This is a genomic window from Robertmurraya mesotrionivorans (genome assembly GCF_050971805.1).
Lineage (GTDB): Bacteria > Bacillota > Bacilli > Bacillales > Cytobacillaceae > Robertmurraya_A.
On sequence record NZ_JBPCCH010000001.1, the window covers coordinates 244,300 to 285,663 of the forward strand.

Below are 41,364 nucleotides of genomic sequence, written 5' to 3' on the forward strand. Positions count from 1 at the left end.
AGGTGCAAAAGAATTTGTTATTACAAAGGATATGATGACTCAAGTAGAAAAGATGCGTAAAGGAAAGCCTTTATTCATGGTTGATATTGCGGTTCCACGTGACTTGGACCCAGCATTAGCTGAGCTTGAGAGTGTCTTCTTATATGATATAGATGATTTGGAGGGAATCGTTGAAGCGAACCTTCAAGAACGAAAGCGTGCAGCTGCACAAATTATGATGATGATTGAAGAAGAAATTGTTGACTTTAAACAATGGCTAAATTTACTAGGGGTTGTCCCTATTATTTCTGCTTTACGTGAAAAAGCACTTACGATTCAGTCCGGGACAATGAAGAGCTTAGAACGAAAGCTTCCTCATCTGTCTGAACGTGATTTTAAAGTATTAAATAAACATACGAAAAGTATTATTAATCAAATGCTAAAGGATCCAATTCTTCAAGCAAAGGAATTAGCCGCTCGAAAAGATTCAGAACAAGCGTTAGATTTGTTTGTGAAAATCTTTAATATTGATGAACTTGTAAAAGAGCAACAAGTTCTGAGAGAAGCGGAGCCAAATCGAGTGGTTGTAACAAACCCACAGCCTTCCTTTCAATCATAAAAGAGGAGAAGCGAATGTTTGACTACTATATGACGAGGCTGCATGAGCTGACCGTTGTCCTGTATGCTTTGAGCGTGCTCTTATATTTTATTGATTTCTTACATCATAACCGGAAGGCAAATCGTGTTGCCTTCTGGTTACTTGCATTTGTGTGGTTACTTCAAACGATGTTTTTATTTTTGTACATGTTAAAAACCGGCCGTTTCCCGGTGCTTACCATATTTGAAGGGCTCTATTTTTATGCATGGGTGTTAATTACTTTATCATTAGGAATCAATCGTTTACTTCGTGTTGATTTCATTGTGTTTTTTACAAATGTTTTAGGGTTTATTATTCTAGCTATCCATACGTTTGCACCAGTACAATTTGAATCTCACGTGATGGCCGAGCAGCTCATCTCGGAGCTTTTGTTGATTCATATAACACTTGCGATTCTTTCTTATGGAGCTTTTTCCCTTTCTTTTGTTTTCTCTTTTCTTTATTTGATTCAGTACAACTTACTAAAGAAAAAGAAGTGGGGAGCTAGGCTGTTAAGAATTACTGATTTATCTAAACTTGAGCATATGTCATATGTTTTAAATGTCATTGGTGTGCCTATGCTAATGCTAGCAGTCATATTAGGAATTCAATGGGCATACTTAAAAATTCCTGAGATGTTTTGGTTAGATGCAAAGGTCATTGGCTCTTTCGGTGTACTGATTGCATATAGCATTTATTTATACTTACGTGTTAGTAAGGAGCTGTATGGAAGGTCATTGGCTCTTTGGAATATTGCTTCATTCTTAATTGTTTTGATCAATTTCTTTTTAATAGGCAACTTATCATCCTTCCACTTTTGGTACACTTAAGGATACATACATAGGAGGTTTACATGCGGAAAATTATAGTTGGCTCCAGAAGAAGTAAGCTTGCACTTACACAAACAAACTGGGTCATTGACCAGTTGAAGAAATTAGACCCATCCTTTGAATTTGAGGTAAAAGAGATTGTTACGAAGGGGGATAAAATCCTAGATGTAACTTTATCTAAAGTTGGTGGAAAAGGGTTATTTGTTAAGGAAATTGAGCAGGCAATGCTTGATGAGGAAATAGATATGGCGGTACATAGTATGAAAGACATGCCAGCTGTCCTGCCGGAAGGTTTAGTGATTGGTTGTATTCCATTTCGTGAGGATCATCGAGATGCGCTAATCTCTAAAAATCACACGCCTATTAATGAATTAAAGCCTGGTTCTGTCGTTGGCACAAGCAGTCTTCGTCGCAGTGCACAGCTGCTTGCGATTAGACCAGACCTTGAAATAAAGTGGATACGAGGAAATATTGATACACGATTAGCCAAATTAGAAACGGGAGAATATGACGCAATCATACTAGCTGCTGCTGGCCTTTCCAGAATGGGGTGGGCAAGTGAGGTAGTATCAGAGTTTATTGATGATGAAGTATGTATCCCAGCAGTTGGTCAAGGTGCATTATCGATAGAGTGCCGAGAAAGTGATGAACAGCTACTTAACTTATTATCTCGTTTTACTTGTGTGAAAACCAAACAAGCAGTGACAGCCGAGAGAGCATTTCTTCAAAAGATGGAAGGCGGCTGTCAGGTCCCGATTGCAGGGTATGCAAAAGTTGAAGAGAACGGTGATATCTCTCTTACAGGGCTTGTCGCAACTCCAGATGGAAAAACCATCTTAAAGGAATCAGCAAGTGGACAAGATCCTGAAAAGCTAGGGGAGCAAGTGGCAGATGCGCTGATTTCTAACGGAGGTAAAGCGTTAATTGACGCGGTGAAAGTGGAGCTTGATAGTGAATGAGTGATGAATACTCTCTCAACGGAATGAAGGTTCTTGTTCCTAGAGGAAAAAAGCATGCAAAACCATTTTCAGATTTAGTCAAGAAATATGGGGGGATTCCAGTGGAAATCCCTCTTATTTCCTTTCGACCAGTTGCTTCTGCCAATCTGGCTATCCTCCTGCATAAAAAACTACATAAATATGATTGGATTATTTTTACTAGTAATGTGACTGTAGAAACATTCTTTGCTTTCAACATAAACCCGACCGCCCTCGATCACATACAGATTGCTGTTATTGGTGAAAAAACGGAGGAAGCCTTAGTGAGAAAAGGGGTAACAGTTGACTTTAAGCCAAAAGAATATGTGGCTGAAGCATTTGTTGAAGAATTCTCACCGAATATTAGCAAAGGGACGAATGTTCTAATTCCTAAAGGAAACTTAGCTAGGGAACTTATTTCTACCACCCTTGAAAAAAAGGGAGCCCATGTGGATGAACTAGTCATTTATGAAACGTTTTTTCCTGACAGCAGTCGGGACGCATTAGTGAAGGCGCTAACAGAAAAGCAGTTAGATATCATAAGTTTTACTAGCCCTTCGACAGTTGATCATTTTATGGCTGTTGTGAAAGAAATGAATTTATTATCGACTATTGATCATTGCCTGTTCATGTGTATTGGGCCTGTTACTCTTCAACGGGCTAATGCTCTAGGTTTACGCGTGGACGCCATGCCAAATACGTACACAATTGATCATATGCTACAAAGTATTATGAAAATAATAGGAAAGAGGGAGAACAAATGAATCAATCATTTTCTCGTCACCGTCGTTTACGATCTTCAGCAACATTACGCACAATGGTTCGTGAAAACCACTTACACCTTGAAGATTTGGTATATCCAATTTTTGTAGTAGAAGGTGAAAATATAAAAAATGCCATTCAATCTATGCCAGGAGTTTTTCAACTATCATTGGATCAATTAAAAATTGAAATGGATGAAGTTGTAGCACTTGGGATTACGTCCGTCCTTTTATTTGGAATCCCAAATGAAAAAGATGAGTGCGGTACGGGTGCTTTTCATGATCATGGAATTGTACAGGAAGCGACTCGAGTCATAAAAGAACAGCATCCTGATATCGTTGTTATTGCGGACACATGCTTATGTGAATACACTAGTCATGGGCACTGTGGAGTGATCGAAGATGGTAAAGTATTAAATGATCCATCACTGAAATTATTAGCGGATACAGCAGTTAGCCAAGCAAAAGCAGGAGCGGATATTATAGCTCCTTCAAATATGATGGACGGATTTGTTGCGGCCATAAGAGCAGGCTTAGATGAGGCAGGCTTTGAGGATATCCCTATTATGTCTTACGCTGTGAAATATGCTTCTTCTTTTTATGGACCATTTCGTGAAGCGGCTGAGAGCACACCTCAATTTGGAGACCGTAAAACTTATCAAATGGATCCAGCCAATCGAATGGAAGGCTTAAGAGAAGCAAGTTCAGATGTTCAGGAAGGAGCAGACTTCCTTATTGTGAAGCCTGGAATGCCATACTTGGATATTGTACGTGATATAAAAAATAATTTTCACCTGCCTGTAGTTGTCTATAATGTGAGTGGAGAGTATTCAATGGTTAAAGCTGCGGCTCAAAACGGGTGGATTGATGAAAAAAATATTGTAATGGAAATGCTAACCGGTATGAAAAGAGCAGGTGCTGACCTTATTATCACTTACCATGCCAAAGATGCAGCAAGATGGTTAAAAGAAAACTAATACTTGATGAAACGAGGGGTACTTATGCGCTCTTATTCTAAATCTATTGAAGCTTTTACTGAAGCAAAAACACTTATGCCTGGTGGAGTAAACAGTCCTGTTCGTGCGTTTAAATCGGTGAAAATGGATCCGATTTTTATGGAGAGAGGAAAAGGCTCGAAAATTTATGATATAGATGGAAACGAATATATTGACTATGTATTGTCTTGGGGACCATTAATCTTGGGTCATGCAAATGACCGTGTCGTTGAAGCGATTAAAAAGGTGGCAGAACTTGGTACAAGCTTTGGTGCTCCTAGTTTGATTGAAACGAAACTAGCTAAATTAGTAAAAGAAAGAGTGCCGTCTATTGAAATCGTTCGTATGGTTTCTTCAGGAACGGAAGCAACCATGAGTGCTTTGCGCTTAGCTCGTGGATATACAGGGAGAAATAAAATCTTAAAATTTGAAGGTTGTTACCATGGTCACGGTGATTCTCTGTTAATCAAAGCAGGATCTGGTGTGGCAACTTTAGGTCTTCCTGATAGCCCTGGTGTTCCAGAAGGGGTCGCAAAAAATACGATTACGGTTCCGTATAATGATTTGGAAAGTGTTCGCTATGCATTTGAGCAATTCGGCGATGATATTGCTGGAATCATAGTAGAGCCTGTTGCAGGAAATATGGGAGTTGTTTTACCGCAACCAGGATTTTTAGAGGGGCTTAGAGATATTACTACGCAATATGGAGCACTTTTAATATTTGATGAAGTAATGACAGGGTTTAGAGTTGGATACAACTGTGCGCAAGGATATTTTGGAATTACTCCTGATTTAACATGTCTTGGAAAAGTTATTGGTGGTGGGCTACCTGTTGGAGCCTACGGAGGAAGAGCAGAAATCATGGAGCAAATCGCACCAAGTGGCCCAATATACCAGGCTGGAACGCTTTCTGGTAATCCTCTTGCCATGACAGCAGGATTAGAAACACTAAGCCAGCTTACACCAGATCATTATGAGGAGTTTGCGCGTAAAGCAGCATTGCTTGAAGAGGGAATAAGAGCAGCAGCACAAAAACACGATATTCCTCACACCATCAACCGTGTGGGATCGATGGTCGGATTTTTCTTTACAAACGAAGCTGTTACAAACTACGAACAAGCCAAAACTTCAAATCTTGATTATTTCGCTACTTATTATCAAGAAATGGCGAATCAGGGTGTATTCTTACCACCTTCTCAATTTGAAGGAATGTTCCTTTCAACAGCTCATAGTAACGAGGATATCGAAAAAACAATCGAAGCCATCGAAATGGCCTTTTCAAAGCTAAGATAATTACAAGGAAAGAGACTCTAATGGGTCTCTTTTTTTATGTAAACACGCTCTTAGCGATTACTTTTATTCATAAAAATATTCACTAGTTCATAGAGTGATAATGACATAGTGATTAAACGTATAGGATATGAAGGGAGGAGTCGCTTTGTCTCAAGGTAACGAGTCGTGCTTGCGATTTTCATTAGAAGAATCGGTGTGGTTTCAAAAGGGACAGGAAGTAGAGGAGTTAGTTTCTATTTCACTTGACCCAAATATTACGATTCATGAAAACGAACAATATGTCACCATTCAAGGTGCATTAGAATTAACAGGGGAATATCAGCGTTACAATGATGGTTCTAACGAAGAGGAGGATTTGTTTACTGCTCCGAAGTTCGTTCATCATGTGGAGGAGAGGGAAGAGGGACTCTATGAGTTTTCACACCGTTTTCCGGTAGATATAACCATTCCTAATAACCGTATCCAAAGCATTGATGACATCCATGTTGAAGTGGAAAGCTTTGATTATCTTTTTCAAGAAAGAAGCTGTATGAAGCTAACTGCCGATTTAACGATTACGGGTCTTTATGGAGATCAGCAGCATAAACCGGCACATGAAGAAGCAGAAGTGGAAGAAGTTCAACTTGAGGTTGCTTACCGAGAAGCAACCGTTGATGAGGTAGAAGAAAATGTTGAAGGGTCTCATGAGCTTCGTACAGAAGAACAAGAGGAACCAACGATTTTGGAACATGAGTATGAACCATTCGCTGTGGAAGCGAGAAAATCAGCAGATGATACAGAGGAAAAAGTGGTTTCAATAAATAAAGCGGTTGAACTTTTTGAAGCACCACAACTTCCTGTAAACGAAGCGAAAGAGCCTGAAATTACTTTTTCAGCAGCTCGAAGTGAAGGACCCCAAGAGGTTGTAGAAGAAGTCGTTGAGGAGGCACCAGAGGTTGAGCTTCAGCCTTTACCAGAAGCCGAACTTCCGCCACAATCAGTGACAGAACTCCAACCAGAAGCAGAAGTAGAATCTTCTTCTTCACCTCCTCAGCCTAAGATTAAGAAAAAGAAATCTTCAAAAAAGGGGATGTCTTTAACCGAGTTTTTTGCTCGAAAAGAGGAGACGGAAGACTTAACAAAACTTCGTGTAGCCATCGTTCAAAGCGGAGAAACGGTTGAACAATTAGCGGCACGTTACGAAGTACCTGTACAACAATTACTTAAGGTAAACCATCTTGAGTTAAATCAAGATATATACGAAGGGCAAGTTCTTTATATACCTATTCCTATTGCTCATAAATAGAAGAACAACCATTGGGCAGGTGACAACTCCTGCCCTTGTTGTTTTTAATGGAAGGGTTGAGCCTCCTTGTCGAATGTTAATTATTTGCAGCAAATGGAGCCGGTGTTAAAAAATTACGGAGTTAAGCCACAATTTATTGAGAGATTTGGGAAAATCTTTCGTATTTATAGTGATAAAGGAGTATTTGCTCTAAAAAAGATAGCTCCTAAACACGGAACGGATTTTATTAGACATATCCAATATCTATATCAGAAAGGATACAACCGTATTGTCCCTGTTTATCCAACGGTTGATGGACGCTATGCGGTTTTGCATAATCAAGCGTTATATTACTTGATGCCATGGTTACCAAATGAGGAAAAAGAAAACAGGAATGAAAGAAATCAACAGCTTTTCCGGGAGCTAGCAAGGCTTCATACATTGTCGCTTCATGAAGTGACCATTGATCCTCAAGAAAAAGAAGAACATTATACTTCTCTTTCATCACTTTGGGAAAAAGAGACAGAATTTATTGAAGGCTATATTGAAGCATGTGAAGGAAAACAATATATGTCCCCTACCGAACTTTTGTTTTGCTTGTATTACAATGACATTCGTCAAGCACTAACGTATTCCAAAAACAAGCTAAAAGAATGGTTCGAGCTAACAAAGGAAGAAACGAAGGCCAGAGCGGTCTTGGTTCATGGTAAGATCTCTTCTGAGCATTTTCTCTATGATGATAGAGGATATGGATATTTTATTAATCTTGAAGGTAGCAGAGAAGGAGCTGCCATTCATGATATTTTACCTTTTTTATCAAGACTGTTAAATACCTTTCCAAAGCGTTGTGATGACTGTATAGACTGGTTATATGTGTATTTAAAGTACTTTCCATTAAAAGATGACGAAATGCTCTTATTATTAGCTTATTTTGCTCATCCCGGTCCTGTGTTAAGGGTGGTGGAAGAGTATTATAAATCAAAAGAAAGAAATGAAAGAAAGTTTGTTCAAAGCCTGCAGAAACAATTTTGGTTATTAAAAAATTCTGAATACGTCGTCATGCGTATAGAGGAAATTGAAAGACAAAAAAAACAAGCTGCAGCGGCAGCTCAAAGTAACGAGGGAGCCCAAAGTTAATGGGCTCCCTAAATAAATTCAAAGTGAAATGCAATAGCTAGAGCAATGAGTATGGCTAGAAACAATACATCAAATGTTGTTGGAAGAAAGATGGTTCGAATTCCTTGAAAGATACAAAAAGGGATAATGAATTGTCTGCATACTCCTCTCACAGTCCTTAACCATGGTGGCAATGTATAAGGATTATACCTTCTTTTCACACCAATCCCTCCTAAGTTCATAATGTAATACCATAGAGGCTAGTAAAAAAATGCTTCTTCCATTACTCTATGTATGGTTATAAAAAAATATGGGTATCCTTATTGACGTTAACGTACTTTTTTATGTAGTATATGGAGTATAAAATGAAGGTTCATATCTTTAGTCTTACATAATTGAATACAGAAATCTGCTTTGAAAGGGAAGAGTAGGTTGGTTACTCGCTTTAAGAGAGGAAAACTCGTGTCTGAAAGGTTTTCTAAGCGTTCCAATTGAAGGTCGCCCTTGAGCATCTTTTACGAACAGCAATGCTTTGTAGTGAAAGACGGGAAGTCCGTTATCTATTTTAAGAGCCAATCATGGTTTATTTATTGATTGGAAAAAAGGTGGTACCGCGAAGCAAACTCCATTCGTCCTTTTTAGACGATTGGAGTTTTTTTGTATTTAGCTTAGGAGGGAACAAAATGGAAACAAATGAATTAACAATGCCAACCAAATACGACCCAAATACGATTGAACGTGGTCGATACGAATGGTGGCTAAAGGGAAAATACTTTCAAGCACTTAATGACCAAGAGAAAGAGCCATATACAATCGTTATTCCGCCACCAAACGTAACAGGAAAGCTACACTTAGGGCATGCTTGGGATACCACCTTGCAAGATATTCTTACGAGAATGAAACGTATGCAAGGGTATGATGTATTGTGGTTGCCAGGAATGGACCATGCTGGTATTGCAACACAAGCAAAGGTGGAAGAAAAGCTCCGTGCCGAAGGAAAAAGCCGATATGATCTTGGTCGTGAGGCATTTGTGGAAGAAACTTGGAAGTGGAAAGAAGAGTATGCGAGTCATATACGTGAGCAGTGGTCAAAGCTGGGTCTAGGTCTTGACTACAGCAGAGAGCGTTTTACGCTGGATGAAGGATTGTCGAAAGCAGTAAGAGAGGTTTTCGTTTCATTATATAAAAAGGGACTTATCTATCGAGGAGAGTATATAATCAACTGGGATCCAGCAACAAAAACAGCGCTTTCTGATATTGAAGTTATTTATAAGGATGTTCAAGGTGCTTTCTATCATATGAAGTATCCTTTAAGTGACGGCTCAGGATTCATTGAAGTGGCAACTACAAGACCAGAAACCATGCTTGGAGACACGGCAGTTGCTGTTCACCCTGAGGATGATAGATATAAGGACTTGATTGGGAAGACAGTTATTTTGCCGATTGTTGGTCGTGAGATCCCAATCGTTGGTGACGACTACGTAGATATGGAATTTGGTTCAGGCGCAGTGAAAATAACTCCGGCACATGACCCGAATGACTTTGAAATTGGAAATAGACATAATCTTGAACGCGTACTAGTAATGAACGAAGATGGCACGATGAATGCGAATGCCGGTAAGTACCAAGGGCTGGACCGCTTCGAGTGTCGTAAGCAAATCGTTAAGGATCTTCAAGCAGATGACGTATTATTTAAAATTGAAGAGCATATGCACTCAGTTGGGCACTCAGAAAGAAGTGGTGCAGTAGTTGAGCCATATTTATCAACACAGTGGTTCGTTAAAATGCAACCTTTAGCAGATGAAGCAATCGCCTTACAAAAGAAAGAAGAAAAAGTGAATTTTGTTCCTGACCGATTTGAGAACACGTACCTGCGCTGGATGGAAAACATTCGTGACTGGTGTATTTCTCGTCAGCTTTGGTGGGGCCACCGTATTCCAGCGTGGTATCACAAACAAACAGGAGAGGTACATGTTGATCATGAGCCTCCTGCAGATATTGAAAACTGGGAACAGGATAAGGACGTATTAGATACATGGTTCAGTTCTGCTCTTTGGCCGTTTTCGACCATGGGCTGGCCAGATATCGAATCAAGTGATTACAAGCGTTACTATCCAACCGATTGTCTTGTAACTGGTTACGATATCATCTTTTTCTGGGTATCAAGAATGATCTTCCAAGGCTTGGAATTCACAGGAGAACGTCCATTTAAGGATGTCCTTATCCACGGACTTGTTCGAGATGCTGAAGGGCGTAAAATGAGTAAGTCACTTGGAAACGGTGTTGATCCGATGGAAGTAATTGATAAGTATGGCGCAGACTCATTGCGTTATTTCTTATCAACAGGAAGCTCTCCAGGGCAAGATTTACGTTATAGCACGGAAAAGGTAGAAGCAACTTGGAACTTTGCTAATAAAATCTGGAATGCCTCACGCTTTGCGTTAATGAATATGGACGGATTAACGTATGAACAAATTGACTTAAGTGGTGAAAAGTCTGTAGCGGATAAATGGATTTTAACTAGACTGAATGAAACCATTGAAACCGTAACAAGACTATCAGATCGATATGAATTTGGTGAGGTTGGTCGTGTTCTATACAATTTCATTTGGGATGACTTCTGTGATTGGTATATCGAAATGGCGAAGCTTCCACTTTATGGTGAGGATGAAGCAGCAAAGTTAACAACAAGATCTATATTAGCTTATGTTCTTGATCAAACGATGAGACTTCTACACCCATTCATGCCGTTTATTACAGAGGAAATTTGGCAGAACCTTCCTCATAAAGGAGAGTCAATTACGGTTGCACCATGGCCTGTAGTAAATGAGGAGTTAACTGATCATCAAGCTGCTTCCGATATGAAGCTATTGGTTGAGATTATCCGTTCTGTTCGAAATATCCGTGCAGAAGTAAATACTCCGCTAAGCAAAAAGATTAACATGATTGTAAAGGGTAAAGACGACAATATCTCTGCTGTGTTGGAAAAGAACCGTGCGTATATTGAGCGTTTCTGTAATCCTGAAGAATTAGTCATTGGAACGGTAGTTGATGAGCCAGAGAAGGCGATGACAGCTGTTGTAACAGGAGCAGAAATTATTCTTCCACTAGCTGGACTGCTAAATATAGAGGAAGAAATTGCTCGACTAGGAAAGGAATACGCAAAGCTTACCCAAGAGGTAGAACGTGTTCAAAAGAAACTCAGCAATGAAGGCTTTGTGAAGAAGGCGCCTGAGAAAGTAATTAATGAAGAGCGTGCAAAAGAGAAAGACTACATGGAAAAACGAACGCTAGTAGAAACGCGTTTAAATGAATTAAAAGGACTGTAATATTTAGTAGGACGAATCTAAAATGGATTCGTCCTCACTCTATTATGAAAGGTGAACCATCATGTTTTTTACTTATGAAGAAGCAGTGGCATGGATTCATGCTAGATTAAGGCTCGGAATCAAGCCGGGGCTTACAAGAATGGAATGGATGATGGACAGGCTTGGTCATCCAGAGAAACATTTTCACTCCGTACATATCGGGGGGACGAACGGAAAAGGTTCGACTGTTACATTTTTAAGATCCATTTTAGAAGAGCAGGGATATACGGTTGGCACCTTTACTTCCCCGTATTTTGAGCAATTTAACGAACGAATTAGTGTGAATGGAAAGCCTATATCTAATGATGATATTGTGCGTTTAGTCAATATAATTAAACCTTTGAGTGATGAACTTGAGCAAACGGAACTAGGGGGACCAACGGAGTTTGAGGTCATAACAGCTATGTCGCTCTATTATTTTGGTCAGTTGAGCTCGGTTGATATCGTACTATATGAGGTCGGCCTAGGTGGACGGTTTGACTCAACAAATATTATAAATCCTCTTCTGTCGATTATTACAAGTATTGGTCTTGACCATACTGCCATCTTAGGTGATACCCATGAGAAAATCGCATTTGAAAAAGCTGGTATTATTAAGCCACGTGTACCCATTATTACAGCTGTTCACCAAACAGAAGCGTTACAAGTAATAAAAAAGAAAGCATCGAAAGAGAATGCAGATTGTTTGGTATTAGGGGAAGACTTTCATGTTATGAACCATCAGTCATTTTCAAATGGGGAAGAGTTTGATTGGAAGATGGCTGATAAAAACTGGTCTTCTATTCAAACGACAATGATAGGTAAACATCAAATAGAAAATGCGTCCTTAGCAATTATGGCCGCTCATCTATTAAATGATACGAATCAATTTGTAATTGATTCCACGTCTATTAGAAAGGGTATAAAAAAAGCCTATTGGCCAGGGAGATTTGAAGTGGTAAGTAACGACCCGACGGTTGTTATTGATGGAGCTCATAACGAAGAGGGAATTCACACATTGGTCCGTGAAGCGAAAAAACGCTACCATGATAAGGAAATCCACATCGTTTTTGCGGCGTTAAGAGATAAAAAGCTAGATGGAATGATTCAAGAGCTAGATGAAATCGCCTCTCAAATCACCTTCGTATCCTTTGATTTTCCGCGCGCAGCAACCAGCAAAGAACTCTACTCGATTAGTTTGTCTGAAAATAAAAAAGAAAACATGGATTGGGAGGCAAGTATTGAAGATGAACTATTCCATCTTGGGGAAAACCAAGTGCTTGTCATTACAGGATCGCTATATTTTTTAGCAGAAGTAAAACCAAAATTACTTAAGCTACTAGAAACAATGTAAAATAAAACTATGACAAATATCTGAATCTTTGATAAACTTAACGTAAAGTAAGTCTTTTCACCCATTAATAAAGGAGGGGAGAGGAAATGGATCCAAAATCAAAAAAAATCATTTGGATATCTTGGCTAGCAATTGTCCCAATTGGACTCTATTTAACATATTCCTTTTTCCCACCATTAATTAGTGGGGTAGATTTTGATCTATTTGCATTTCTTTTGCTAATCTCTTTCGTTGCATCCGTCCCAATGGTTGTAAATAATACTCCTATTTTTCTTATTCAATGGGTATCATTGGCGGTGTTTTTGACATTTGGGTTATTTTATGAAATGATTCTTGTGCAATTTGGTATCATCGTCCTTTTAATTAAACTTCGTGTCACCAAACAGCAATTATATCGTTTTCCCCTTAATTCACTTATGTTTTTTGTTTGCTCGCTTCTCAGTGGAGTGATTTATTATGCATTAGGCGGCGTTCACGGCCTTACTTTGGTAGAGAATCCAAAGCTGCTACTGATTGCGATAATTTACGCAGTCGTAAATTATGCTCTCAATCAGTTGATTCTATCAGGTATTAGATATGCTTTGTTTAAGCAAAAACAGCAGTACTTTGGTAAGGATTTTATTTGGGAGACTATTACATCTATCCTTACTTTGCCTATAGGGCTAGTTCTATACACGTTATATATCGAGGTAGGCGTTGTGGCTCTATTATTTGTTGGAGTACCGTTTGCTAGTCTTTCGATCATTTTAAACCTTTACTACTCCACTGAAAAGGTGAATAGTTATCTCCAAAAAGCGGCGGAAATTGGACATGAGCTTGCTGAAAGACTTGATGTGGAAGGGGTGCTGGGACTCTTTTTACAAAAATTAAAAACCTTGCTTCCAGTGGATGAAGCGTATGTGTTGGATAAAGAGAATGGTCAATTGCACATCATTCGGATGGAGAGTAGTCATGGAGAGTTTCGATCCTTCGAGACAATGAAACCTTTAAAAAAAGGAGAAGGAATTGGTGGGAAGGTTTGGGCAGATAAGAATGCCCTTATTTTCTCGAGCAGCAAAGAGTGGAAATTTATAACAAAGGAGCCGCTTTCCCCGGATATGGAGAGTGTACTTTGCGTTCCTATTGTTAAAAGCAACGAAGTGGTTGGAATCTTATTGCTAGCTTCTTCTGAAAAAAGGGCGTACGAAAAATCACAGCTTATGATTCTTGAAATTTTATGCTCTTACTTAGCTGTAGCTGTGGAGAATGCGAGACATTATGAGAAGACAAAAGAAATAAGTGAGCGATGCGCACTTACCAATCTGTACAATTATCGATACTTAGATAATGAGCTGCAAGCAGAGTACGAGAAGTTGATGGCAGCTGAAAGAAAGAAAATCTCTCTCATTTTGTTAGATATCGACCATTTTAAGTCTGTAAACGACACATATGGACACCAAAGTGGGAATGAAATTTTAAGAGAATTAGCTGGTCGATTAGAAAACTTGGTCGGAAAAAAGGGAACTGTTGCGAGATATGGTGGAGAGGAATTTACGATTCTATTACCTGATGTTGATAAGCAAGAGGCACTCAAACTAGCTGAGCTTGTGCGATTAACGATTGCTAATTGGCCATTTACCCTTGAACAACATATTTCGGAGAAAAATAAAAAGTTGCTAGTAAACATTACAGCATCAATTGGAGTAGCCACATCCCCCGACGATGCGGACGATCCTCAATCATTAATACGACACGCGGACCGTGCATTATATGTAGGAGCGAAGCGCGCGGGAAGAAATAGAGTAGCTCAATACGTAAAATAAAATAGAAATTACAAAAATAACCAAGAAATTTGGCGAAATCATTCCATGACAAGACGACAAAAGTCTTGTTATTTTTTTTGTACTCTATGATAGGATGAAACAAGCACTCATCTTCGAAGGAGGCAAATGTAGTGGAAAACCAGAAAAAAAATACTATCACGATAAAAATTGATGGTAAATCAAGAACGTATCAAGAGAATAAGCAAAAATTAAAACCAGAAAAAATGACTTCTAGTAAAACCTTTGTCGAAGATGATGGTCGAAAACTAGAATTCGATAAACGGCCAGTAGAAAAGGCAAGTATAAAGGAACCGAATTATGAGGAAGTTGCAGCGGCTTCTGCTGAAAAGAATGAAGAAGACTTTGACTGGATTCTGCCAGAAACTAGTGAGGAACCTGAACTAGAGGAGTACAAGATTGCTAGCTATACAAGTAAACCAAATAAGGGAAAGAGCGTGATCAAAGCCCTTAAGAAAAATAAAAATAATCTATCTCCTTCTATTTTCTTTGCCCTGTTTTTTGCCGTAATCATTGGGATGAGCTTCGGATTTATTCTCTTAAGACTTGTCATTAGTGACCAGACGCTTGGAGGACAAGAAGTAGTTACGACGGTTCCCCCTACTGAACAACAAAGCGAACAGGCGAATGTAACAAACTATACATTACCAGTTGTGTCTACTTTTGTTGTTCAGCAAAGTGCTTATACTACAATTGAAAAGGCAAATGAAGGAAAGAAAGATCTTGATCAAAAAGGAATTCCTTCTGCAGTCGTGACAATTGATAAAAGTTATTTACTTGTCGGCATTGGTGAAACAAAGGAGAATGGAAAAGCAATCGGAGCACGATTAGTTGAAAAAGGCATCGATATATATGCAAAAGAAATACAAGTCGGTGGCATTCAACTAAACGAAATCACCAGTACAGAACAAAAGCTACTAGAGCAGGCATCACAATTATATGCACCACTAGTGACAATTAGTACAAATCTCACACTGGAACAAACGATTCCTGAAGGAGCTTCAAATAATGTCACACAAATGAAAGCCGAGTGGGATAAAATTAATAGTAAAGAAATTAAAAGTGAAAGATTTATTCAGCTCAAAGAGGAAATAGACAAAGCAATTACTGTTGCGATAAATCCATCAAAAGAGAAGAGCACAGAGCTTCAGCAGCATTTATTAAGCTTTTTGTCCTTATACCAATCAGAAAAATAAAAATATCGACATTTTCGGATATTTTCCGGGAAATGGCGAGAAAATAGCAGAGTCTTGTCAATCCATTGACAAGCTCTGTTTTTTTATGTTTTTTAAGAAAAAAAGTTCAGTTAAAAAATGACTGACATCCTATTTTTTGTTACGATAAAAAGGTATCTCCCCTATGATCCAAATAAAAAGGTAAGGTGATCTTATGCAAAACCTCATTTTAGCCTCTTCCTCTCCTCGACGAAAGGAACTGTTATCCATTCTTCAAATCCCGTTTGAGGTAAAAGCAAGTGATGTGGATGAAACCTTTCATTCTGAACTTGCACCACATGAAGTAGTTATCGATTTAGCAGAGCGTAAGGCAAAGCATGTGTCAAAAAATGATTCTTCATCTATCGTCATTGGTGCAGACACGATTGTTGTTGCTGCTGGTGAAATTCTAGGAAAACCTAATAACCCAACCGAAGCTTTTGATATGTTAAGGAAATTATCTGGTTCAACACATTCTGTTTACACAGGAGTAGCGGTTGTATCGGCTGCTCGTACAACGACTTTTTATGAAAAGACGGATGTAACATTCTGGGAGTTAACGGACGAAGAAATTCACTCCTATATAAGTACCGGTGAACCGTACGATAAGGCGGGAAGTTACGGTATACAGGGATTCGGTAGCACATTAGTGAAACGAATTGCAGGTGATTACTTTACGGTCGTTGGATTACCGATAGCCCGCCTTGTCCGCGAATTAAAACCTTTTAGGTGATGAAGGTTCAACGTCGACCTCCCAAAAAAATTAGGAGGTATGAAATGCGAACAGAAGCACTGATGATTAAGGATTATCCCCATGAAGACCGTCCCCGGGAGCGCTTTGTTCAAAGTGGTCCAGAAAGCCTTTCAAACCATGAACTACTTGCTCTTCTTTTGAGAACGGGAACAAAAGAAGAGTCCGTTCTTCAATTGGCGAATCGACTATTAAATCATTTTGAAGGACTTAGGCTTCTAAAAGAAGCGACCTTAGATGAAATGACCCAGATTAAGGGGATTGGTATGGCTAAAGCTGTTCAAGTACTTGCTGCCGTAGAAATAGGGAGGCGAATTACAAACTTGAATTATGATGATCGGTATGTTATTCGTTCACCTGAAGATGGTGCTAAGTATGTGATGCAGGATATGAGATTCCTTAGTCAAGAACATTTTGTATGTCTATATCTTAATACAAAAAATCAAGTCCTCCATAAAAAAACAGTCTTTATTGGGAGCTTAAATGCTTCCATCGTTCATCCTCGTGAAGTGTACAAGGAAGCATTAAAACGTTCTGCAGCTTCTGTTATATGTGCACACAATCACCGGATAATGGTCATGTTTCCTTTTGATAAGATATATGATATATTAGGTGTTGGCTAATAATATTAGGTATCACCTAACAAAAGGAGTGGCTAAATGGTGAGACATCCGTCTTTAACTGTAGTTAGTAATAAACAAGTATATAATTTACCTACATATGAAGAGTCTAGACAGTACGAAGCAAAGTTGGTTGGACTATGGGAACAACAGCAACTTGTTTTAGGGTATACTCAACACACTATTACACTAGGTACAAAGTGCCTGAATGAATTTCTAGAAGTGTCAAACAAATTCATCTGGGAAGTATCAATGGAAGATGCAGACAATTTCTATTTAAAGTTAGTTGGACGTGGTCTATCTTATTCAACAAGAAGGAAGTATCAATCAACTATTTCTACATTTTTAGACTACCTTAGGACAAGACATAGTCATGAGATTTGGGAAAAGTATAGAGTACAAGTTCCAGTCCTTTTAGACAAGTTTAATAGATACTATCATCGAAATGATGATTATGATGGGAAAGTTATACCACCTAAACCAGAAATACTAGAAAGGTTTTGGAGTGGTTTAAAAGAGGAGATGAAAACTGCAAGAAAGTATTCAACCCTTGCTAGAGATTATACGCTTTTTCGGATGTTAGAATTAACGGGTCTAAGGACACACGAAATTATTATGTTAGATGTAAATGATTGTAGGTTTGATCTAGGTGAAAAAGGAAAGGTTCATGTGAGGTTTGGAAAAGGTTCCAAGGGTTCTGGGTATAAAAGAAGATGGGTACCTTTACTAGATGATGCAGATATTCTAATAAAATGGTATTTGGAAAATATCAGGCCTCTTTTTACTACAAATACAGAAGGACCCTTATTTCTCTCGGAAAGTGGTGCAAGACTAAGCAAAGATACAGCGAGGAGAAGTTTAACAAGGCGTCAAGAAAATATGGGATTCACAAAGGGTGAGATTTTTAGTCCTCACCAATTAAGGCATTCATTTGCTACACGTCAGACAACATTAGGAGTTGACTTATTAACATTAAAGGAGTTACTTGGTCACGCTGATGTTGCAACTACATTTAATTACTCAAATCCAGGATCAGATCATATAGAGAGAAGGGTAAGAATGGCACAAGAAAAGTGGAAGAGATTTTTACTGAATGATAACAAAGAAGGTGAATAATGAATGGTTTTAGAATGGAGATTAAGAAAAGTTATGGCTGAAAATGGTATATGGTCAGGTGCAGAGTTAGGGAGAATTTTAGAAGATAAAGCAGGTTATAAATTATCACCACCTTCTATTAGTGCACTTTTAACAGTTGAACCTAAACAAATTAAGTCTCAAACTATGGACGCCTTATGCACTGCACTAAATTGTAGCCCCAATGATTTATGGAAACATACACCTACCCCAGTTAAAATAATCGAAAAACCTAGTCACACTTTAATTGCAAAGGCTGTTAACGAAACTACATCTGAAAAGAAATTACCTCCAATTTAATTATATGAATTGTAATCTATGTGGATATAAACTTAATAATTCAGAGATTAAGAAAAAAGCAAATAAGTGTCATAACTGTGTTAGCAGGTTAAGGGTAGAGACAATACAAACAGATGAGTTTATTAACAATTTATTTGTAAAGAGCTGGAGTGCAGGTTTGTTTAGAAGATATATAAAATTTATGATTGTTAAGGGCATTCATGTAGGTACGATACGGAGACACAGTAATAACGTAGCAAAAGTACTACAAAAAGCTGAATTAGATTTACTGAGTTCTTCTGAAATTACAGAAAGCTGGCTAATGGAGGCATTAAGAGATTTAAATGTAACCCCTATTAAGCCAAGTATGGTTAGTTTTTTAAATAGCGAAGGTATACTGAAAAGAGATAAGGAAAAAGCGATTCATGAGAGTATCCTAAAATACCTTGATAAAGTTCCAAAAGAATTTACAAGACTTTTAAATATATATATTAATGAACGCTTTGAATTGAGGGAAAGGCAAATAAAATTTAATGCAAGAAGACCATTGTCACTGTTAACAGTTCTTACGGATATGGAGCTATATGTGAGGTGTGTAAGGTGGTTAGTATATGAGCGTAAACATGTGGGTTCTTGGGATACTATTCAACAAGAAGATATACATGCGTATCTCTTAATACTTAAACCGAAACATAGGGAGATTGCTAGAAAGAAATTATTGCTATTGCTCAAATTAGCTAAGAGAAAAAGAATAATAACACATATTCCACTTCTAGATATAAAATCAAGAGAATTACCTTCAACAATTGAAATATTGTCTATTGAGGAACAAAGGAGAGTAGCAGGGCTAATTAGAATGAACAGGTATGAAAAACCTATAGACTGTCTATTAACTTCATTATGTTTCTATCATGGACTTTCAAATAAACAAATTAGTAATATTAAAATGGATCATATCAATGTCGACAAAAAACTTATACTATTTGAAAAAAGACCACCTGTATATTTATTAGATGATGAGCTTGAATTGTTAAATATATATATAAACTATAGAAAAAACCTAAAGAATACCTTTAGTAATTCAAGTTATTTGATAAAAAGTGGCAGTAATGCGGATATATATGAAGATAGACCTGTTAACAAAACTTTCGTATCGACTAAAGTAAAGAATCTATGCAATTTCACTCCAAAATCACTTAGAATCACTTGTTTTAACATGATTTCTAGCAGTTTTGGACCACAGTTGTTAGTAGAAGGTTTTGGCCTATCTCTTACACAAGCTTCTAGATATGGAAAGTTAGAGGACTTTCTTATTGAAGAAACAATTCAAGACCAGCGTTCTCAAATTTTTAATGGATTAAATTAAGTGAAAAATCCCGTATTTTAATAGGAGAATTCTTAAATGAACCGTTTCTTAGAAAATGTTGGAGTTTATGCAACGTATAAAGAAGTATTTGGAACAATATACAAAGAAGAAAGGCTTATAGACTTATTGTCTGAAGCTCCTTTAGGGGGAGTAATAAATATATTATCACAATTAAATTCTATTCCTGTTAATAATAAACAAATAAGAGCAGATTTTAATAATTTCTTGATTCAATCTTCAAACAATCTAAAACCTATAAATAATAGGTTTGTTCTTTTTTCTAAACAGGGTTTACTATCTGTTTGGAAGTGGGTTTTAACTTATTGTGATGAAAGCAAAATAGATCAGGAAATACATGTTAGTACAGGTTGTAATTTTGTATTATATATTAACTTAATTATTTCAGACTATCTTCATAATAAGAAAACTACAAAGGATACCCTTAAATATGAAATGTTTACGAATGCAGTCTTTAATACACATAAAGACGTACTTTCATCACTAGTTAGGGCATCTGTAATGTTTGATGATATTTCAAAACAAAAAGAGCTATTTTATGAGAAAGAATATCTTGATTTAAATTATTTTTTTAAACAAAAATACGGCTATTCTATAAAAGAGTACCTTTCTGTTATTTTTTGTATATTTGCAGGTTACACTAAGGATCAATTTGAGTTTTCTAATAATTGGATAAGAAACTTAGATTATTTTACAGTTTTGAAGAAACCTGAAATTGCCCATAATGTTCTTAATGAACTTTCCATCTCTCTTAATGATGCTAAAGAGTGGTCAAAAAAGACTTTAAAGGAACCTTGGGAATTTACCAAGTTTCGTCAAAAGCCTCTTCTTAAACTAAATGATGGTAGATTTCTACCTATTAGTGTTGATTTGTTACATGAACAAATATTTAATGAATTATATTTTAAGATTAGACATGCTTTCCCTGGGAAAAGTACTCAAGTGATAAGCTTTTTTGGAAGATGTTTTGAGAAATATATGGAAGTTATTACAGAGTTCGCTGTAAAGGAATCAACATTGGACTATAAATTTATTCCTGAATTTTCATACGGACTAAAGAACTCAAAAAGATCACCAGATATTATTATTAAGCTTGGGAACAAACTATTGGCTATAGAAGCAAAAGTACATAGATTAAAAATGGATTCTATTATAGGAAATTCAAATGATGCTATAGATACAGATATACACCGTATGGCTATTTCTCCAATTAATCAACTTAGTAAAAGAGTTAAAGAATTAATAGATATAAATCATCCGGTTATAGATGGTGCAGATGAAATTTATTTAATGTCTGTTACATTTGGTGATTTCCCTACTTTACCTCCGTTTGAAAAAGAAATTAAGGAGAAAGTGGAAAAGAACTTTTCTATTCCTGTTAAGGGTCATTATCATTTGAATATAGAAGAATATGAGATATTATGTGAGTTATTATCAAGAAAAAATGCTTCTCCTATTTTTAAGTATTTGGATAACTACTTAAAAGTGGACCTACCATTCAAAAATTTCGTTTTAAAGAGTCATTTACACCCAAAAAGACTTAAATATATTAAAGAAAAGTTTGATCAACAAACATATGAATTAACCCATTTTTTATTTGAGGAATAAAACTAAAATCTGAATAAGGGTGAAAATCATGGATTATGTTAAGTTTTACGAACACCCAAACTATGCTATTCCATATGAACTGAAAGGTGTGGTCAATGAGTTTGATCCGGAGGGCTTGTATGATATAAACGAAGTTTTGCAGTTTTATAATATATCGTTATATATAAAACAAGAGTATTTTCCAAAGAATTGGTCAACCGAGTATATTAATACTTTAAAAGAAATCAGCCATAACTTAAATAATAAAGTTATTGATTTCTTTAAAAAAATTAATGATGAAAATATTTTAGAGCTTACTAAAGATATTTATTTTTTGTACCACAATGATTTTTTAGAACAATTTTGTAAGTTCAAACTTGCGGAAAAGATAAGTGGTGAAAATTTAATAAAACTTGTTACTAAAGGGAAATTTACTTTTACTCATATTCTAGAGCATAAATATTTAGTTAATAAATACGAAAATGAAGTAAAAAAAGCGTTCTTAGAAAATCCTAATAATGCGGAAATTCTACTTAACAAATTTATTGTCCTGCAGGATAGACATGTAAAAAAGAAACAAATACATCTCCCCGTGTCGATGAACATATCTGAAATGAATGAATTGTTAAGTAGTTATATAGACTTTGAGGAAACAAATCTAAATTATTTAAGATTAATTATTAATGCACATGGAACTAAGGATTTCAAAATCGATGATGTAATCAAATTAAAGGCAAAAAGAAAAATTGAAACTGAAGAGCAGAAACTTTTTTCGACTCAGGGTGGGCTTAATATAGGATACATGATTTGCTTATCAGGAGACTTGAAAGAGCCTTATAAATTAGAAATGAAAAATAATGAAACCCAACTTATGTACAGTAAACAAAGTTTAGAAGAAAATTTAGATTATCCTACAATATTACAAAATTTTATACAGTTCTTTGGGTATACAGATAAAAATGTTAGGATTTCATTGGTAAGCCATAATTCGGATTTAGGTACATTAGAACGAGTACTAGGGTTAAATTCACAAAGGTCTTATTTAAAAGGAATAGGATTTACATCTAAAGAAATAACTTCAGATTTACAATTCATTATGTATTATGAATTTTTAGGTTACAAAAACATTAGCTTAGAAGAAGTTATTGATTGGTTTTTTAAAGAGTATCTAAAGAAAGAATTCAATATAGAGAATTATTTTATTGAAATGCCATCTCCATATTCTAAATATCTTGAAAAGTGTCGAGTTATACTACCAGAAATGGAATCAATATTAAAACAATATTCCACTCTTGTTAGTCATAACGAGATAGATCATGAGTTAATTCAAATCTCTTCTAGTGGAATAAACTTTTCTAGTATTCCAAGTTTAGTGAAAAGAAAATACGTGTATGCGATAAAGGATAAATTAGAGGGAATGTTTTTCCATTTGTTTTCAAATCAATCCGACCTTAGTTATATTGAAGGAATAGAAGAACAATACGAAACTTTTTACGAATTGATTAGAAAAAGGGAGGTTAGGTATGAACAATTTTACGAACATCAACAATTAATTATTAATGAATTGATAAAATTAGATTATTTATATAAAGATAGTTCAGGTGCTGTCTATTTTAAAAATAAAATTAGAATCTTTGTACTTCACCAACTTTATCATTACGAAACGATCAATTTTTATCGAGTACCAACAGAAATACAAGAAGAAATATTATTACTTGAGTCTGAAGGACTTGTACAGATACTTAGTTCTTTATTTTCAATTCCAGAACAAAATTATTTTAATTACTACTTAAACAATTCACAGTTTACAGATGGACCACAGCTGCGCAATAGATACAGTCATGGAACACAAGGATTAAGATTAACAGAAGAAGAACATAAAAAGAATTACTTTGTTATTTTAAAATTATTAATGTTAATAATAATTAAGATAAATGATGATATCTGCATTAAAGAAGATTACTTAAGTTAGTAATTCAGTAAATTAAAGAGTATAAGAAAAAGAACAGCAGAACTAAATTTCTGCTGTTCACCTTTATGTATTTTGTTTTTAGATGGTATAAATAACTTTATAAAAAACGCCATCACATGAGAAGGATTTAAGATAATTACTCTCCGTGACATCATATAATGTAAGTTTATTAGGTTTTTTAAAGTTTTTATCCGAGCTTTGAGATTAAATCTGTTACTTTTGTAAGTATACCTTGCATATTGTTTGTTATACACCCAGAAGTTATATTAACTAAAAGATTTGTAAAATGAGTTTTAAGGGTGGATGGATTATTGACCTTAATATCATTCTTAATTTCCTCAATGAGATTTTGTGTTTCTTCATTTCCGATGGTTGAAAGGTTCTGAATAATTTCTGATAAAACGGTATTAACCTCATCTAAAGGTACCGAAGTATTATTAAATGTAACGTTGTCCCCAAATACTTGATTTCCTATTGTTCCGTTATTAACTACATTAAATTTGTTTCCCATGTTTACCTCTCCTATATTAATATTAATTTTTTTAAAAGCTCTATCTTGAACGAGTATCATTAATGCTCTATCTTTTTCAAGAAGTTCATTCTTTAGTTCTGCAAGTTCAATTTCCATTCCACTACTTTCTAACTTCCCGTCTATAAAGCCATGAATCTTAGCGAGTTCTATATCCTGGCTTGACAAAACTCTGGCATATTCTATATATATTCTAGCTTCTTGAAATTCTTTTTTTTCTATCAAGGTTAAAGTTAATAACTTATAAATTGATTCTATGGCTTCAGGAATAAAAGAATCTCCATAAACATATTCACGAAAATATCTATCTCTAATATAATCGAAATCACCATAATGGTCTAAGAAAGCTTTTGCATTGGTTATTACTAAATCATGATTATTTAGTTTAGAATAATTTATAGCTAGGGAATAATAGTTAGTAAAATATAAAAAGTCTTCATCTTCGTTTTCAATCCATTCATAAGAAAAGTATGAAACTAAGGCCTTTTCATGAAAATAAATTGATCTCCCATAATCATTAATTGAACCAAATAATTCGCCCATTCGACGATAGATCCTTGGATTATCATTTCCATGTTTAAGACTGCTTTCGTAAGCAATCCTTGCTTTATTATATTCTCTAAGTGAAAATAAAACGTCACCCATTTTTTCGTATAATAATAACTTGTCACCTTTTGAAGGATTCTGTTCTATTATTTGTTCAAATAAATCAAGTGCTTCATAGTTTCTATTTACTTGGTGATATTGTATGGCTAAATTGAATTTATCGTTTATAGTTTCAACACCTAGACGCTCATAAAGTTCTACAACCTTATAATCTATAGAATTTGTGTCACCAGAGAATACATATTTACCTCTGTAGTGATGCTCTGTCATGAATCCCATCCTAAATCCTACCTTATAATCCTTTTCCCGTACTAGATGAGGACATTGTAAACATTCTTTTATAGGCTGCTTAGACAACTGATATTTATCACAACAAAATCTACATATTTTCTTATTCATTGATTTACAAGTATAGACTGCTATTTCGTTACATAATTCACATTGGAATTTTTTGGGTACAAGTGTGCTAATCAATTTAAAGATCCCCTAATATAATTAATTTGTTTTATTTTACCACATTCTTTATTGGGAATTTTTTATTCTTTTTTAGGACTTACTTATAAGATTTAAAAAGTAGTGTTTACATTATTATATAACCATTCGTAATATTGATCTTTTGTATTCATTCCATACCCATAAATTCTATGAAAATCCGTGTGACATTTTTTACAAAGTGTAACGCCATTAGTTAGATCTGTTCTTCCCTCATTATACCAATCATAGCTATTTAGATGGTGAGACTGAAGGTTCCCACCTACTTGTCGACAATTAGTGTTCTGGCAAGTAAATTTATCCCGGATTTTAACTTTTTTTTGCCATTGTTCGTATTCCCAATAATTCCGACCTTTTTCTCTTTCCTCTAATGGAATATAACTTTTCCAAGCATGATGCCTCTCACCTCGTTTTAGTACACATCCATAACTACAATATTTTGTTCTCCCACTTATTAATTTATAATATGATTTTTCTCTTACCTCATTACATTCACATCTACATAAAAAATATCTTTGTTTGTTTTTTTTATTTAATTCTTTAATAACAGTTAGTAACCCATATTTGTTCCCTACAATATCTTTTAACCACATTCTGCATTTTTTTCCACAAGAGCGATATTGATTGGACTTTAGTTTTACTAATGGAATAGTTATTGTGTTGGAACACTCACATTTTGCTTTCACGAATCTCCTTTTGTTGACTCCAAAAGCATGTATTCCTTCATCGCCAATAACTGTCAAAAAACCATATCTGTCTCCTATATTAAAGTTGGATTTTAAAATACAATTATTCCCACAACTTTTTATAGAGCCTCTTTTTATCGTATAATAAAGCTTTTCTACAATGTTTCCACAACCACATAGGGCATTGACACATAACCGGTTATTATCTCCCTCTTTTCGATAATATAAAACATCAATAATAGTAAGATCTCCATAATTGAGACCAACTAATTTGTTTTTCATTTCTATAATTCTGACATCTGTACCTTTTAATTTTTCAATATCTTCTTCTGGTATATACCATTTATTAGATTTACCTACAAAAGCATTTGGGAATATTCCCCTTTTTATCCAATTTCGGATACTGGACTCGTGCATATTTTGTAACCTTGCAACCTCTTTAATTGAAAAGTACATTTTAATCACCAAATATAGTATTTACCTGTTTATAACAAATAATACTGACACAAAATGAACAACTTTTAGAGAACGTTGTCCTTAATAAAAGTGATATGCAATATTGTCTTTCTTCTCTCGAAATATTAATTCAATAGTAAAGGGTTATAATTTGATTCATTATTGCGCTTTAGTTGTTTTATTTCTGTACGAATAAAAAATGTAGTTATTTACTTTATTGTAAATTTTCCCTTTAAGTAGTATAAAGGGATTATATACCAAGCAGCTATAAAACAATATCCATATTTTATGTGCTTTAAAACAGGAAGAGGGAATATAAAAGTGAATCATAATTTAAATCTAAAGTGTGAAGTTTGCTCAAATGTTGTACGTTTGAAGATCTATGGTGGTCATGAATTAGTTAATCCTTTTGCATATAGTTGCCCAGAATGCAATGTAACTATCAGTGGTAACCTTATTTGGAATGAAGATATGAAAGAAGGTTTAATTAAAGAATTCAAATGTAGTAATGCAGTTTCTGTAAGTATAGAAGATGGAAAAGAAAGCCATATGCTTCAAATTGCTACGGAATTTTTTACTGATAAAATTAAGGAGTTTAATAATGCAGACCCAACACTTTTTTTCTCTCCATTTATGATGGATGAAGCAAGCTTTGAGGTTAAACAAAAGAAAAAAAATATTGTTAGTTTTGTTACAGAAAACTTCGAAAGAGACTTTGTAGTTACAATAAGGATATGGGAACTTTATAAAAAGAAAAATATAAAATATCTCAATAGACAATTACTTTTTAATGGTTTTATAGAACCAGTACCTTTAGGGCAGCTATTGAAGGTTGATCATGATAATAAAATTATGGAAGTACTTTATAATCCTTTTAGAGCTTTTTTATTAGAAAGTGGACAGTATAAAAAGTTACTCCAATTTAGGTCAAAATTAGAAGAATATAAGAGATCTTCCCATGATGAAATTTCTGCACTTCAAAAGGATTTATACGAGTTAACAACATATTCTGATGAAAATCTAGTACATTTATTAACGAATTTTTCAAATTATTACCGTTATATCTGGCCAATAATATTATCAGATATATATAAAACTACTAACCTTGATGATATTAAAACAAGCAAAGGCATATTAACAGCAAATTTCGAGATTTTAAAAAACTATTATGTCGAGGCCTTCGAGATACTATGCTCTTTATTACCAGTCTTTTTAGGATTGCAAAATATTCGGTTACGAGGAAAACGAAATAACTTTGAAGAAAAAATAAGTACTGATTTTCCTAGTATCAAAACTATAATTGACTATGATAAAAAAGTCATTAATAAAGGTAACAAAGTAAAATATTTTGAAAGAGAGAATATCTTTTCTAATATTTTTGATATTAATGCAACCTTAAATAACTCGATCAGAAACAGTATAGGGCATCACTCATATTCATATGAAGCAGACCAGCAACTAATTATACTTAAAGAAAGAAATAAAACTTCGAATTTATTCCTTATTGAATTTGGAGAGATGCTTTTAAAAACATTTTATGCATCCTTTACGGCTCTTGAAGTAATAATGTTTTTAAAAAATATTGAGGAGTAAGTTTGTTTATTAATATATATAAACGTTTATTAGAAGATGAACAATATGTTGAATAGGAGAAATAATGAATAGTTTACTTACCACTATAGGAGTAGGGTTAGGTTTATTTGCAAGTATAAAGGCTTTGGTTTCAAAGTCTGATTTAGAATTAGTATTTTTAACTCAAGAGCAAATTATTAAATTGAAGCTTTATAGGCTTATTGGCTTGTCAGCATCATTAGGGATATTAATTACTGATATTTATTTTATATGGTCTTTAATGTTTGAAGATAAAACTTATAAAACTATAGATTGGAACTATATGATAAGTATTTTTTTATTATGGTTTATTCTAGGTTTAATGTTTATTAGTCTATTAAGATCTATTATTAATGTAGTGTTTTCAAGATACCATTATAAGTATAAAGTAAATATACCCGAAACGGGGGATGTTTATTTGCTAAAAATGATGACCCAAGATGTTTGTATATGTTCGAAAAATCCTAATTCTCAAATCGATAATGATGATTCTGAAGCGTATCTTATTAGTATAGACGATATAAAAAATAGACCTTTAAGTAAGGTGAAGCTTCAAAAACCACAAAGTTATATTCAAAAACTAATAAAGTATAATACACCGAATATTTGAAGAATTTTAAGAAAGAACCTCATAAATAAATTATTTGTTAACAAAGGCTCCCAAACTAAAAATTTGTGAGTCTATATTTGTTTATCGTTATTATAGAAACTGTGAATGTTTAATTGCTAACTTAACTTAACTTAGTTAACATGAACTTTTCCACCCATCAGGAGTGCGCCTGTAAGGTGCCGCATAATAGCATTCTAAAAGAATTAGAACTCCTTACATGGTTCTATGGTCAGCATCTTACCTGAAAGGGAAACCTGTAAAGGGAAAAAAGCATGATGTGAAAAGGGAAAGAGACGATTTGCTATCATATCGAGTCAGTTTCTCAGACCAAGTGATGTATGGTAAAGGCTAGACTGCTTGAATCCTAGACGAAGGAGCGAAGGGTACGCCGTTACTTATGATAGCTAACAGGTAACGAGGACAATATCGGAGAAGTTCTCCTGACTTTTTTCGATTGTAAGGATTGTCCTTCTATACTCTATAAAGAGTAAAACGTCAAAAGGGGTACCTAACCATCACGTTCTATTATGTTGCATAATTCAGGGATTGCCTAAGTACAACAAAGAGGTTGTATAAGGTAACGGAGTCATCATAGTACTCAACGTTTGCCTGTAATGGGTTTAGCAAGGGGAAGGGTGACAGGCTACTATTCGTCCATTTGAAAGGTGTCATGAACATGGCAATTAATCCATTTCAACAATTAGACGTTTTGAAAAAGGCTTCACAAAAAGGGAAACAAATTACTGATTGCTATCGTCTTATGTATAGGAAGGATTTATGGATAAGGGTACATAAACAATTATATTATCTAAAAAATTCAAATGAATTTCCTAAACTAGAAATGGATGAAATCATTTTGAAACTAAAAAAGGGAACGTTCCGATTCGATAATCATAGGGATAGGTTACAGCATTCTATTTCTCCATCTTATAGAGAGTTAATGGTCCTTGGGGTAATCAAAGAAATTCTTACATCCTTATTTAGAGAAAATCACTTTAATAGGGATGATCATAATCAATCTCTCAAAGAGGTAAAAAGAAATTGGAGTGACCAAACCTGGTTGATTTTTGGGAAAATAACTCATAAAGAGTCTCCTGTTTGGTACCATCAACTTCTGAAAAATATTGAAAATAAGGTGAGTGATCGACGTTTCTTACTCCTCCTTCATAATGCAATATTTTCAGGAATAATCGATAGAGAAACTCCAAACAAAGGTGCAACTCTTAAATCAATACTTTACTCTATTTATTTTCAAGAAGTGGATTTATTTTTGAAGATGAAATTGAATAAGGGAAAAAAGGCAAATACTAGCTTAGGAATGTTCAAGTATATTCAAGAGTTTGACCATTTCTTAATGACATTTAAAGGTTCAAAAGACGAAGCAGTCCATGTTTTTAATGAGGTTCAACTATTTTTCAGCTCAAGACTTTTATATGCAAACAAAGAATATTCCTTGTACCTTTCCAATCTTAAGAAACCTGCTTTATTATGTGGATATGAGATGAAAAGGTGTAGACAGACTACCACTCTTCTTTTCAAGATACCTTACGTTACACTAAAGAGACTGTCAAAAAAATACGGAGAAATTGAAAATTTTCTACCTATGCCTCGACCGGGATTAATCAACTTCTCTGAAAGAAAAATCATGCGGGTGTATCATTCTGAATTAAGAAAGGTAGTTTTGGATTATAGAGGAGCAAATAATTGGCATGACTTTTCTAAACTATTCTCCTTAGCTCGAGGCAGTTTTATCAGAACGATAGCAATGAAAAGAAAGTGCTCAGTTAACAAAGTTAGTCTAGAAATGAAATCATATAAACAAGGTGATCTTTGTATAAAAGTGAAAGCGGAAGGAAAAGTTGAAAGTTTATATTCATTTATAAAATTATCTGAGTTTTCCTTTTTGAGATATTAAGCCTTGTAGCTGGCGAGCCGTATACGCTAAAAGGTGTACGTACGGTTCTGTGGGAGGAGAGAAGAAACCAGTAACTAGTTAGATGGCGCTTTTCTCCTACCCTACGATCCTACTCCTAGCAAGGAGGATATTGAGGTTACGAAAAGACTAGCGGAATGTGGGAAAATATTAGGCATCGAAATTCTTGATCATTTGATTATTGGGGAAAATAAATTTGTCAGTTTAAAGGAAAAAGGCTATTTATGACACTATGAATTTATTTGACGATGCGATATAATAAGCTTTATGATTTTTTTGCAATAAAACACTAAGATGAATTCATAATAAATAGCTTTGACTAGAAAAAGTGAATTTCCATATTGGACAAACCAATAGACGGATGACTTTATTCGTACGATTTGGATGAGAAAGGGAGATACTTCATGTTTGGGATAGGAACAAGAGATCTTGGAATTGATTTAGGAACAGCAAATACGCTTGTGTATGTGAAAGGAAAAGGGATTGTTGTAAGAGAGCCTTCTGTTGTTGCCCTGCAAACAGATACAAAACATATTGTAGCAGTAGGGAACGATGCGAAAAATATGATTGGCCGTACACCTGGTAATGTGGTAGCTCTTAGACCAATGAAAGATGGTGTTATTGCTGATTATGAAACAACTGCAACGATGATGAAATATTACATAAATCAAGCAAACAAAAGCAAGGGCCTCTTTTCAGGCAAACCATATGTAATGGTTTGTGTACCATCAGGTATAACGGCTGTTGAACAAAGAGCAGTGATTGATGCAACTCGTCAAGCTGGTGCTAGGGATGCATACCCGATAGAAGAACCGTTTGCTGCTGCAATCGGAGCAAATCTTCCTGTATGGGAGCCTACTGGAAGCATGGTTGTGGATATCGGAGGCGGGACAACTGAGGTTGCCATTATCTCATTAGGTGGTATCGTGACAAGCCAGTCCATTCGCATTGCTGGAGATGAAATGGATGATGCAATTATTAATTATATTCGAAAAACGTACAACCTTCTGATCGGTGATCGTACAGCAGAAACGATTAAAGTCGAAATTGGAAGTGCGGGTGACCCAGAAGGTATTGAAAATATGGAAATACGTGGACGTGATTTGTTAACAGGACTACCGAAAACGATTGAAATTAGAGCAGAGGAAATCTCGAAAGCTCTACATGATACGGTATATGCAATCGTTGATGCTGTTAAGGTTACTTTGGAAAAAACTCCACCAGAGCTTGCTGCAGATATTATGGATCGTGGGATTGTCCTTACAGGCGGAGGAGCGCTTCTTCGTAATTTAGACCGAGTAATTAGCGAAGAAACAAATATGCCAGTACTCATTGCTGAAAATCCACTTGATTGTGTGGCAATAGGTACAGGAAAAGCTCTTGATCATATTCATCTTTTTAAAAATAAAGCTTCAGAAACACGATAAGCAGACTATCTTTCCCTCTCTCCTTAAGGAGTGAGGGAATACCCCTGTGTGGGAATATATTTTCACTTGAGGTGTAAGAAATGCCACAATTTTTATCAAATAAACGCCTTATCATTTTACTAGTTAGCATCATTATTCTCGTGGCACTAATCGGTTTTTCAATAAGAGAGCGAGAGAAGTTAACATGGCCTGAACAATTTATTAAAGATACGACAGGATGGGTACAATCAGCCTTTTCACGTCCTGCCAATTATGTAGCAGGTTTCTTTGAGAATGTAAGAGACTTGCAAAATACATATGAAGAGAACAAGGAATTAAAAGCTCGATTAGATGAGTTAGTTCAGCTTGAGGTAGATGTTCAAACACTAGCAAAAGAGAATAAAGAGCTACGAGAGATTCTAGATAATAAGGAAGATTTAAGCGCATTTGATCCTGTACAGGCAATCGTTGTAGGTAGAAACCCTGAAAGATGGCATGAACTACTTGTTATTAATAAGGGGAAACAAGACGGTATCCAACAAAATATGGCGGTTATCACTGCAAATGGGCTAATTGGAAAGGTAAAAAGCACGAGTCAGTTCACCTCAACCATTCAGCTATTAAGTGCAAATGACCCAACAAATCGTATTTCTGCAAAAATAATAGGTGAAAAGGAAACTTATGGGACCATTGAAGGATATGATGAGGAAAGGAAACTCCTTAAACTAAAGAGGATTCCGTATGATGCGAAAATAGAAAAAGACCAGATTGTTACTACTTCTGGACTAGGTGGAGTATTTCCGAAGGATTTACCTGTTGGTAAAGTGGTCGAAGTCGTTCCAGATGAATTTGGATTAAATCAAACTGCGTATATAGAGCCAGGCGCCGATTTTTATGATATTCGTCACGTTATGGTTGTTACTGTTAAGACGAATACGCCTGATTTAAGTGATATATCTAGTGAAGAGGAGGAGGAATTGTGAAAAAACTCCTTCTTCCTATTTTTGTGTTGTTTTTTTTCATACTAGAGAGTTTATTTGTCGAGCTTTTTTCTCCACAGCTTTTTAATAGTGAACGTATCATCGTCCCTCATTTTCTTTTAGTAGTGCTTTTGTTTTTAACCGTTTACGGAGGAAAGAAACAAGGGATCCTGTATGCGGCTATTTTTGGACTGCTCTTTGATATTGTTTATACAGAAGTGATTGGGATATATTTCTTCTTGTATCCACTGGTCGCTTATTTTGTTTCAAAGACGATGCAGCTGATACATAATCATCTCGTTGTAGTTTCAGTAACCTCCATGGTCGGAATCATTCTACTAGAGCTTGGTGTGTATGAGTTAAACTATTTATTAAAAGTTACTGAAATGAATATTCAAACTTTCTTACAGGAGAGGCTTTATCCAACCTTGATATTAAATTTGGCTTTTACGATTTTGGTTTCCTTTCCCCTAAAACGGCAGTTTGATAAATATGCTGAGGAACTTAGAAATGAATAAAAAATCGATTCTATTTAAAAAGGATTTCTGGGGCTTAAGGTCGAAATAATATAAAGATATATGTTAGCTTGTTTCGTATTGAGCTTATTCTTAGTTTGCTTAACATCGAGGGATGCTTTTCTATTGAGGTGACCAACTTAACATGAAGAAGACACAAAATGTGCTAATAAAAGGAACAAAGGATGGTTTAACGTTACACTTAGATGATCTTTGCTCCTATGAAGAATTAAAGAGGGAATTAGATTCCAAATTAACCGAAAATTCGTTAGCTAATAAGGATCGACCTTTAATATCTGTTCGAGTTCAAGTAGGTAACCGATACTTGACAGAAGATCAGCAAGAAGAAATTAAAAATTTAATACGTCAAAAAAAGAATTTAGTCGTTGAATTAATTCAATCAAATGTAATGACAAGGGAAGAAGCCGAGCTAGCAATAGCAGCAAATGAGATCATCCCAGTAGCTAAAGTCATCCGTTCAGGTCAAGTACTAGAAACACCAGGTGATTTGCTCTTAGTGGGAGATGTGAATCCTGGTGGGACAGTTCGAGCAGGCGGAAATATCTTTATTATGGGAGCACTAAAGGGAATTGCTCACGCAGGATGCTTTGGAAACTCAAATGCAGTGGTTGTTGCCTCAGTAATGAATCCTTCACAAATCAGAATAAGTCATTGCATTAACCGTGCTCCAGATTATGGAACAGACAAAGAGAAACGGGAAATGGAATGTGCCTATATTGATGAAAACGATCACATTATTATTGATAGATTGCAAGTATTATCTCAGCTAAGACCAAACTTAACGAAGCTGGAAGGGGGACGCTAAAATGGGACAAGCCATTGTTGTAACTTCGGGAAAAGGTGGAGTAGGGAAAACGACTACTTCTGCAAATATTGGAACAGCACTAGCCTTACAAGGGAAGCGTGTCTGCCTTGTTGATACAGATATCGGATTGAGAAACTTAGACGTCGTGATGGGACTTGAAAACCGAATCATTTATGATTTAGTTGACGTCGTGGAAGGTCGCTGTAAGATTCATCAAGCGTTAGTTAAAGATAAGAGATTTGATGACCTACTATACTTGCTTCCAGCAGCACAAACTAGTGATAAAACGGCAGTTCAGCCTGAACAAATGAAAACATTGATTAACAATTTGAAACAGGACTATGATTATATCATTATTGACTGTCCGGCGGGAATTGAACAAGGTTATAAAAATGCAGTTGCAGGTGCGGATAAAGCTATTGTTGTAACCACACCTGAGGTTTCAGCTGTAAGGGATGCGGACAGAATCATTGGACTTCTAGAAAAGGAAGAAAATGTGGAGGCACCAAAGCTAGTGATTAATCGTATCCGCAGTCATATGATGAAAAATGGAGATATGCTTGATGTAGACGAAATTACAGCACACCTATCCATTGATTTAATCGGAATAGTGGCAGATGATGATGAAGTTATTAAAGCATCTAATCATGGTGAACCAATCGCTCTTAATCCTAATTCAAAAGCGTCGATCGCCTATCGAAATATTGCACGCCGAATATTAGGGGAATCAATACCTCTCCAACAGCTTGATGATAGTAATAAAGGTGTATTTACAAAAATTAAAAAGTTTTTTGGTGTTAAGTAAAACCGGGATTGTTCTCGGTTTTTTTTATTTGGTTTCTTTGTCCTACTAATTAAATTGTATTGTCATAGGTTTGTCCTTTTGCACATAAACTTGTACAAAACGTAAAAGGAATGGTGGGGAAACCATGAGGTCAAGACCGGATGATATTCGTAAACGTATTGCAAAGCGAAAGAGGGAAAGGGACAGGCTTACAGAGACCGTTGCTCATTCAAGGCTGTTGCTGCCAGAAACGGAAGAAACGCACGGATATGATCGGATTCCCACATATGAAAGTGGGAAAGATGAAGAGCTTCATCCTCTTTTTCGAAAGGAAGTATTTATTTTTAAAATACTAGCCTCTACAATTTTGGTGTTCTTAGTAGCGATTATTTTTAGAAATAATGACGCTAGATTTGAGAGTGTTAGAGAATTTGTTTCGATAAACATGGAAAAGGACTTTCAATTTACGACAGTAGCAAACTGGTATGAAGATCAGTTTGGAAAGCCTCTTGCACTATTGCCGTTTACAAACAATGAATCAGAAGAAGTGAATGAGGAGTCGCAGCCATATGCCTTACCAGCGTCAGGGAAGATTCTAGAGGAATTTGGTGAAGACGGACAAAAGGTAACAATTGAAACACCAAAAGGTGCGGCCGTTACCGCGATGAGTGGTGGTATGGTTGAATTTGCTGGTGTAAAAGAGGGATTTGGTAAGACGGTTATTGTCCAGCACGGTGATAAGAGTGAGACTTGGTATGGGAATCTTGATGATATTTCGGTTAATCTTTATGAATACATCGAAAAAGGGAAAGAAATTGGAACGGCAATGGATAGTGATGATGGAGAAAAAGGTTCCTTTTACTTTGCCTTAAAAGAAGGAAATGAATTTATAGATCCTTTCCAGGTGATTCAGGTTGAATAAAATGATTGAGCTTTTTTCAAAAATTCATATTCATCCACTTTTGTGGATAGTTGTGGCTTTGTCTGTAGTGACTGGTCACTTTTATGAACTCCTTCTCCTCTTAATTATTATCTTTATACATGAGCTAGGTCATGGGGTAGCCGCTTCCTATTTTTCATGGAGAATTAAAAAAATCACGTTGCTTCCTTTCGGTGGGGTGGCAGAGATGGATGAACACGGAAACAGGCCGCTAAGAGAAGAAGCGATCGTCGTATTGTCTGGACCTGTACAACACATATGGCTTGTTGCCGTTGCTTATCTACTTCATCAAGTTGGACTTTTGAATGACCATTTGTTTTCCATGTTTCTACAGTATAATGTGATGATATTTTTATTTAATTTGCTTCCTATTTGGCCATTAGACGGTGGGAAGTTCATTTTTTTATGGCTTTCTATCAATAAGCCATTTCCAAAAGCATTCAAACAGACACTTCTCCTCTCTTTCTATGTTTTATTATTATTTAGTGCTGTCATTATGGTGACAGAACCTTTAAATCTTAATGTTTGGATCATCATCTCGTTTCTTTTGTTTTCTTTGTATTATGAATGGAAGCAAAGAAGATATGTGTTTGTTCGATTTTTACTTGAACGCTATTACGGGAAAAAGGATACGTTTGGAACACTCATTCCTTTAAAGGTGGAAGAGGATGATCTAATCATTCATGTACTTGAAAAATTTCAAAGAGGCTGCAAGCATCCGATTATCATTGAACATGATGGACAGGAGAAAAGATTGCTTGATGAAAACGAATTGTTACATGCTTACTTTGCTGATAAACTTTTGATGGCAAGAATGAAGGATTTGCTTTATCAATATTGAACTATGATAATAAAGGTGACGTATTGATAAAGTGAGGAATAGATTTTGGATAAGATCATTGTGAATTATATAGGTAGAGAAAAACGCTATGCGATACTCAAGGATCAAAAAGTTGAGAAGCTGTATATTGAACAACCAAAGCAGCAGTCGCTCGTTGGTAATATATATATAGGTACGGTAACGAAAGTCATGCCAGGGTTACATGCTGCTTTTGTTGATATTGGAGAAGAAAAACAAGGGTTTTTACATAGAGATAAACTCGTTTCTTTTTTATCAGCAAAAGATGAAAAGACTGTAAAAGAGACCAAAGGAATTGGATCATTTGTCCATCAAGGGGAGAGGCTCCTTGTTCAGGTGGAAAAAGACGCAAGCGGTGATAAAGGACCACGTTTAACAGGGATTATTGAGATTAACGGAAAGAACATTGTGTATTTGCCGAATGGCTATTATGTGGCTGTCTCAAGAAAAATAGAAGATCTACAGCAAAGAGAAAGCTGGCGTCAAATAGGGTATGAGCTGAAAGAGGAACATGAAGGGCTCATTTTTCGTACATCCTGTACGGAGGCAAATAGAGAGGAAATTGAAACAGAGCTTCACCATTTAAGAACTCAGTATCATGAACTAACAAAATCTCTGAAAATGGTAAAGAAACCAATGATTGTTCATGAAAGTGAGCACTTTATTAAGGAGCTTAGGGAAGAATGTAAAAAAATGGAGTCTGCGGCCATTGTAGTTGATGACATTAGCTTAAGGGATAAACTATTAGCAGGTGGTTCTGATGACCTAGTATGTGAGATTATTTATTATCATGAGAAACAAAATATATTCTCCGCATACGGGGTTGAAGACTCAGTTGAAAAAGCATTAAGACGTGTCGTTTGGCTGTCAAACGGTGCGTATATAGTCATTGATGAAACGGAAGCTCTCACCATTATTGATGTGAATACGGGAAAGTATTCAGGGAAAAATCATCTTCAAGATACTGTTGTGAAGACGAATGAGCTTGCTGCAGAAGAGATTGCACGTCAATTAAGAATAAGAGACATTGGTGGAATTATTCTTATTGATTTTATTGATATGAAGGATATGAGTGACCAAGAAATGGTCCGAAAGAAACTGGAAAGAGCTTTGCAAAAGGATCATAAACGAACAAATATTGTTGGATTTACTCAGCTAGGTATCATGCAGCTTACTAGAAAAAAAACAAAAGTAGCACTTTCTGAAGGTTTAACTGAAAAATGTAAAGTCTGTGATGGGACAGGAAGCGTGTTAAGTGCAGAAACGGTTGCCTTCAAACTGGAACGAGAGCTTTGGGAGCTAAAGGGGACCGATTACGAGTCTGTTACCATTGAAACGACGGAAGCAGTAAAAGATGTGTTTTCCGGTTTGGAAGGAAAACATCTGAAGAGAATGGAAGAATTAATCCATGCAACGCTTCGTTTTGTTATCATTTCGAACAATAAACCTTTCTATAAAATTACGAAGCTCATCTAACAGTGAGCTTTTTTGGTATTGACAATAAGAGAGAAAATATGATAATATCGTTTATGTTATGTTTGTAGCACCCGTGCTACAACCGCGCAGATCAGGTTATAAGTCTTTCGTTAGAAAAGCGCCTGTGATGGCGAGTCTTAGTTTATAAGGAGGTGCAGTTCATGTACGCAATTATTGAAACAGGCGGAAAGCAAGTAAAGGTAGAAGAAGGACAAACTATCTACATTGAAAAGCTAAACGCTGAAGCAGGCGAAACTGTTACATTTGACAAGGTTTTATTCGTTGGTGGAGAAAGCGTAAAGGTAGGAAGCCCAGTTGTTGAGGGTGCTACTGTTACAGCTAAAGTTGAAAAGCAAGGTCGCGCTAAGAAGATCATTGTTTTCAAGTACAAGGCGAAGAAGAACCAACGCAAAAAGCAAGGTCATCGTCAACCATACACAAAAGTTGTCATTGAAAAAATCAACGCGTAAGGCGGTCTAAGATGATTCAAACGACGATTTATCGTACTGAATCTGGACACATAAAGTCGTTTACATTGAGCGGTCATGCTCTCTTTGCTAACCGAGGGGACGATATCATCTGTGCCGGTGTCTCTGCCGTTTCATTCGGTGCTATTAACTCAGTTATTGCGTTAACAGGTGTTGAACCCGAAATTGAGCAAGGAGATGGTGGCTTTCTCCGCTGTGTGATTCCGACTAATCTCTCTACGGACATACAGGAGAAGGTACAGCTATTGCTTGAAGGCATGGTCGTGTCACTACAAACGATTGAGAGAGATTACGGGAAATATGTAAAAATTACCTTCAAAAAGTAGGAGGTGGAACAATAATGTTAAGATTAGATCTTCAGTTTTTCGCTTCTAAAAAGGGAGTAGGTTCTACAAAGAACGGTCGTGATTCACATGCTAAGCGCCTTGGTGCTAAGCGTGCAGATGGTCAATTCGTATCTGGTGGTTCAATCCTTTACCGTCAACGTGGCACAAAGATTTATCCAGGTGTTAACGTTGGTAAGGGTGGAGATGACACTCTATTCGCGAAAGTGGACGGAGTAGTTAAATTCGAACGCCTAGGACGTGACCGTAAGCAAGTGAGCGTATACCCTGTAGCTCAAGAAGCTTAATTCTTTTAGAAAAAACTCTAACCTTTAGGTTAGAGTTTTTTTAATCATAAAGCTATTACCAAGGTTTTCTTTTTTGCTATACTAAAAACAAGCAGTTTTCTGACTGATAACGAATTGGTACAGGAGTGCATGACATGAATAAGGATTGGACGACGGTTGAGTTGCTGAGTCACTCGCGTCACGATTGGTTAAATAAAGTACAGCTCATAAAAGGTAACTTATCTTTACATAAATACGACAGGGTAAACGAAATCATTCAGGAAATTGTTATTGAGGCACAAAATGAGGCTCGTCTCTCTCAATTACATACACCACAGCTTGCTGCCCTCTTTCTTACCTGCAACTGGAACAACTTCTCTTTTCAGGTAGATTATGAAGTGCTCGAGGTATCTACCGACAACCAAAACATAATTAATGACATGATTGCATTGAACTGGATAACCTCATTTTTTGAGTGTTTACAGCAAACGGTTAAGGAGTTTGCTGAGAATCATCTATCAATAACGATCGACAGACAACAAAAGGCAGCCTGTTTCTTTTTTGATTTTAGAGGAATAATAAAAAATAGGACAGGTCTTGTAGAATTTTTCAAAAGAAAAGAAACATTAATAGAAGTAATCGTTCATGAATGTTCGGAACAGGAATTTTCGTTACAGGTATTCTTACCATATGAGGAATAATTGGATCATTCGATTCTCGTCATGTGATGACAACTTCTATCAGGCTCATTACTATAGAGCAACAACATAGGACAGACGGGAGGATTTACGATGTTTGTAGATCAGGTAAAGATTTACGTAAAAGGTGGAGACGGTGGAAACGGGATGGTAGCATTCCGCCGTGAAAAATATGTACCAAAGGGTGGACCTGCTGGAGGTGACGGCGGGAAAGGTGCAGATGTGGTTTTTGTGGTAGAAGAAGGATTACGAACGTTAATGGATTTTAGATACCAAAGGCATTTTAAAGCTCCCCGTGGTGAGCATGGGATGTCTAAAAATCAGCATGGTAAAAACTCTAAAGATATGATTGTTAAAGTTCCACCAGGGACTGTCGTAAAAGATGCAGAAACAAATGAAATTATTGGCGATTTAGTTGAACATGGACAACGTGCAATTATTGCTAGAGGTGGTCGAGGCGGTCGAGGAAATTCGCGATTCGCTACACCTGCTAATCCAGCACCTGAATTATCTGAACATGGTGAGCCAGGACAGGAAAGGGATGTAATTCTCGAGCTCAAGCTTCTAGCTGATGTTGGATTGGTGGGCTTCCCTAGCGTTGGAAAGTCAACATTACTGTCTGTCGTTTCTTCTGCAAAACCGAAAATTGCTGAGTATCATTTTACAACGATTGTTCCGAACCTTGGAATGGTCGAGACAGAAGATGGAAGAAGCTTTGTAATGGCTGATCTGCCTGGACTAATTGAAGGCGCTCACTCCGGTGTAGGACTTGGTCATCAGTTTTTACGACATATTGAAAGAACAAGGGTCATCGTTCATGTAATTGATATGGCTGCAACAGAAGGAAGAGATCCTTATGAGGATTACGTAACGATCAATAAGGAGTTGCAGGAATATAATTTACGTTTAACTGAAAGACCACAAATCATCGTAGCCAATAAGATGGATATGCCAGATGCTGAGGAAAATTTAAAATCCTTTAAAGAAAAATTAACAGATGAATATCCTATCTTCCCTATATCAGCGATTACGCGCCAGGGACTTAGAGATTTACTATTTGCGGTTGCTGATAAAATTGAACAAACTCCGGAATTTCCACTTCATGAGGAAGAGCTTGAGAGTACAGGAATTCACCGCGTACTTTACAAACATGAAGCGGAGCAGACAGAGTTCGTTATTACGAGAGATCCGGATGGAAGTTTTGTTGTTTCAGGACATGCAGTGGAACGATTGTTTAAGATGACTGACTTCTCTAGAGACGAGTCGATCAAACGATTTGCTCGCCAGCTTCGCGGTATGGGAGTCGATGAAGCGTTAAGAGAAAGAGGAGCAAAAAATGGTGATACAGTAAGACTTATGGATTATGAATTCGAATTTTTAGATTAGTATTTCGTAGCGCTTTACCTGGGGGTGGGGAAAATGAAAGAAGAAGATATATTAGACAAGAAGTTTTACTTAGTGCGTGAAGATGTGCTGCCTGAAGCGATGAAAAAAACTCTCGATGCAAAGGAAATGCTTGAACGTGGGAAGGTTGAGTCTGTGTGG

Annotated in this window: 38 protein-coding genes, 2 pseudogenes and 2 other annotated features (1 of these 42 only partly in view); of the genes and pseudogenes, 37 read left to right on the plus strand and 3 right to left on the minus strand. The window is 36.0% G+C overall.

What is annotated here, in order from left to right; all coding sequences use genetic code 11:
- From hemA to ysxE, 8 genes are all read left to right on the plus strand, one after another.
- Positions 1-598, plus strand: partial view of a glutamyl-tRNA reductase gene (gene hemA / locus ACRX5O_RS01195; protein WP_433904270.1) — the 3' end only. It extends 749 nt beyond the left edge of the window; 598 of the gene's 1,347 nt are visible here — the last part of the coding sequence; the start codon falls outside the window, past its left edge; it ends in the stop codon at positions 596-598.
- A gap of 14 nt (positions 599-612) precedes the next feature.
- On the plus strand, positions 613-1,446 hold the full coding sequence (locus ACRX5O_RS01200; protein ID WP_430774720.1) for a cytochrome C assembly family protein: 834 nt from the start codon (positions 613-615) through the stop codon (positions 1,444-1,446).
- 23 nt (positions 1,447-1,469) lie between these two features.
- Positions 1,470-2,405, plus strand: coding sequence for a hydroxymethylbilane synthase (gene hemC, locus ACRX5O_RS01205; RefSeq protein ID WP_391557289.1), 936 nt, complete (start codon positions 1,470-1,472; stop codon positions 2,403-2,405).
- Positions 2,402-3,187 carry a uroporphyrinogen-III synthase gene (locus ACRX5O_RS01210; protein WP_433904271.1) on the plus strand — a complete coding sequence of 262 codons (786 nt, stop codon included), beginning with the start codon at positions 2,402-2,404 and terminating at the stop codon, positions 3,185-3,187. Before hemC ends, ACRX5O_RS01210 begins: the two co-directional genes overlap by 4 nt.
- Positions 3,184-4,161 (plus strand): porphobilinogen synthase, encoded by a 978-nt coding sequence (hemB, locus tag ACRX5O_RS01215; RefSeq protein ID WP_433904272.1) that lies wholly within the window; start codon positions 3,184-3,186, stop codon positions 4,159-4,161. Before ACRX5O_RS01210 ends, hemB begins: the two co-directional genes overlap by 4 nt.
- A gap of 24 nt (positions 4,162-4,185) precedes the next feature.
- Positions 4,186-5,472, plus strand: a complete 1,287-nt coding sequence (hemL, locus tag ACRX5O_RS01220; RefSeq protein WP_433904273.1) for a glutamate-1-semialdehyde 2,1-aminomutase — start codon at positions 4,186-4,188, stop codon at positions 5,470-5,472.
- Between the two features lie 145 nt (positions 5,473-5,617).
- The gene (gene spoVID, locus ACRX5O_RS01225) at positions 5,618-6,757 is read left to right on the plus strand and encodes a stage VI sporulation protein D (protein ID WP_433904274.1); all 1,140 of its coding nucleotides are present in this window, start codon (positions 5,618-5,620) and stop codon (positions 6,755-6,757) included.
- Between the two features lie 66 nt (positions 6,758-6,823).
- Entirely contained in the window at positions 6,824-7,873 is a 1,050-nt protein-coding gene (gene ysxE, locus ACRX5O_RS01230; RefSeq protein WP_433904275.1) for a spore coat protein YsxE, read from the plus strand.
- An 8-nt stretch (positions 7,874-7,881) separates the two neighbouring features.
- On the opposite strand, the gene ACRX5O_RS01235 is transcribed toward ysxE, so the two are convergent.
- Entirely contained in the window at positions 7,882-8,073 is a 192-nt protein-coding gene (locus ACRX5O_RS01235) for a YszA family small membrane protein (RefSeq protein WP_433904276.1), read from the minus strand.
- Between the two features lie 184 nt (positions 8,074-8,257).
- Positions 8,258-8,492, plus strand: a binding site (T-box leader).
- 43 nt (positions 8,493-8,535) lie between these two features.
- Between ACRX5O_RS01235 and ACRX5O_RS01240 the strand changes: the two genes are divergently transcribed.
- The 11 genes from ACRX5O_RS01240 (at position 8,536) to ACRX5O_RS01290 (ending at position 23,314) form a co-directional block, all read left to right on the plus strand.
- Complete coding sequence (locus ACRX5O_RS01240; protein WP_433904277.1) at positions 8,536-11,181, plus strand: valine--tRNA ligase; 2,646 nt, start codon at positions 8,536-8,538, stop codon at positions 11,179-11,181.
- A gap of 61 nt (positions 11,182-11,242) precedes the next feature.
- On the plus strand, positions 11,243-12,553 hold the full coding sequence (locus ACRX5O_RS01245) for a bifunctional folylpolyglutamate synthase/dihydrofolate synthase (protein ID WP_433904278.1): 1,311 nt from the start codon (positions 11,243-11,245) through the stop codon (positions 12,551-12,553).
- Positions 12,554-12,639: 86 nt separating this feature from the next.
- Positions 12,640-14,355, plus strand: a complete 1,716-nt coding sequence (locus ACRX5O_RS01250) for a sensor domain-containing diguanylate cyclase (RefSeq protein ID WP_433904279.1) — start codon at positions 12,640-12,642, stop codon at positions 14,353-14,355.
- 131 nt (positions 14,356-14,486) lie between these two features.
- Positions 14,487-15,569 (plus strand): hypothetical protein, encoded by a 1,083-nt coding sequence (locus ACRX5O_RS01255; protein ID WP_433904280.1) that lies wholly within the window; start codon positions 14,487-14,489, stop codon positions 15,567-15,569.
- Positions 15,570-15,762: 193 nt separating this feature from the next.
- Complete coding sequence (locus ACRX5O_RS01260; RefSeq protein ID WP_433904281.1) at positions 15,763-16,320, plus strand: Maf family protein; 558 nt, start codon at positions 15,763-15,765, stop codon at positions 16,318-16,320.
- A gap of 44 nt (positions 16,321-16,364) precedes the next feature.
- Entirely contained in the window at positions 16,365-16,961 is a 597-nt protein-coding gene (radC, locus tag ACRX5O_RS01265; RefSeq protein WP_433904282.1) for a RadC family protein, read from the plus strand.
- Between the two features lie 36 nt (positions 16,962-16,997).
- Positions 16,998-18,074, plus strand: coding sequence for a tyrosine-type recombinase/integrase (locus tag ACRX5O_RS01270; protein WP_433904283.1), 1,077 nt, complete (start codon positions 16,998-17,000; stop codon positions 18,072-18,074).
- A 3-nt stretch (positions 18,075-18,077) separates the two neighbouring features.
- Positions 18,078-18,392: a helix-turn-helix domain-containing protein gene (locus tag ACRX5O_RS01275; RefSeq protein WP_433904284.1), complete on the plus strand. Its 315-nt coding sequence runs from the start codon at positions 18,078-18,080 to the stop codon at positions 18,390-18,392.
- Positions 18,393-18,549: 157 nt separating this feature from the next.
- On the plus strand, positions 18,550-19,737 hold the full coding sequence (locus ACRX5O_RS01280) for a site-specific integrase (RefSeq protein WP_433904285.1): 1,188 nt from the start codon (positions 18,550-18,552) through the stop codon (positions 19,735-19,737).
- Positions 19,738-19,773: 36 nt separating this feature from the next.
- Entirely contained in the window at positions 19,774-21,363 is a 1,590-nt protein-coding gene (locus ACRX5O_RS01285) for a hypothetical protein (protein ID WP_433904286.1), read from the plus strand.
- 28 nt (positions 21,364-21,391) lie between these two features.
- A complete protein-coding gene (locus tag ACRX5O_RS01290) occupies positions 21,392-23,314 on the plus strand; it encodes a hypothetical protein (RefSeq protein ID WP_433904287.1) in 1,923 nt (640 codons plus the stop codon).
- A 187-nt stretch (positions 23,315-23,501) separates the two neighbouring features.
- On the opposite strand, the gene ACRX5O_RS01295 is transcribed toward ACRX5O_RS01290, so the two are convergent.
- Together ACRX5O_RS01295 and ACRX5O_RS01300 are read right to left on the minus strand one after the other, a co-directional pair.
- Complete coding sequence (locus ACRX5O_RS01295) at positions 23,502-24,719, minus strand: tetratricopeptide repeat protein (RefSeq protein WP_433904288.1); 1,218 nt, start codon at positions 24,717-24,719, stop codon at positions 23,502-23,504.
- Between the two features lie 296 nt (positions 24,720-25,015).
- Positions 25,016-26,083, minus strand: coding sequence for a helix-turn-helix domain-containing protein (locus ACRX5O_RS01300; RefSeq protein ID WP_433904289.1), 1,068 nt, complete (start codon positions 26,081-26,083; stop codon positions 25,016-25,018).
- A 321-nt stretch (positions 26,084-26,404) separates the two neighbouring features.
- Here ACRX5O_RS01300 and ACRX5O_RS01305 point away from each other — a divergent pair, with 321 nt between their 5' ends.
- The 18 genes and pseudogenes from ACRX5O_RS01305 to ACRX5O_RS01390 all read left to right on the plus strand — a co-directional run.
- Positions 26,405-27,676, plus strand: coding sequence for a hypothetical protein (locus ACRX5O_RS01305; RefSeq protein ID WP_433904290.1), 1,272 nt, complete (start codon positions 26,405-26,407; stop codon positions 27,674-27,676).
- 64 nt (positions 27,677-27,740) lie between these two features.
- The gene (locus ACRX5O_RS01310) at positions 27,741-28,304 is read left to right on the plus strand and encodes a hypothetical protein (RefSeq protein WP_433904291.1); all 564 of its coding nucleotides are present in this window, start codon (positions 27,741-27,743) and stop codon (positions 28,302-28,304) included.
- A 676-nt stretch (positions 28,305-28,980) separates the two neighbouring features.
- Positions 28,981-30,219, plus strand: a complete 1,239-nt coding sequence (locus tag ACRX5O_RS01315; RefSeq protein WP_433904292.1) for a hypothetical protein — start codon at positions 28,981-28,983, stop codon at positions 30,217-30,219.
- A 105-nt stretch (positions 30,220-30,324) separates the two neighbouring features.
- Positions 30,325-30,465 (plus strand): annotated as a pseudogene (locus ACRX5O_RS01320) (JAB domain-containing protein); the annotation flags it as partial.
- Between the two features lie 176 nt (positions 30,466-30,641).
- Positions 30,642-31,664, plus strand: a complete 1,023-nt coding sequence (locus tag ACRX5O_RS01325; RefSeq protein ID WP_433904293.1) for a rod shape-determining protein — start codon at positions 30,642-30,644, stop codon at positions 31,662-31,664.
- Positions 31,665-31,744: 80 nt separating this feature from the next.
- Positions 31,745-32,626, plus strand: coding sequence for a rod shape-determining protein MreC (gene mreC, locus ACRX5O_RS01330; protein WP_433904294.1), 882 nt, complete (start codon positions 31,745-31,747; stop codon positions 32,624-32,626).
- Positions 32,623-33,141, plus strand: coding sequence for a rod shape-determining protein MreD (gene mreD / locus ACRX5O_RS01335; RefSeq protein WP_433904295.1), 519 nt, complete (start codon positions 32,623-32,625; stop codon positions 33,139-33,141). Before mreC ends, mreD begins: the two co-directional genes overlap by 4 nt.
- A gap of 142 nt (positions 33,142-33,283) precedes the next feature.
- The gene (gene minC / locus ACRX5O_RS01340) at positions 33,284-33,964 is read left to right on the plus strand and encodes a septum site-determining protein MinC (protein WP_433904296.1); all 681 of its coding nucleotides are present in this window, start codon (positions 33,284-33,286) and stop codon (positions 33,962-33,964) included.
- A gap of 1 nt (position 33,965) precedes the next feature.
- Complete coding sequence (gene minD / locus ACRX5O_RS01345; RefSeq protein WP_433904297.1) at positions 33,966-34,769, plus strand: septum site-determining protein MinD; 804 nt, start codon at positions 33,966-33,968, stop codon at positions 34,767-34,769.
- Between the two features lie 124 nt (positions 34,770-34,893).
- Entirely contained in the window at positions 34,894-35,670 is a 777-nt protein-coding gene (locus ACRX5O_RS01350) for a peptidoglycan DD-metalloendopeptidase family protein (RefSeq protein WP_433904298.1), read from the plus strand.
- Positions 35,663-36,529, plus strand: coding sequence for a M50 family metallopeptidase (locus ACRX5O_RS01355; protein WP_433904299.1), 867 nt, complete (start codon positions 35,663-35,665; stop codon positions 36,527-36,529). Before ACRX5O_RS01350 ends, ACRX5O_RS01355 begins: the two co-directional genes overlap by 8 nt.
- A 45-nt stretch (positions 36,530-36,574) precedes the next feature.
- Positions 36,575-38,023, plus strand: a complete 1,449-nt coding sequence (locus ACRX5O_RS01360) for an Rne/Rng family ribonuclease (RefSeq protein ID WP_433904300.1) — start codon at positions 36,575-36,577, stop codon at positions 38,021-38,023.
- A 70-nt stretch (positions 38,024-38,093) separates the two neighbouring features.
- Positions 38,094-38,171 (plus strand) — a sequence feature (ribosomal protein L21 leader region).
- Positions 38,172-38,184: 13 nt separating this feature from the next.
- Entirely contained in the window at positions 38,185-38,493 is a 309-nt protein-coding gene (gene rplU / locus ACRX5O_RS01365; protein ID WP_391557273.1) for a 50S ribosomal protein L21, read from the plus strand.
- Between the two features lie 11 nt (positions 38,494-38,504).
- Positions 38,505-38,837 (plus strand): ribosomal-processing cysteine protease Prp, encoded by a 333-nt coding sequence (locus ACRX5O_RS01370; protein WP_433904301.1) that lies wholly within the window; start codon positions 38,505-38,507, stop codon positions 38,835-38,837.
- A 14-nt stretch (positions 38,838-38,851) separates the two neighbouring features.
- Positions 38,852-39,142, plus strand: coding sequence for a 50S ribosomal protein L27 (rpmA, locus tag ACRX5O_RS01375; RefSeq protein WP_160547636.1), 291 nt, complete (start codon positions 38,852-38,854; stop codon positions 39,140-39,142).
- 134 nt (positions 39,143-39,276) lie between these two features.
- Positions 39,277-39,822 (plus strand): Spo0B C-terminal domain-containing protein, encoded by a 546-nt coding sequence (locus ACRX5O_RS01380; RefSeq protein ID WP_433904302.1) that lies wholly within the window; start codon positions 39,277-39,279, stop codon positions 39,820-39,822.
- 90 nt (positions 39,823-39,912) lie between these two features.
- Positions 39,913-41,205: a GTPase ObgE gene (gene obgE, locus ACRX5O_RS01385; protein WP_119709262.1), complete on the plus strand. Its 1,293-nt coding sequence runs from the start codon at positions 39,913-39,915 to the stop codon at positions 41,203-41,205.
- A 33-nt stretch (positions 41,206-41,238) separates the two neighbouring features.
- Positions 41,239-41,364, plus strand: a pseudogene (locus ACRX5O_RS01390) (ACT domain-containing protein); the annotation flags it as partial.

Coding starts and splice junctions, on each gene's coding strand:
- ACRX5O_RS01315 (WP_433904292.1), top strand. CDS start 28,981: ATGGCAATTAATCCATTTCAACAATTAGACGTTTTGAAAAAGGCTTCA.
- ACRX5O_RS01210 (WP_433904271.1), top strand. CDS start 2,402: ATGAGTGATGAATACTCTCTCAACGGAATGAAGGTTCTTGTTCCTAGA.
- ACRX5O_RS01290 (WP_433904287.1), top strand. CDS start 21,392: ATGGATTATGTTAAGTTTTACGAACACCCAAACTATGCTATTCCATAT.
- ACRX5O_RS01350 (WP_433904298.1), top strand. CDS start 34,894: ATGAGGTCAAGACCGGATGATATTCGTAAACGTATTGCAAAGCGAAAG.
- ACRX5O_RS01250 (WP_433904279.1), top strand. CDS start 12,640: ATGGATCCAAAATCAAAAAAAATCATTTGGATATCTTGGCTAGCAATT.
- hemC (WP_391557289.1), top strand. CDS start 1,470: ATGCGGAAAATTATAGTTGGCTCCAGAAGAAGTAAGCTTGCACTTACA.
- ACRX5O_RS01240 (WP_433904277.1), top strand. CDS start 8,536: ATGGAAACAAATGAATTAACAATGCCAACCAAATACGACCCAAATACG.
- hemB (WP_433904272.1), top strand. CDS start 3,184: ATGAATCAATCATTTTCTCGTCACCGTCGTTTACGATCTTCAGCAACA.
- ACRX5O_RS01310 (WP_433904291.1), top strand. CDS start 27,741: ATGAATAGTTTACTTACCACTATAGGAGTAGGGTTAGGTTTATTTGCA.
- ACRX5O_RS01200 (WP_430774720.1), top strand. CDS start 613: ATGTTTGACTACTATATGACGAGGCTGCATGAGCTGACCGTTGTCCTG.
- ACRX5O_RS01325 (WP_433904293.1), top strand. CDS start 30,642: ATGTTTGGGATAGGAACAAGAGATCTTGGAATTGATTTAGGAACAGCA.
- rpmA (WP_160547636.1), top strand. CDS start 38,852: ATGTTAAGATTAGATCTTCAGTTTTTCGCTTCTAAAAAGGGAGTAGGT.
- ACRX5O_RS01300 (WP_433904289.1), bottom strand. CDS start 26,083: ATGTACTTTTCAATTAAAGAGGTTGCAAGGTTACAAAATATGCACGAG.
- hemL (WP_433904273.1), top strand. CDS start 4,186: ATGCGCTCTTATTCTAAATCTATTGAAGCTTTTACTGAAGCAAAAACA.
- ACRX5O_RS01275 (WP_433904284.1), top strand. CDS start 18,078: ATGGTTTTAGAATGGAGATTAAGAAAAGTTATGGCTGAAAATGGTATA.
- mreC (WP_433904294.1), top strand. CDS start 31,745: ATGCCACAATTTTTATCAAATAAACGCCTTATCATTTTACTAGTTAGC.
- ACRX5O_RS01260 (WP_433904281.1), top strand. CDS start 15,763: ATGCAAAACCTCATTTTAGCCTCTTCCTCTCCTCGACGAAAGGAACTG.
- ACRX5O_RS01370 (WP_433904301.1), top strand. CDS start 38,505: ATGATTCAAACGACGATTTATCGTACTGAATCTGGACACATAAAGTCG.
- ACRX5O_RS01295 (WP_433904288.1), bottom strand. CDS start 24,719: ATGACAGAGCATCACTACAGAGGTAAATATGTATTCTCTGGTGACACA.
- ACRX5O_RS01270 (WP_433904283.1), top strand. CDS start 16,998: ATGGTGAGACATCCGTCTTTAACTGTAGTTAGTAATAAACAAGTATAT.
- ACRX5O_RS01285 (WP_433904286.1), top strand. CDS start 19,774: ATGAACCGTTTCTTAGAAAATGTTGGAGTTTATGCAACGTATAAAGAA.
- rplU (WP_391557273.1), top strand. CDS start 38,185: ATGTACGCAATTATTGAAACAGGCGGAAAGCAAGTAAAGGTAGAAGAA.
- ACRX5O_RS01245 (WP_433904278.1), top strand. CDS start 11,243: ATGTTTTTTACTTATGAAGAAGCAGTGGCATGGATTCATGCTAGATTA.
- minC (WP_433904296.1), top strand. CDS start 33,284: ATGAAGAAGACACAAAATGTGCTAATAAAAGGAACAAAGGATGGTTTA.
- radC (WP_433904282.1), top strand. CDS start 16,365: ATGCGAACAGAAGCACTGATGATTAAGGATTATCCCCATGAAGACCGT.
- obgE (WP_119709262.1), top strand. CDS start 39,913: ATGTTTGTAGATCAGGTAAAGATTTACGTAAAAGGTGGAGACGGTGGA.
- minD (WP_433904297.1), top strand. CDS start 33,966: ATGGGACAAGCCATTGTTGTAACTTCGGGAAAAGGTGGAGTAGGGAAA.
- ACRX5O_RS01380 (WP_433904302.1), top strand. CDS start 39,277: ATGAATAAGGATTGGACGACGGTTGAGTTGCTGAGTCACTCGCGTCAC.